This window comes from Galactobacter valiniphilus (assembly GCF_003575975.1).
In the GTDB taxonomy this organism is placed as follows: Bacteria; Actinomycetota; Actinomycetes; order Actinomycetales; family Micrococcaceae; genus Galactobacter; species Galactobacter valiniphilus.
The window spans coordinates 57,381-112,957 of record NZ_QQXK01000004.1 but is presented as its reverse complement, the minus strand read 5'-3'; the positions used below and the strand labels follow the sequence as shown (position 1 = coordinate 112,957).

At 70.9% G+C, this 55,577-nt stretch carries 53 protein-coding genes and 3 tRNA genes (2 of these 56 cut by a window edge); 33 read left to right on the top strand and 23 right to left on the bottom strand.

The features are described 5' to 3' along the window. The 5 genes from DWB68_RS03085 to DWB68_RS03065 all read left to right on the top strand — a co-directional run. A protein-coding gene (locus DWB68_RS03085) for an AzlC family ABC transporter permease (protein WP_119423672.1) crosses the window boundary here: on the top strand, positions 1-315 show its 3' end. Its footprint begins 384 nt before the window's first position; the window shows 315 of its 699 coding nt (coding positions 385-699); its start codon lies off the left edge, out of view; it ends in the stop codon at positions 313-315. Next, entirely contained in the window at positions 312-623 is a 312-nt protein-coding gene (locus tag DWB68_RS03080) for an AzlD domain-containing protein (protein WP_119423671.1), read from the top strand. The genes DWB68_RS03085 and DWB68_RS03080 overlap by 4 nt, the downstream gene beginning before the upstream one ends. Positions 624-1,005: 382 nt before the next feature. Further along, positions 1,006-2,706 carry an ABC transporter substrate-binding protein gene (locus tag DWB68_RS03075; protein WP_119423670.1) on the top strand — a complete coding sequence of 567 codons (1,701 nt, stop codon included), beginning with the start codon at positions 1,006-1,008 and terminating at the stop codon, positions 2,704-2,706. Positions 2,707-2,789: 83 nt separating this feature from the next. Then, positions 2,790-3,794: an ABC transporter permease gene (locus DWB68_RS03070; protein WP_119423669.1), complete on the top strand. Its 1,005-nt coding sequence runs from the start codon at positions 2,790-2,792 to the stop codon at positions 3,792-3,794. A gap of 95 nt (positions 3,795-3,889) precedes the next feature. Continuing rightward, complete coding sequence (locus tag DWB68_RS03065; RefSeq protein WP_407645637.1) at positions 3,890-4,822, top strand: ABC transporter permease; 933 nt, start codon at positions 3,890-3,892, stop codon at positions 4,820-4,822. A gap of 167 nt (positions 4,823-4,989) precedes the next feature. Here DWB68_RS03065 and DWB68_RS03060 read toward each other — a convergent pair whose 3' ends face one another. The 3 genes from DWB68_RS03060 to DWB68_RS03050 form a co-directional block, all read right to left on the bottom strand. Beyond that, a complete protein-coding gene (locus tag DWB68_RS03060) occupies positions 4,990-6,279 on the bottom strand; it encodes a glutathionylspermidine synthase family protein (protein ID WP_119423668.1) in 1,290 nt (429 codons plus the stop codon). Further along, positions 6,276-6,689, bottom strand: a complete 414-nt coding sequence (locus DWB68_RS03055; RefSeq protein ID WP_119423667.1) for a tRNA-dihydrouridine synthase — start codon at positions 6,687-6,689, stop codon at positions 6,276-6,278. Before DWB68_RS03055 ends, DWB68_RS03060 begins: the two co-directional genes overlap by 4 nt. Positions 6,690-6,807: 118 nt before the next feature. Continuing rightward, positions 6,808-7,719, bottom strand: a complete 912-nt coding sequence (locus tag DWB68_RS03050; RefSeq protein WP_119423666.1) for an NAD(P)-dependent oxidoreductase — start codon at positions 7,717-7,719, stop codon at positions 6,808-6,810. Between the two features lie 64 nt (positions 7,720-7,783). Between DWB68_RS03050 and DWB68_RS03045 the strand changes: the two genes are divergently transcribed. Together DWB68_RS03045 and DWB68_RS03040 are read left to right on the top strand one after the other, a co-directional pair. Beyond that, complete coding sequence (locus DWB68_RS03045; RefSeq protein ID WP_119423665.1) at positions 7,784-8,293, top strand: DUF1990 family protein; 510 nt, start codon at positions 7,784-7,786, stop codon at positions 8,291-8,293. 140 nt (positions 8,294-8,433) lie between these two features. Then, entirely contained in the window at positions 8,434-9,315 is an 882-nt protein-coding gene (locus tag DWB68_RS03040) for a hypothetical protein (RefSeq protein WP_119423664.1), read from the top strand. A 25-nt stretch (positions 9,316-9,340) separates the two neighbouring features. Here the strand turns inward: DWB68_RS03040 and DWB68_RS03035 are convergent, their stop codons facing one another. Together DWB68_RS03035 and DWB68_RS03030 are read right to left on the bottom strand one after the other, a co-directional pair. Beyond that, positions 9,341-9,844, bottom strand: coding sequence for an Lrp/AsnC family transcriptional regulator (locus DWB68_RS03035; protein WP_233548578.1), 504 nt, complete (start codon positions 9,842-9,844; stop codon positions 9,341-9,343). A gap of 88 nt (positions 9,845-9,932) precedes the next feature. Further along, entirely contained in the window at positions 9,933-11,384 is a 1,452-nt protein-coding gene (locus DWB68_RS03030; protein WP_119423662.1) for an aldehyde dehydrogenase family protein, read from the bottom strand. A gap of 198 nt (positions 11,385-11,582) precedes the next feature. Between DWB68_RS03030 and DWB68_RS03025 the strand changes: the two genes are divergently transcribed. From DWB68_RS03025 to DWB68_RS03010, 4 genes are read left to right on the top strand one after another with little or no spacing between them, the layout of a single operon-like run. Next, complete coding sequence (locus DWB68_RS03025; protein ID WP_119423661.1) at positions 11,583-13,019, top strand: APC family permease; 1,437 nt, start codon at positions 11,583-11,585, stop codon at positions 13,017-13,019. 44 nt (positions 13,020-13,063) lie between these two features. Continuing rightward, a complete protein-coding gene (locus DWB68_RS03020; RefSeq protein WP_119423660.1) occupies positions 13,064-14,506 on the top strand; it encodes an NAD(P)/FAD-dependent oxidoreductase in 1,443 nt (480 codons plus the stop codon). Continuing rightward, positions 14,503-14,880, top strand: a complete 378-nt coding sequence (locus DWB68_RS03015) for a DMT family transporter (RefSeq protein WP_233548577.1) — start codon at positions 14,503-14,505, stop codon at positions 14,878-14,880. The genes DWB68_RS03020 and DWB68_RS03015 overlap by 4 nt, the downstream gene beginning before the upstream one ends. Continuing rightward, positions 14,877-15,206: a DMT family transporter gene (locus DWB68_RS03010; RefSeq protein ID WP_233548576.1), complete on the top strand. Its 330-nt coding sequence runs from the start codon at positions 14,877-14,879 to the stop codon at positions 15,204-15,206. Before DWB68_RS03015 ends, DWB68_RS03010 begins: the two co-directional genes overlap by 4 nt. Before the next feature lie 77 nt (positions 15,207-15,283). On the opposite strand, the gene DWB68_RS03005 is transcribed toward DWB68_RS03010, so the two are convergent. Beyond that, a complete protein-coding gene (locus DWB68_RS03005; protein ID WP_199700361.1) occupies positions 15,284-16,990 on the bottom strand; it encodes an ABC transporter ATP-binding protein in 1,707 nt (568 codons plus the stop codon). A gap of 169 nt (positions 16,991-17,159) precedes the next feature. Here DWB68_RS03005 and DWB68_RS03000 point away from each other — a divergent pair, with 169 nt between their 5' ends. Next, a complete protein-coding gene (locus tag DWB68_RS03000) occupies positions 17,160-18,059 on the top strand; it encodes an oxidoreductase (RefSeq protein WP_119423658.1) in 900 nt (299 codons plus the stop codon). Here DWB68_RS03000 and DWB68_RS02995 read toward each other — a convergent pair. From DWB68_RS02995 to DWB68_RS02985, 3 genes are all read right to left on the bottom strand, one after another. Beyond that, positions 18,022-19,179 (bottom strand): acetate kinase, encoded by a 1,158-nt coding sequence (locus DWB68_RS02995; RefSeq protein ID WP_119423657.1) that lies wholly within the window; start codon positions 19,177-19,179, stop codon positions 18,022-18,024. The two genes, DWB68_RS03000 and DWB68_RS02995, sit on opposite strands and share 38 nt — an antisense overlap. A 3-nt stretch (positions 19,180-19,182) precedes the next feature. Further along, the gene (gene pta, locus DWB68_RS02990) at positions 19,183-21,315 is read right to left on the bottom strand and encodes a phosphate acetyltransferase (RefSeq protein ID WP_119423656.1); all 2,133 of its coding nucleotides are present in this window, start codon (positions 21,313-21,315) and stop codon (positions 19,183-19,185) included. Positions 21,316-21,519: 204 nt separating this feature from the next. After that, positions 21,520-22,053, bottom strand: coding sequence for a hypothetical protein (locus DWB68_RS02985; protein ID WP_119423655.1), 534 nt, complete (start codon positions 22,051-22,053; stop codon positions 21,520-21,522). A 180-nt stretch (positions 22,054-22,233) separates the two neighbouring features. Here DWB68_RS02985 and DWB68_RS02980 point away from each other — a divergent pair, with 180 nt between their 5' ends. Further along, on the top strand, positions 22,234-22,851 hold the full coding sequence (locus tag DWB68_RS02980) for a hypothetical protein (RefSeq protein ID WP_119423654.1): 618 nt from the start codon (positions 22,234-22,236) through the stop codon (positions 22,849-22,851). 27 nt (positions 22,852-22,878) lie between these two features. On the opposite strand, the gene DWB68_RS02975 is transcribed toward DWB68_RS02980, so the two are convergent. The 9 genes from DWB68_RS02975 to DWB68_RS02930 form a co-directional block, all read right to left on the bottom strand. Continuing rightward, positions 22,879-24,228 carry a hypothetical protein gene (locus tag DWB68_RS02975; protein ID WP_158588186.1) on the bottom strand — a complete coding sequence of 450 codons (1,350 nt, stop codon included), beginning with the start codon at positions 24,226-24,228 and terminating at the stop codon, positions 22,879-22,881. A gap of 102 nt (positions 24,229-24,330) precedes the next feature. Beyond that, on the bottom strand, positions 24,331-24,633 hold the full coding sequence (locus tag DWB68_RS02965) for a hypothetical protein (protein ID WP_119423651.1): 303 nt from the start codon (positions 24,631-24,633) through the stop codon (positions 24,331-24,333). Positions 24,634-24,657: 24 nt separating this feature from the next. Next, complete coding sequence (locus tag DWB68_RS15915; protein ID WP_147391560.1) at positions 24,658-24,864, bottom strand: hypothetical protein; 207 nt, start codon at positions 24,862-24,864, stop codon at positions 24,658-24,660. Then, positions 24,845-25,852, bottom strand: a complete 1,008-nt coding sequence (locus DWB68_RS15910) for a hypothetical protein (protein WP_147391559.1) — start codon at positions 25,850-25,852, stop codon at positions 24,845-24,847. The genes DWB68_RS15915 and DWB68_RS15910 overlap by 20 nt, the downstream gene beginning before the upstream one ends. A gap of 4 nt (positions 25,853-25,856) precedes the next feature. Beyond that, positions 25,857-27,107: a hypothetical protein gene (locus DWB68_RS02950; protein ID WP_119423648.1), complete on the bottom strand. Its 1,251-nt coding sequence runs from the start codon at positions 27,105-27,107 to the stop codon at positions 25,857-25,859. A 191-nt stretch (positions 27,108-27,298) separates the two neighbouring features. Continuing rightward, entirely contained in the window at positions 27,299-27,805 is a 507-nt protein-coding gene (locus tag DWB68_RS02945; protein ID WP_119423715.1) for a methylated-DNA--[protein]-cysteine S-methyltransferase, read from the bottom strand. Positions 27,806-27,832: 27 nt separating this feature from the next. After that, positions 27,833-29,494 carry a DNA-3-methyladenine glycosylase 2 family protein gene (locus DWB68_RS02940; RefSeq protein WP_119423647.1) on the bottom strand — a complete coding sequence of 554 codons (1,662 nt, stop codon included), beginning with the start codon at positions 29,492-29,494 and terminating at the stop codon, positions 27,833-27,835. A gap of 137 nt (positions 29,495-29,631) precedes the next feature. After that, entirely contained in the window at positions 29,632-30,540 is a 909-nt protein-coding gene (locus tag DWB68_RS02935) for a VOC family protein (protein ID WP_119423646.1), read from the bottom strand. Positions 30,541-30,882: 342 nt separating this feature from the next. Continuing rightward, positions 30,883-32,319 carry an amino acid permease gene (locus DWB68_RS02930; protein ID WP_233548575.1) on the bottom strand — a complete coding sequence of 479 codons (1,437 nt, stop codon included), beginning with the start codon at positions 32,317-32,319 and terminating at the stop codon, positions 30,883-30,885. A gap of 101 nt (positions 32,320-32,420) precedes the next feature. Here DWB68_RS02930 and DWB68_RS02925 point away from each other — a divergent pair, with 101 nt between their 5' ends. The 5 genes from DWB68_RS02925 to DWB68_RS02905 all read left to right on the top strand — a co-directional run bounded on the left by DWB68_RS02925 (position 32,421) and on the right by DWB68_RS02905 (position 36,722). After that, a complete protein-coding gene (locus tag DWB68_RS02925) occupies positions 32,421-32,804 on the top strand; it encodes a thiamine-binding protein (RefSeq protein ID WP_119423644.1) in 384 nt (127 codons plus the stop codon). Between the two features lie 358 nt (positions 32,805-33,162). Beyond that, entirely contained in the window at positions 33,163-34,401 is a 1,239-nt protein-coding gene (locus DWB68_RS02920) for a GNAT family N-acetyltransferase (protein WP_119423643.1), read from the top strand. A 116-nt stretch (positions 34,402-34,517) separates the two neighbouring features. Then, positions 34,518-35,060, top strand: coding sequence for a GNAT family N-acetyltransferase (locus DWB68_RS02915; protein ID WP_119423642.1), 543 nt, complete (start codon positions 34,518-34,520; stop codon positions 35,058-35,060). Between the two features lie 44 nt (positions 35,061-35,104). Then, the gene (locus DWB68_RS02910) at positions 35,105-35,791 is read left to right on the top strand and encodes an MgtC/SapB family protein (protein ID WP_233548574.1); all 687 of its coding nucleotides are present in this window, start codon (positions 35,105-35,107) and stop codon (positions 35,789-35,791) included. Positions 35,792-35,963: 172 nt separating this feature from the next. After that, a complete protein-coding gene (locus DWB68_RS02905; RefSeq protein ID WP_119423641.1) occupies positions 35,964-36,722 on the top strand; it encodes an SDR family NAD(P)-dependent oxidoreductase in 759 nt (252 codons plus the stop codon). 82 nt (positions 36,723-36,804) lie between these two features. On the opposite strand, the gene DWB68_RS02900 is transcribed toward DWB68_RS02905, so the two are convergent. Beyond that, a complete protein-coding gene (locus DWB68_RS02900) occupies positions 36,805-37,200 on the bottom strand; it encodes a VOC family protein (protein WP_119423640.1) in 396 nt (131 codons plus the stop codon). 97 nt (positions 37,201-37,297) lie between these two features. On the opposite strand from DWB68_RS02900, the gene DWB68_RS02895 reads away from it, so the two are divergent. Beyond that, a complete protein-coding gene (locus tag DWB68_RS02895) occupies positions 37,298-38,119 on the top strand; it encodes a spermidine synthase (RefSeq protein ID WP_119423639.1) in 822 nt (273 codons plus the stop codon). Positions 38,120-38,266: 147 nt separating this feature from the next. After that, positions 38,267-39,250, top strand: a complete 984-nt coding sequence (locus DWB68_RS02890; RefSeq protein WP_147391558.1) for a hypothetical protein — start codon at positions 38,267-38,269, stop codon at positions 39,248-39,250. 262 nt (positions 39,251-39,512) lie between these two features. Here the strand turns inward: DWB68_RS02890 and DWB68_RS02885 are convergent, their stop codons facing one another. Then, entirely contained in the window at positions 39,513-40,973 is a 1,461-nt protein-coding gene (locus tag DWB68_RS02885; RefSeq protein ID WP_119423637.1) for an NCS2 family permease, read from the bottom strand. Positions 40,974-41,135: 162 nt separating this feature from the next. Between DWB68_RS02885 and DWB68_RS02880 the strand changes: the two genes are divergently transcribed. Continuing rightward, positions 41,136-42,155 carry a universal stress protein gene (locus tag DWB68_RS02880; RefSeq protein WP_119423636.1) on the top strand — a complete coding sequence of 340 codons (1,020 nt, stop codon included), beginning with the start codon at positions 41,136-41,138 and terminating at the stop codon, positions 42,153-42,155. A gap of 215 nt (positions 42,156-42,370) precedes the next feature. Here the strand turns inward: DWB68_RS02880 and DWB68_RS02875 are convergent, their stop codons facing one another. Further along, positions 42,371-44,260, bottom strand: coding sequence for a C40 family peptidase (locus DWB68_RS02875; protein WP_119423635.1), 1,890 nt, complete (start codon positions 44,258-44,260; stop codon positions 42,371-42,373). A 578-nt stretch (positions 44,261-44,838) separates the two neighbouring features. Between DWB68_RS02875 and DWB68_RS02870 the strand changes: the two genes are divergently transcribed. The 6 genes from DWB68_RS02870 to DWB68_RS02845 all read left to right on the top strand — a co-directional run bounded on the left by DWB68_RS02870 (position 44,839) and on the right by DWB68_RS02845 (position 51,120). Then, complete coding sequence (locus DWB68_RS02870; RefSeq protein ID WP_119423713.1) at positions 44,839-45,738, top strand: SIS domain-containing protein; 900 nt, start codon at positions 44,839-44,841, stop codon at positions 45,736-45,738. After that, a complete protein-coding gene (locus tag DWB68_RS02865; RefSeq protein WP_119423634.1) occupies positions 45,731-46,645 on the top strand; it encodes an ROK family protein in 915 nt (304 codons plus the stop codon). Before DWB68_RS02870 ends, DWB68_RS02865 begins: the two co-directional genes overlap by 8 nt. 234 nt (positions 46,646-46,879) lie before the next feature. Then, positions 46,880-48,190, top strand: coding sequence for an extracellular solute-binding protein (locus DWB68_RS02860; protein WP_233548573.1), 1,311 nt, complete (start codon positions 46,880-46,882; stop codon positions 48,188-48,190). 109 nt (positions 48,191-48,299) lie between these two features. Then, complete coding sequence (locus tag DWB68_RS02855) at positions 48,300-49,262, top strand: carbohydrate ABC transporter permease (RefSeq protein WP_119423633.1); 963 nt, start codon at positions 48,300-48,302, stop codon at positions 49,260-49,262. Between the two features lie 3 nt (positions 49,263-49,265). After that, on the top strand, positions 49,266-50,123 hold the full coding sequence (locus tag DWB68_RS02850) for a carbohydrate ABC transporter permease (protein WP_199700360.1): 858 nt from the start codon (positions 49,266-49,268) through the stop codon (positions 50,121-50,123). A 187-nt stretch (positions 50,124-50,310) separates the two neighbouring features. Then, positions 50,311-51,120, top strand: a complete 810-nt coding sequence (locus DWB68_RS02845) for a DeoR/GlpR family DNA-binding transcription regulator (RefSeq protein ID WP_119423632.1) — start codon at positions 50,311-50,313, stop codon at positions 51,118-51,120. A 7-nt stretch (positions 51,121-51,127) separates the two neighbouring features. Here DWB68_RS02845 and DWB68_RS02840 read toward each other — a convergent pair whose 3' ends face one another. Beyond that, the gene (locus DWB68_RS02840) at positions 51,128-52,261 is read right to left on the bottom strand and encodes an N-acetylglucosamine-6-phosphate deacetylase (RefSeq protein WP_119423631.1); all 1,134 of its coding nucleotides are present in this window, start codon (positions 52,259-52,261) and stop codon (positions 51,128-51,130) included. A 93-nt stretch (positions 52,262-52,354) separates the two neighbouring features. On the opposite strand from DWB68_RS02840, the gene nagB reads away from it, so the two are divergent. Continuing rightward, a complete protein-coding gene (gene nagB, locus DWB68_RS02835; RefSeq protein ID WP_119423630.1) occupies positions 52,355-53,140 on the top strand; it encodes a glucosamine-6-phosphate deaminase in 786 nt (261 codons plus the stop codon). Positions 53,141-53,241: 101 nt separating this feature from the next. Here nagB and DWB68_RS02830 read toward each other — a convergent pair whose 3' ends face one another. Further along, positions 53,242-53,610 carry a metallopeptidase family protein gene (locus tag DWB68_RS02830; RefSeq protein ID WP_119423629.1) on the bottom strand — a complete coding sequence of 123 codons (369 nt, stop codon included), beginning with the start codon at positions 53,608-53,610 and terminating at the stop codon, positions 53,242-53,244. A 95-nt stretch (positions 53,611-53,705) separates the two neighbouring features. Between DWB68_RS02830 and DWB68_RS02825 the strand changes: the two genes are divergently transcribed. The 5 genes from DWB68_RS02825 to DWB68_RS02805 all read left to right on the top strand — a co-directional run. Next, positions 53,706-53,778 (top strand) — tRNA-Glu (locus DWB68_RS02825). 95 nt (positions 53,779-53,873) lie between these two features. Continuing rightward, positions 53,874-53,947: transfer RNA gene (locus DWB68_RS02820), tRNA-Asp, on the top strand. A gap of 55 nt (positions 53,948-54,002) precedes the next feature. Then, positions 54,003-54,078: transfer RNA gene (locus tag DWB68_RS02815), tRNA-Phe, on the top strand. A gap of 137 nt (positions 54,079-54,215) precedes the next feature. After that, positions 54,216-55,268 (top strand): Asp23/Gls24 family envelope stress response protein, encoded by a 1,053-nt coding sequence (locus tag DWB68_RS02810; RefSeq protein WP_119423628.1) that lies wholly within the window; start codon positions 54,216-54,218, stop codon positions 55,266-55,268. Continuing rightward, positions 55,265-55,577, top strand: partial view of a DUF6286 domain-containing protein gene (locus tag DWB68_RS02805; protein WP_119423627.1) — the 5' portion only. The gene runs 287 nt beyond the window's last position; 313 of the gene's 600 nt are visible here — the first part of the coding sequence; its start codon is at positions 55,265-55,267; the stop codon falls past the right edge of the window. The genes DWB68_RS02810 and DWB68_RS02805 overlap by 4 nt, the downstream gene beginning before the upstream one ends.

Here is a 55,577-nt window from a genome sequence, read left to right as displayed (position 1 = left end):
GGCATCTGGTTGCTCTGGAACCTCTTCACCACGGTGGGCGCCTTGGCCGGTCAGGCCATGGGGGATCCCAAGGCCTGGGGGCTCGACGGCGCGGCCGTGGCGGCCTTCCTCGGACTCCTCTGGCCCCGGCTCAAGGGCCGCGAGCCCTGGGCGCTCGCCGTCGTGGCCGGCCTCGTGACGGCGCTGGCCGCTCCTGTCCTCCCGGCCGGGCTACCCCTCCTCGTGGCGGCCGTGGTCGCCGCGGCGTGGGGCCTTTGGGTGCTCGAGCCGGGCAATGGCCGGACGCCGCGCGTGTGGAAGCGGGGTCAGGCATGAGCCTCTGGTGGTGGATCCTCATCGCGGCGGCCGTGGCCTACGCGACCAAGGTGGCCGGCTACCTCGTCCCGCGGCGCTGGCTCGAGTCCGGACGTGCCCTGCGCGTGGCCGGGTGCCTGACGATCGGTCTGCTCGCCTCGCTCACGGTCACCAACGCCTTCGTCTCCGGCTCCTCCGTGGTGCTGGACGCCCGGCTCGGTGCCCTCGCCGCGGCGGCCGTGGCGCTGCTGCTGCGCGCGCCGTTCCTCGTGGTGGTGCTCTCCGGGGCCGTCGCCGCGGCGCTCCTGCGCCTGGCCGGCTGGGGCTAGGCCCCGCCCGGCTCGGCCGACCCCGCTCGCCACGCCAACCGCGCTCGTTCCGCCAACCACGCTGGGTGGCGCCGCGGCGCGCCCGGCCGCCAGCGCGCCGTCGTGCCTTGCCGCCCGCGCCCGCGCGAGGTGAGGGGTCAGCGGCCGCCCTCCCCGCGCCGTCGTGCGGGGCTTCCGAACTGCGAAAAAACTCGCCGAATCCAGCCAAAACAAGGGATTTCGAGCGCCGGGCGTTCTCGCATGATGCATCCGACGGGATTTGTCGCCGTTTCGACATCCAGTGGTAACTGACCGTGCGGTAGGCTCTGCCTCACGTCATTCTGTGGCGTCGCTCACAATTTCCTGTGCGCGGGCTCCACACGCACACAACCCTGGAGGAAACATGACCAGCTTCGGCACGCGTCGTGGCCTGAAGGCTGCCGCCGCCACTGTGGCCGTGTCCGCCCTGCTCCTGACCGGTTGCGCCTCGCAGCGCGACGAGGGCGGGGCCAGCAACAGCGCGGGTAGCACCGGTTCGTCGGGAGGCGGCACCGCCGCCGTCGACTCGACCTTCACCTTCGCCTCGTCGTCCGACCCCAAGTCGCTCGACCCGGCCTTCGCCTCCGACGGCGAGTCCTTCCGCGTTTCCCGCCAGATCTTCGAGGGTCTCGTGGGCACCAAGCCCGGCACGGCCGATCCGGCCCCGCTGCTCGCCGAGAAGTGGGAGTTGGGCGGTGAGGGCACGAGCTACAAGTTCACCCTCAAGTCCGGCGTGAAGTTCCAGGACGGCACCGAGTTCAACGCCGAGGCCGTCTGCAAGAACTTCGACCGCTGGTACAACTTCAAGGGCATCCAGCAGTCCGAGGGCGTCGGCTACTACTACAAGTCGCTCTTCCAGGGCTACGCGGACAAGGACACCGACAAGGCCGTCTACAAGTCCTGCTCGGCCGACGACGCCACCACGGCGACCGTCACCCTGACCCGCCCGTGGGTTGGCTTCATCTCCGCCCTGTCCCTCCCCGCCTTCGCGATGCAGTCGCCGACGGCCATGGAGAAGTACAAGGCCGACGAGACCGCCGGCTCCGCCGACGCCCCGAAGCTCTCCGAGTACGCCCTGGGCCACCCCGTGGGCACCGGCCCGTTCTCCTTCGTTGAGTGGAAGAACGGCGACCACATCACCCTCGAGGCCAACAAGGACTACTGGGGGGAGCAGGGCCAGGTGCAGAAGATCATCTTCCGCGTCATCTCCGAGGCCCCGTTCCGCAAGCAGGCCCTCGAGGCCGGCAACGTCGACGGTTACGACCTCGTTGGCCCCGCCGACCTCAAGTCCCTCAAGGACAGCGGCAAGACCCTGATCAGCCGCGATGCGTTCAACGTCCTCTACCTCGGCATCAACTCCGCCGAGAAGGAGCTCTCCGACGTCCGCGTGCGCCAGGCGATCTCCTATGCCATCGACAAGGAGCAGATGATCAAGCAGGTGATGCCCGAGGGCACCAAGTCTGCGATCGAGTTCATCCCGTCCTCCGTCCGCGGCTACACCGAGAACGTCGAGAAGTACGAGTACAACCAGGAGAAGGCCAAGGAGCTGCTGAAGGAGGCCGGCTACCCCGACGGGTTCACGACCACCTTCTACTACCCCACGGACGTCTCCCGCCCGTACATGCCGACCCCGGCCGACACCTTCACCAACATCTCCCAGCAGCTGGCCGAGGTGGGCATCAAGGTGGAGCCCAAGCCCATGAAGTGGACCGAGTACACCTCGTACGTCCAGGGCAACGACAAGCACGGCCTGCACCTGCTCGGCTGGACCGGCGACTACAACGACCCCGACAACTTCGTTGGTGTCTTCTTCAACGGTGAGAAGCCCGAATTCGGCTTCAAGGACGACGCGCTGTTCAAGAACCTCGAGGATGCCCGCCAGATGAGCGACGAGGCCGCCCAGACCAAGAAGTACGAGGAGATCAACAAGCAGATCTCCGAGCTGGTCCCGGCCGTGCCGCTGGCCCACCCGGTCCCGACGCTGGCGTTCAACCCGCGCGTGACCTCCTACCCGGCCTCGCCGGTGCAGGACGAGGTCTACAACATGATCAAGCTGTCCAAGTAACACCAGGACAACGTGTTCGGGGTGCCCGTGCTTTCTGGGCGCGGGCACCCCGCCTCGTTCCTCTGACTCAGTAAAGGGTCATCGTGCTGAGATTCATCGCCAAACGACTGGGGCTGCTCGTCATCACCCTGGTCGGCCTCTCGCTCCTGCTCTTCATGTGGGTGCGCGCCCTCCCCGGTGGCCCCGCCACCGCCATGCTGGGCGAGAAGGCCACGCCAGAGGCCATCGAGGCCATCAACAAGGCCTACGGCTTCGACCGCCCCGTCTGGGAGCAGTACTTCACGTACATCTCCAAGGTGATGGTCGGCGACTTCGGCAACTCGACGCAGAGCCAGCGTCCCGTGCTCCAGCAGTTCGCAGATCAGTTCCCGGCCACCGCGGAGCTCGCGTTCTTCGCCATCCTCTTCGCCGTGCTGATCGGCATCCCGCTGGGCTACTGGGCCGCTCGCCACTACGGCAAGTGGCAGGACAACACCTCGGTGATCCTCTCCCTGCTCGGCGTGGTGATCCCCGTCTTCTTCCTGGCCTTCATCCTCAAGTGGATCTTTGCCGTGGAGCTGGGCTGGCTGCCCACCGACGGGCGCCAGGACATTCGCCTGGACGCCACGCACTACACGAACTTCTACGTGTTCGACGGTCTCATCACGGGCGAATTCGACGCCGCGTGGGACGCCTTCAAGCACCTCATCCTGCCGGGCATCGCCCTCGGTTCCATCCCGCTGGCCATCATCACCCGCATCACGCGCGCCGCGGTGCTCGAGGTGCAGGGAGCCGACTACGTGCGCACCGCCAAGGCCAAGGGCATGACCAACAAGATCCTGCGCAAGCGTTTCATCCTGCGCAACGCGATGCTCCCGGTCGCCACCACGGTGGGCCTGCAGCTCGGCCTGCTCTTTGCCGGCGCCGTGCTGACGGAGACGGTCTTCGCGTTCCAGGGCATCGGCTACGGCATCGCCCAGGCCATCTCCAACGCCGACTACCCGGTGCTGCAGGCCTACATCATCTTCATCGCGCTCATCTACGCGGTGATCAACCTGGTCGTGGATCTCCTCTACGGCGTCATCGACCCGAGGGTGCGTGTGAAGTGAGCGCGAACATTCCGGATCCGAACCAGCTTCCCGAGCAGCTGCCCCCGGCCGCCGACCGCGCCATCGACGCGGTGGTCCTCACGGGCCCGCCCGTCATCGAGCCGGAGCAGGCCGAGCAGCCCGCCCCGGCGGACAAGGGCGACACCCGCCACGCGGACCGCGGCACGTCGCTGTGGGGCGAGGCCTTCCAGCGCATGCGTCGCAGCCCCATGGCTATCGTGGGCGCGATCATCATCGCCCTCTTCATCATCGTGGCGCTGCTGGCCCCGTGGATCGCCCCCTACGGCGGCGAGGCCACGCCCGGCCGCAAGCTGGTGACCCCCACGGACATCCCCGGCATCGGCACCCCCGGCTACCCGCTGGGCCTGGACAACTTCGGCGGCGACGTCCTGTCCAAGCTGATCTGGGGCGCCCGCTCCTCGCTCCTGGTGGGCGTGATTTCCACGTGCATCGGTCTGCTGGGCGGCATGCTCCTCGGCGCCCTGGCCGGCGGCTTTGGCGGCTGGGTCGACACGGTCATCATGCGCGTCGTGGACATCCTGCTCTCCGTGCCGAACCTGCTCATGGCGGTGTCCATCGCGGCCATCGCGGGGCAGACGCCGTTTGCGATCATGATCGCCATCGGTGCGGCGCAGATCCCCGTGTTTGCTCGCCTGCTGCGTTCCTCGATGCTGCAGCAGCGCGGCGCCGACTACGTGCTGGCCGCGCAGACCTTGGGGCTCTCGCGCTCCAAGATCACCATGAGCCACCTGCTGCCCAACGCCACGGGCCCGGTCATCGTCCAGGCCACCCTGGCGCTGGCCACGGCCGTCATCGACGCAGCGGCGCTCTCCTTCCTGGGCCTCGGCGGCGGCGTGCCGCAGACGGCCGAGTGGGGCCGCATGCTCACGGTGGCGCAGAACTTCCTGTCCTCGGCGCCGCAGCTCGCGTTCCTGCCCGGCCTCTGCATCGCCATCACGGCGCTCGGCTTCACCCTCTTGGGTGAGTCGCTGCGCGAGTCCTTGGACCCCAAGGCCCGCAAGCGCTGATCCTTCCGCGCATCAGCGCGGAGCCTCGGTTTCCCCTCGGAACGCCGCCCGGCCCCCGTCCACCCGCGCAGGGTGGGCGGGGGCCGGCTCGTTGGCCCCGGGTGGGCGGGGCCGGTTGCTTGCCGGCGGGTGCCCGACGGCGCGGGGCCGGCCGGGCGGGCCGTGACCTACGGTTCGATGAGGTTGGGCGCGAAGCGGCAGTAGTAGTCCGTGATGGGCCCGTCCGACTCGCGGATGCCCACGCCGAAGGACTCCTGGTTCACGATCCAGGACCCCAGCACCGGGTGGTTGGGGCCGGCCAGGCCGGGGAAGTTCGGCAGCTCGTGGTACTGCTGGAACACCCGCTCGCCGCCGCGCCCCGGGCGCCGGTACTCGGCGCCGTTGGCGGTCTCGACGCCGTCGCGCACGATCTTGATGCCGTCGCCCTCGCGCCCGAACACGGGCTTGATGACGAAGTCCCTCATGCCTTCGGGCGAGCCCACGTAGGCGGGCAGCAGGTTCGGGTGGCCCGGGAAGAGGCGCCACAGTGCCACGAGCAGCAGCTTGTTGGAGAGGAACATCTTCCACGGCGGCTCGAACCAGTTCGGGATGACGCCGGGGTAGTCCAGGAGCAGCTTCCCGAAGTGGTCGCCGTTCTCCCCGGACATGATGTCTTCCCACGGGTAGAGCTTGAAGATGTTGCGGATGGTGGGCTGCACCGAGCCGTCGCGCGCCGGGCCGCCGCCGAGCAGATCGGTGGAGTGCATGGGGTTCTCCGGCATGCCGACGAACTCGTGGCGGTCGAAGTTCCAGCCGATCTGCGCCATCTCGATGCTCGTGGTGCGCCAGCCGGCCTTCTGCGCCATCTCGGCCATGACAGCCACGGTGCTCCAGTCCTCGCCGGAGGGGTCGTCGGCGGAGTAGCCGTAGAAGAGCCGCCCGCCCGTGCCCTGCTGGAAGGAGCGCTGCAGCAGCACACCCCAGCGCTCGATCAGCGCGTCGTAGATGCCGTTCCACTGATCCCACGCGGGGCTCAACTCACCCATGTTGATGCGATCCTGGAACCAATCCCACTGCGTGATCGCGGCCTCGATGAGGCCCGTGGGGGTGTCCCCGTTGTACTCGAGCATCTTGGCCGGGGAGCCGTCGCCGGCGTAGGCGAGGTCGAAGCGCGCGTAGACGTCCGGCGCGTTTTCATCCAGCGAGCGGCGGGCCAGCTCGAAGCCCTCCTCGCTCAGGCCCAGCGTGCCGAGCTCGCCCGTGGCCATGTAGCGGGCCGCCTCGAGGCACATCTGGTGCAGTTCCTCGCTCTGGCGCTCCAGCTCCTCGACCTCAGGCAGCGTGAAGACGTACGCCGCGCCGTCGTTCCAGTACTCCACCGGACCCACGCCCGGCTTGTGCGAGGTGGAGTAGATGAGGCCGGAACGGTTGATGCTCTCGCGCCAGTTCAGGCGCGGTTCCAGCTCGATCCGCCTCATCCGCCGAAGCCGCCCTTGCCGGAGCCTCCGAAGCCGCCGCGGGCCGTGCCGCGCGCAAAGGTCTCGCCCTTGGAGGAGACGCCGCTGCGTGCACTCTTGCCGTCGGGCAGCGTGGAGGTGCCGCCCGTGGCGCTCTCGCCCACGGCCGGGACGCGCGTGCGGGAGTTGTTGCCGAGGAAGAAGAAGTAGGGCATGTAGGAGTGCCCGTGATAGCCGCGCCCGGAACCGGACTCGTTGCACTTCTCGTCTTCGACACGCTGCTGCGTGGTGGTGTCGCGGCAGATGCGCGCGTACTCGTCCGAGGTGTCGGTGGCGCCGTTGCCGCAGCCCGTGAGGGTCGTGGCGAGCGTGGCGGTCACGCCGATGGACACGGCCACAGAGGCCCTGCGGCGGGTGGTGGTGCTGGGCATGGGTGCTGACTCCGAAGCGGACCCGGGTCTGCCTGACAGGCGACGCCGCCGGGTCACCACACGGCGTCGAACACTGTGAGGCTACCAGCCGCCGGCGCGCCGCCCGCGGCCAAGATCTTCAGTCGCCTTCACCCGGGATGTAGCGCCGCGTGACCGACATGTCGTTGTCCCCGAGGCCCGCCGCGCCGATACGGGCGAAGGTGGCCTCGAGGGCCGGGAGCGCCTCGGCGTTCGTTCCCGTGGCCTCGGCGACCTCGAGGCCGCAGCGCAGGTCCTTGAGGAGGTACTTGGCGGCGCCGGAGGGCGAATCGTCGTGTTCCACGAGGCGCTGCTTGCGGGTGGTGAGCAGGCGCGAGCCGGCGTAGCCGCCGTCCAGCAGGTCCCACATCGCCTGGACGTCGAGGCCGGAGCGTTCGGCCAGCACGGTGGCCTCGCCGAGGGCCAGGATCGTCGCGGAGACGACCAGCTGATTGCAGGCCTTGGCCACCTCTCCGGCGCCCACGGGGCCCAGGCGCACGGGGCTGCCGCACGGCGCGAGGGCCCGGGCGGCGGCAGCGCAATCGGCCTCGCTGCCGCCCATCATGATGGAGAGCGTGCCGGCCACCGCGCCGTCCACGCCGCCGGAGACCGGCGCTTCGACGAGCCGCGCACGGCCGCCGGAGGCCGCCTCGACGCGTTCGGCGAGGGCGCGCACGGCCACGGCGGAGCTCGTGGAGCCGATGAGGATCAGGAGGTCCGTTGAACGCTCGGTGACCCGGGCAAGCAAGCCGGGCACGGCGCCGTCGGGCCCTCCGAAGAGCACGGCCTCGGCCTCGGGGACGTCGGGGAGCATGAGCAGGACGGCGTCGCAGGCTGCGGCGAGCGAGGGGTAGTCGGCGTGCCACGTGGCGCCGGCCTCGACGAGCGCGGGGCGCGGCGAGCGGCCGGCCGCGTGGACCTGGCCGTGGCCCTCGAGCAAGCGCAGCGCCATGGGCTCGCCCATGGCGCCCAGGCCGATCACGCCGACGCGGGGGACGGTGGGGTGGTTCATGCGTCCTCCTAGGCTCCCGGGTGTGATGTCATCTCATCACGGGATACCGAAAAGCGCGGGGGGGATGACGGTGGACGGATCACGCGGCCTGACCATGCCGGGCAGTGAGGCCTGGGGCACGACGCCGCGCGGGTACCTCCGCGCCGAGCTCACCTCGGGCGTGGGCTCGGGCGAGGCGGCCTGGACGGCCGCCGGGGCGGCCCTCCTGGAGTGGGGCGTGAAGACCCGCAGCGGTTTCTCCGTGACCCCGCCCGGAGTGGCCGTTGCCGGCGCGCGGCCCATGATCGTGGTGCGGGCGCTCGGGGTGAGCGTGCGCGAGCCGGTGGAGGTCGCGGAGGTCGTCAGCACGCCGCTGCGCGTGGCCCTGGCCTACCGGACCCTGCCCGGGCATCCGGTGCGCGGCGAGGAGGCCTTCATCCTGCATCGGGCCGCTGAAGGCGGGGAGTTTTCGCTGACCCTGCGCTCGCTCACGCGTCCCTCCGACCGGTTCGGGTGGGCGCTCGCCTTCCCCGCGCTGCTCGCGGCGCAGGCCGTGGTGCGGCGGCGCTACTTCAGGGCGCTGCGCGAGCGCTGAGGGCCGGACCGTTGGCGACTCCTTGCCAACGTGGCAGAACACTGATTCAGTAGGCGATGCATTCTGCACACTGTCATCTTTGCTTGAGGTCTGGGTCCGCGTCGCGTTCGGGGGAACGCGGGGCCCGAAGGGGGGTTGTCATGCCTGGTCGTCACGTCGCCGCGCCCGCGTGGCTGGCAGTCGGCCCCGTGCGCCACGGGGCGCGCCAAGGGGCACGCTTCGCCGCATGGGGCGCGATTGCCGCGGCGGTCGTCGCCGGAGCCGCGCTGAGCGCCATTCCCGAGCAGGCCTCGCCGTCGGCCGAGGCGGCCCCGCCGTCCGATCCCTTGGGCCTGCCTTCTGACGCCGAGGCCGTGAACACCCAGCCCGCGCAGCTCCAGGCATCCGTGGTGCGGGTGCTCGGGGCGAGCGGCGGGGCCGGGGAGTCCGCCGGTTCAGCCGAGGGCGGCTCGGCTGACGCGGGTGGCCAGGGCAGCGGGGCGGCCCCGGCTGGCACCGCGACGCACGGGCGCGCGGGTACTGCCGCGCCAGGGAAGGGACGCGCCCCGTCGTCCGCGGCGGTCCGCCCCGCCACTGCCACGGGCTCTTCGGGCCCGGGGAGCGGCGCTGGGCGGCCCAGCGCGGGCAAGCCCGCGCCGATCAAGCCCGCCCCCGTGAAACCCACTCCGAGCAAACCGGCGCCCTCGAAGCCGGCTCCGGGCAAGCCCGCGCCCAGCAAGCCCGCGCCCGTGAAGCCGGGTGACGGATCCTCGAACAACGGCTCGACCACCGGCTCCAAGCCAGGCAAGGGCAACGGCCACGGCAAGGGCCACGGGAAGGGGAACCCCTACGGTTCCGGGAAGGGACAGGGGAAGGGGCACGGCATGGAGAAGGGCCAGCACCGGTCCCAGGGTAAGGGCCAGGGCAAGCACGCCGATCGCGGGGCGCAGGGCCGCGCGGCCGATCGTTCCGAGGGCGGGTCCTCGCGCGGCGGCAAGCACGCCGATCGCGGGCAGGGCGGCAGCGGCAAGCACCGCGGCTGAGCGGTGCTGCCGCGCCTTGGCCGGCCTACTCTGTGGCCGAGGGAACCGCCTCGCCCACGCCCCAGCCGTACGCGAGCTTGTGTGCCTCCAGCACGAAGAACGTTTCGGTGCTCGCCACCCCGGGTACTTTCTGCAGGTGCTCGAACATGAACTCCGCGTAGTGGCTGACATCTTTGCAGACGACCTCGACCATGACATCAAAGCTGCCCGTGGTGAGCACGACGTAGCTCGTCTCGGGGAACTCGCTCAGTGCGGCACACACGGCGCGGCCCGTTCCGGGCTCGCACCGCACACCGATGAGGGCGAGACGATCGAAGCCGATGTTCAGTGGATTGGCGATGCCCACGATCTGTAGCACGCCGGATTCCTCCAGGCGCTGGACTCGGTAGCGAACCGACGAAGCGGGGACGTTGAACTCCTCGGCGAGGGCGCTGAAGGGCTTGCGTCCGTCCTTTTGCAGCGCGGCGATCAGCTTGCGATCGAGCTCGTCCAGCGCGGGCGGTGCCGGCTGGCGGTTCTCTTCCTTCACGGGGACTCCTGACGGATGAAAGGGTGCCATGGGGTGCGTGAGCCCCCGCATCCGAGGATACGGGGGCTCACAGGATCTGCCGGGACGATCAGTCGCCGATGTGCAGCACGCCGGTGCGCAGATCCGTCATGTCGTGCAGGGTGTAGACGCCGCCGATGCGGCCCCAGCCCGTGCCCTTGCCGCCAGCGCCGCCGAACGGCATGTTGATGTCCCACCAGCCATTGGAGTCGTTGACGACGACCTGGCCGGTCTCCAGCTCCTCCATGAAGCGGAACGCACGGTTGATGTCCTTCGTGAACACGGCGGACTGCAGCCCCAGCGCGTCGGCGTTGGCGATGCGCAGGGCGTCGTCGTCGTCCTTGGCGGTGATGATCGGGAGCACCGGGCCGAAGGACTCCTCCTTGGCCAGCAGTGAGTCCTCGGTGACGCCGTCCACCACGGTGAAGTTGTAGTAGAGGTCGGTCGGGAAACCCTCGGCGCGGCCGCCGCCCACGAGGATGTCGAAGCCTCGCTCGCGGGCATCGGCCATGTGGCGGTCCATCTTGGCGGCGACGCCCTCGTTGTTGAGGGGGCCGAGGTTGGTGTCCTCGGAGAAGGGGTCGCCCAGCTGGACGGTCTTGGAGTACTCGAGGACGGCGGCAACAAAGGCGTCGTGCGCGGCCTCGACAACGATGACGCGCTCGGTGGCGCAGCAGACCTGGCCTGCGCAGTAGAAGGCGGAGTCGACGGCAGCCTTGGCGGCGCGCTTCATGTCCGCGTCCTCGAGCACCACCACGGGGCCGTTGCCGGAGCACTCCATGACCGAGCGCTTGAGGCCGGCGGTCGCGGCGATCTTGGCGCCGGTGGCGGAGGAGCCGATGAAGCCGATCGCGTGGATGCCCTCGTGGGCCACGAGCTGGGAGCCGAAGTCACCTTGGCCCGGCAGTACGCTGACGAGCCCGGCGGGGAGCCCGGCCTCGACGAGGCACTCCATGGCGGCGAGCACGGTGAGGGACGTGTGCGTCGGGGGCTTGACGACGAGCGCGTTGCCCGTGGCGAGGCCCGGTGCCACAAACTCCGTGAACATCAGCAGGGGGAAGTTCCAGGGGGTGATGATGCCCCAGGTACCCACGGCCTCGCGGCGCGTGAACATGCGCTTGGTGGTGTCGGTGGACGGGAGTGTCTCGCCGTACAGACGCACGGCGTCTTCGGCGTGCAGGTGGAAGAGCTGCGCAGCCTCGTTGATGTCGGCGAGGGATTCGCTCAGCGGCTTGCCCTGCTCCAAGGTCTGCAGGCGGGCGAGTTCCTCGGCGCGCTCGGAAAGCTTGTCGCCGATGCGGTGGCAAATCTCGGCGCGCTGCCACACACCGACCTTGCGCCAGGCGCGCTGTGCCTCGTTGGCGGCGGCCACCGCGCGGTTGAGGTCCTCGGCCGTGGGCACCGGGAGGGCCGCAACGACCTCGCCCGTCGCGGGGCTGACGATGTCCACCCGCTCGGTGCCGGTGCCGTCGCTGTACTCGCCGGCGATGAACAACTGGGGGCTGGCGTTCAAGGTCTGCATGCTGCTTCTCTCCTGAGGGGACGAAGGGGAATGCCGCCACGCTAACCCCGCGATTGTGATCCAGGCAATAGTTGGTCGTAAGATTTTGCGGATTCGACATTGTTCTGCCAAAACTCTTGATGTATCGACAAGTCTTGGGGCACAGTGTCCTGCATCACCCCCCTTGCACGCTCACGTGCCGAACGAACGGAGATCGTCATGTCCTCAGAGACCACGACGGCACCGCCGCAGGCCCTGCCCAAGAAGATGCGCTGGTTCGACGGCTTCGCCATGTCGATGACCATGCCGGCCGCGCTCATCGCCACCCTCGGAGCCTCAATCAGCGGTCTTGGAGGCTGGGGCGCCGCCATCCTCTGGGCGATCTCGATGATCCTGGCCATGGGCGTCAACTGGCTCTACACCGAACTCGCCACGATGTTCCCGAACTCCTCGGGCGGCATCGCCGACTACGCCGCCAAGGCGTGGAAGTCGCGCGCGCCCTGGGTGGCTCCCTTGGCCGGCGTCGGCTACTGGCTCCCCTGGGGCACTAACCTGGCGACGTATGGTGCCGTGACCGGTGCCCTGGTTCAGGCCCAGTGGTTCCCCGAGGTCGATTGGGCCGTGTCCTTCGGGCCGATCCACCTGAGCTTCCCCATCGTGGTGGGCCTCGGCGTCATCGTGCTGCTCTGGGGCATCAACGCCATCGGCGTGCGCATGGCGATGTCGTTCGTCTACATCACCGCTGCTCTGCTGATGATCCCGCTCTTCGTGTTCATCGTCCTCCCGCTCTTCAGCGGTGACTGGCACCCGGGTGAGCTCACGTGGCGCCTCGCCTCCGGCTGGGAGGGCCTGCGCACGGCTCTCGTGTGGATGTACATCATGGCCTGGACGACCTTCGGCATCGAGGTCTGCGCCACCTTCGCCCCCGAGTACAAGAACTCCGTCAAGGACACCACGCGTGCCATCAAGGCCGCCGTGCTCTTCTGCCTCGGCGTCTTCTTCCTCATCCCCCTCACCCTCGGCGGCTACGCCGGCGAAGCGGCGATCGACGAGGACCCGGCCGCCTTCTTCGTGGGGGCCTTCGGAAACCTGGTCGGCGGCGCGAGCGACTTCATGGTCATCTGCCTCATCGCCTCGCTGATCCTCATCATGACCACGTCCGTCGCAGACGCCTCCCGCGTGCTCTACAACATGGGCCGCGAGCACGTCACGGTGCCGGCTGTCGGCAAGCTGGATCGCCGCGGCATTCCCATGCGCTCCCTGAACGTCATGCTCGTCATGAACATCCTGGTGCTCGTGGTGCTGCAGTCCCCGCTGGCCATCATCGTCACCGGCAACCTCGGCTACATCCTCACGCACATCCTGGCCGTCTCCGGCTACTGGCTGCTGCGCAAGGACCGCCCGGACGCCGTCCGGCCCATCAAGTTGCCGCGCTTCTTCACGCCGCTCTCGATCGTCTTGGCGGTGCTCCTGACCGTAATCCTCGTGGTCGGCGCTACCGGCTTCTCCATCACGGGCTACGGAGGACTCAAGGAGCTCTTCATCGCCCTCGGAGTCCTCGCGGCCGGCGTCATCATCTGGGCCGTCGTGCGCAAGCGCGACCAGGCCTCCGGCTGGGTCGCCCCCAGCGACGAGGACTCGACCAGCGCTCACTGAGCCAGCAACACCCGTCCTTCCCCCTGAAAGTGAACCCGCTCCCCATGCAGCAGCAGACCAGCTACGAACTCGCAGAACGCCGTGCCGACCAGAAGGGAATCGACGAAGCGCTGCGCGGCGCCCGGCGCCTTCCATTCTGGGAGGACGACCAACCCCGCGAGAGTGAGCACCCGGCGCTGGCGGGGGACGCCGCCGCGGACCTGCTGGTCGTGGGGGGCGGGTTCGCCGGGCTCTGGACGGCACTGCTGGCCAAGGAGCGCGAGCCGGGGCGCGACGTCGTCCTGGTGGAGGCCCAGCGGATCGGCTGGGCGGCCTCCGGGCGCAACGGCGGCTTCTGCGAGCCGAGCTTGACCCACGGCCGCGCCAACGCCAAGGTGCACCTTCCCGATGAGATCGAGACGCTCGAACGCCTCGGAGAGGACAACCTACGGGAGCTCCTGGCCACCCTCGAGCGGTACGGGATCGACGCGGACGTGGTCAGCGAGGGCGTCGTGAAGGTGGCGACGGAGCGCTACCAAGAGGCGTACCTGGAGGAGATGGCGGCCGCGGAGCCGAGCATGAAGCTCCTGCGGGGCGAGCAGCTCCGCGAGGAGATCAACACCCCTGCCGCGCAGCTCGGCAACTGGGCAACCGCTGACGGCGTGGTCCTGAACCCCATCAAGCTCGTGTACGGCCTGCGGGCCGTGTGCGAGCGGCTGGGCGTGCGCATCTACGAGAACACGCCCGTTCAGGGCCTGCGCCGCCGCGGCGACGACATGCACGCCGCCACCCCGCTCGGAACGGTGCGCGCACGCCGGGTGGCACTGGCCACCAACGGCTTCCGAGCGCTCCTGCTGCGGGATCGCTGGATGACGGTGCCGGTCTACGACTACGCCATCGTGACCGAGCCGCTCACGCCCGAGCAGCGCGAGAGCCTGCATTGGAGGAAGCGCCAGGGCCTCACCGACCTGAACAACCGCTTCCACTACCTGCGCCTCATCACCGACGCCGAGGGCCGCGACCGCGTCCTGATCGGCGGCTACGACGCGCTGTACCACTTCGGCCGCAAGGTGCGCCCGGAGCAGGACCTGAGCGAGCCGACCTTCCGCCGGCTCGTGGTGCACCTGGGAGTGCTCTTCCCGCAGCTGGCGGGGGTCAAGGTCTCCCACGCCTGGGGCGGCATGATCGACACGTGCACGCGCTTCTTCTCCTTCTTCACGACGGCGCACGGCGGACGGGTGGCGGCCGCCGCCGGCTTCACGGGGCTCGGCGTCGCCGCCACCCGCTTCGCCGGCAACGTCATGCTCGACCTGCTCGAGGGCAAGGACACCGAGCGCACGCGCACCCAGCTCGTCAAGAAGCGCCCGTTCCCGTTCCCCCCGGAGCCCATCGCGTGGCCGGCGATTCGCTTCACCGCCGCGCAGATGGCCCGCTCCGACCGGCGTGAGGGCAAGCGCGGCCCGTGGCTTCGGCTGCTCGACGCCTTCAAGCTAGGGTTCGATTCGTGAACTGGCTGAGGCACTCCGCGCACGGCGCGCTCTTCGCGGCGATCGTGTGTGAGGTCGCCGCGACCCTCTCGCTCAAGGGCGCGCTCACCCACCCGTGGCTCGTCGCCGTCGTGGTGCTCGGCTACGGCGCCTCGTTCTTCCTGCTGGCCCTCACGCTGCGCCGCGGCATGGCCGTGGGCGTCGCCTACGGCATCTGGGGTGCAACCGGGGTGGTCCTCACGGCCCTGCTGTCGGTGGTGATCTTCGGCGAGGCCATCACGCCCGTCATGGCGCTCGGGATGGCGCTGATCATCCTCGGAGTGGGGCTCGTGGAGCTGGGGTCCCACGGAGGGTCCAAGGCCCAGGAGCGGGCCGAGGCGGTGGACGGCCCGTGATCGTCGCGTACCTGGCCCTCGCGGGCGCCATCGTCGTGGAGGTCGCCTCCACGCTGAGCCTGCAGCACTCGGACGGCTTCAGGAAGAAGCGCTGGATCGTCCCCGTCCTGGCGGGCTACGGCATCGCCTACACGCTGCTCTCCGTCTCCCTGGCCCACGGCATGCCGCTCGGCGTCGCCTACGGCCTGTGGACCGCGTGCGGCGTGGCCCTCACGGCAATCCTCGCCCGGATCCTGTTCAAGCAGCCGCTCACGTGGCTCATGAGCCTCGGCATCGCCGCCATCATGTGCGGGGTGGCGCTCGTGGAGCTCGGTGCGGCCCACTAACCCCGCCAGAACGACGACGCTCGGTGACCTTCCAGCGGAAGGTCACCGAGCGTCGTCGTGCGTTGGGTTCTGGAGCCTCAGGCGGCCTCCGGATCCTCCTGGATGCCGAGCTCGTTGCCCGGGATGGAGGCCAGCAACTTGCGCGTGTACGGGTGGCGCGGGTTCGTGAAGATCTCCTCGGAGGAGGCGGCCTCGACGAGCTCGCCGTTCTGCATGACGCAGACGTAGTCGGAGATGAGGCGGACCACGGCGAGGTCGTGCGAGATGAAGAGGTAGGAGAGCCCGCGCTCGGCCTGCAGATCCGCGAGGAGCTTCAGGATCTGTGCCTGCACCAGCACGTCGAGCGCGGAGACGGGCTCGTCGCAGACGATGAGCTCGGGTTCGAGGGCGAGCGCACGCGCGATGGCCACGCGCTGGCGCTGACCGCCGGAGAGCTCGGAGGGGTAGCGGCGCAGCATGGCCTGCGGCAGGGCCACCTGGTCCAGCAGCTCCTTGACGCGGGCGCGGCGCGTGGCGGGCGTGCCCACCTTGTACGCGTCCATGGGCTCCTGGATGATCCGGCCGATCGTGAACATGGGGTTCAGCGAGGAGTACGGGTCCTGGAAGACGGGCTGGACGCGGCGGCGGAAGTCCTTGGCGTCGGCCTTGGAGAGCTTCGTGAGGTCCTTGCCGTCGAACGTCATGGTGCCGGAGGTCGGCTTGATCAGGCCGAGCAGCATGCGCGCCGTGGTGGTCTTACCGGAGCCGGACTCGCCCACGATCGCCACGGTGGAACCGCGCGGGATGTCCAGGGAGACGCCCTTGGCCGCGTAGAAGTCTTCCTTGCCGCGGATCGGGTAGACCTTGGTGAGGTCGCGCAGCTCCACGAGGTTGGCGGGCGCCGCAGCCGGGACCTCCTCGGTGGCGAGCTCCTCGCGCTCGGCGAGCGGGGCCGTGTAGGCGCCCGGCGCCTGGCGGGCCACGCCCACGGACGGGGCGGCCGCGACGAGCTTCTTGGTGTATTCGTGCTGCGGATTCTCGAGAATCTGGCGGGCGTCGCCCTGCTCCACCACGCGGCCGCGGTGCATCACCACGACCTGCTCGGCGCGCTCGGCGGCGAGGCCGAGGTCGTGTGTGATGAGCAGAACCGAGGTGCCAAGCTCCGCGGTCATGGTGTCGATCTGGTCCAGGATGGTGCGCTGCACCGTGACGTCCAGGGCGGAGGTCGGCTCGTCGGCGATGAGCAGGCGCGGGCGGCAGGCCAGGCCGATCGCGATGAGCACGCGCTGGCGCAGGCCGCCGGAGAGCTCGTGCGGGTAGGCGCGCACCTTGGCCTCGGGGTTCGGGATGCCGGCGCGGCCCATGACCTCGAGCACCTTGGCGTTGACGTCCGCCTTGGTGGCCATCTTGTTGACGAGGAGCGTCTCGGCGATCTGATCGCCCACGCGCGTCACGGGGTTCAGATTGGACATAGGGTCCTGCGGGACCAGGCCGATCTGGTTGCCGCGCACGCTCTGGTACTGCTTGTCCGAGTACTTCGCGAGGTCCTTGCCATCGAAGGTGATGGACCCAGAGGTGATGTTGCCGTTGTCCGGCAGCAGGCCGATGATCGCCATGGCGGTCGTGGACTTGCCGGAGCCGGACTCGCCCACGATCGCGAGCGTCTGCCCCTGGCGCAGCGTGAGGCTGGCGCCCTGGACGGCTTCGACGGTGCCGTGCTGCGTGCGGAAGGAGATCGAGAGGTCCTTGACCTCCAGCAGCGGGGCGGCCTCGGGAGCGGTCTGCTCGGGTGTGGCGTGAGTCATACCGGACATCTTGCCGCATGAGTAGCCTCCCGGCGAGGCCGTCGGCCCCGCGCCGCCCAAAGGTTTTCGTGATCGCAATGCACGACGGCGGCTGGTCGGGGCCCGGCGCCCCTTGCCTCGGGCCGGTGGCCGGGCAACGATGCAGGGGACACCGGCAGAGGGGACCGACATGAGCGGCAAGGTTGCAGTGGTGACGGGGGCGTCGTCCGGCATCGGCGAGGCCACGGCGGTGGCGCTGAGGCGGGCGGGTTTCGAGGTGTACGGGGCCGCCCGCAGGCTCGAGCGTTTGCGCCCGCTCGAGGAGCACGGGATCCACGCGGTGGCGCTCGACGTCACCGATCAGGCCTCGCGCGAGACCGCGGTGCGCCGCGTCCTCGAGGAGGCGGGGCGGGTCGACGTGCTCGTCAACAACGCCGGCTACGGATCCTACGGTGCGATCGAGGACGTGCCGCTGGAGGAGGCTCGGCGCCAATTTGAGGTCAACGTCTTCGGGGCCACCGAGCTCACCCGGCTGTTGTTGCCGCAGATGCGTGAGCGCGGCGCGGGCACCATCGTCAACGTCAGCTCCATGGGCGGGAAGATCTACACGCCGCTCGGCGGCTGGTATCACGCCACCAAGTTCGCCCTCGAGGCGCTGTCCGATTGCCTGCGCCTGGAGCTCGAACCCTTCGGCATCGACGTGGTGGTGATCGAACCGGGAGGCATCGCCACGGAGTGGAGCGGCATCGCGGCGGACCACCTCGAGGAGTCCTCGAAGCACTCGCCGTACTTCGCCCAGGCCGCGGCGGTCGCCTCGTCCTTCCGCTCCGAGGCCATGGGCAAGCGCAGCTCGCCGCCCTCGGTCATCGCCGACGCGATCGTCAGCGCCGTGACCGCCGCGCGCCCGAAGACGCGCTACGCCGTGGGCTTCGGGGCCAAGCCTCTGCTGGCCGCCCGCGCCGTCCTGCCGGACCGGGCGTTCGACGCCCTGGTGCGGCGCGCGATCAGCGGGACCGCCGGGCGCTGCGCGCCCGGCGACGAGGCCCCGCGGCTCAGTGCCGCCCGGTGTCGTGCGGGCCGGCGGCCGTGACGAGCTCCGCGGTCTGATCGGCGATCGCGGCCTCCTCGTCGGTCGGCACCACGAGCACGGCGATGGCCGAGTCCTCCGTGGAGACGACGCGCGGCTCGCGGGACTTCTCGACGTTGGCCATGCGGTCCAGCTTCACGCCGATGGCGCCCAGGCCCTCGCACACGCGCTCGCGGAACTGCCAGGAGTTCTCGCCGATGCCGGCCGTGAAGATGAGCGCCTGCGCGCCGCCGACGGCCACGTGATAGGCGCCGATGTACTTCTGCACGCGGTAGGAGGCGATGGCGAGGGCCAACTCGGCCTCCTCGTCGCCCTCCGCGGCGCGCGCGATGACGGCGCGCATGTCGTTGGTCCCGGCGATGCCCTTGAGGCCCGAGTCCTTGTTGAGGAGGGTGTCGAGCTGCTCCGCCGTGTACTCGCCGCGGATCATGAGCTGCGTGAGCACAGAGGGGTCAACGTCGCCGGAGCGCGTGCCCATGACGAGGCCGGCCAGGGGCGTGTACCCCATGGACGTGTCGATGCTGCGCCCGCCCTTGATCGCCGTGATCGAGGCGCCGTTGCCGAGGTGCGCGATGATGCCGTCGAAGCGGTTCACCGGCACGTTCAGCAGCTCGGCCGCGCGCGCGGTGACGTACTGCGCCGAGGTGCCGTGGAAGCCGTAGCGGCGCACGCCGTGCTCCGTGTACAGCTCGTTGGGCACGGCGTAGCGCCACGCGTGCTCGGGGAGCGTGCGGTGGAAGGCGGTGTCGAAGACGGCCACCTGCGGCAGCTTGGGCCACTTGCGCATGATGGCGCGGATGCCCAGGGCGTGCGCCGGATTGTGCAGCGGGGCCAGCGGGGCCAAGCGCTCGATGGCGCGCGTGATCTCGTAATCGATCATGACGGGCGCGGAGAAGCGCTCGCCGCCGTGCACCACGCGGTGCCCCACGGCCTCGAGCTCGGGGTCGCCGCCGAACTCCGCCTGCAGGTGCTCCTCGACCAGATCCAGCGCGGCGCCGTGATCGGGCACCTCGCCCGAGCCGATCTCCTCGACGAGCCCAGAGAGGAGCAGCTCGCCCGTGGAGGTCTCGCGGACCTGGTACTTGAGGGACGAGGAGCCGGAGTTGATGACCAGAACGCGCACGGCTCAGGCCTCCTTGCTGGTGGTCGAGGCGGCGGCCGGCGAGGCGGCCGGCGAACCCGCCGGGGTGAGGGACTGCGCCTGGATCGCGGTGATGGCCACGGTGTTGACGATGTCCTGGACGGTGCAGCCGCGGGAGAGGTCGTTGACGGCGCGGTTCAGGCCCTGGAGCACGGGGCCCACGGCGACGGCGCCGGCGGACTGCTGCACGGCCTTGTAGGTGTTGTTGCCCGTGTTCAGGTCGGGGAAGACAAACACGGTCGCCTGGCCCGCCACGTCGGAGCCGGGCAGCTTGGAGGCGGCGATGGAGGCGTCCACCGCGGCGTCGTACTGAATGGGGCCCTCCACGGGGAAGTCGGGGCCGGACGCCTCCACGAGCTCGGTGGCCTCGCGCACGCGGTCCACGTCCTCGCCGGCCCCGGAGGTGCCGGTGGAGTAGGAGAGCATGGCGACCTTGGGGTCCACCCCGAACTGGCGGGCCGTCGCGGCGGAGGCCAGGGCGATGTCCGCGAGCTGCTCGGCGTTGGGGTTCGGGTTCACGGCGCAGTCGCCGTAGACGAGCACGCGCTCGGGCAGGCACATGAGGAAGACGCTGGAGACGATCTTCACGCCGGGGCGCGTCTTGATGAACTCGAGCGAGGGGCGGATGGTGTCGGCGGTGGTGTGCGCGGCGCCGGAGACCATGCCGTCGGCGAGGCCCAGGTGGACCATCATGGTGCCCCAGTAGGAGCGGGAGACCATGCGCTCGCGGGCCTGCTCCAGGGTGATCCCCTTGTGGGCGCGCAGGCGGGCGTACTCGGCGGCAAACTCCTCGGTGCGCGGATCGCGCGCGGGATCAACGAGCGTGACGCCGGAGAGGTCGATGCCCTGCTCCTTGGCGAGATCGGCGACGTCGGGCCCGCCCAGGACCACCAGATCGCAGATGTCGCGGCGCGCGATGATTTCGGCCGCGCGCAGCACGCGCACGTCCTCGCCCTCCGGGAGCACCACTGTCTTGCGCTCGGCGCGGGCGGTCTCCACGAGCTGGTGGAGGAAGCGCACGGGCGTCATGAGCTCGGGGGCTGGCAGTTGCAGGCGGGCGAGGAGCTCGTCCTCGTCCACGGCCTGGTACCAGGCGCCCAGGGCGGCGGCAGTCTTACGGGGGACGTTGGCGGTGAGCTCGCCGCGCACACCGGCCACGGCGGTCGTGGCCTCGAAGGTGCCCTGCTCCGTGACGTAGACGGGGAAGGGGGCCTCGGCCAGGAGCGGCAGCACGGAGTCCTCCACGGGGCGGCGGCCCGTGACGAGTACGCCTGCCGTGGAGGGGAAGCCCGGGGTGCGGGCGGCGGCGATGGCGGCCGTGAGCACATCGGTGCGGTCGGCCGGGGTGACGAGGAAGGTGTCGTCCTGCTCGTAGCGCTCCAGCAGGTAGCCCACGTTCATGGCCGCCACGATGATGTGCTTGATGTCGCGGTCCTCGGCCGGGGCGCCGGCGATGAGCCGCGCGCCCAGCGCGGAGGCGACCTCGCCCACGGTGGGGGCCACGACGTCGGGCAGTTCGGGGACCACGTAGACCTTGCGCTCGTTCAGGCCCGGGCGCACGGCGGCGCGGAGCTGATCGGCGAGGGCCGGCTCGGCGCGGTTCACGATCATGGAGAGCAGCGAGACGTGCTCGGCGTAGAAGGAATCGCGGGCCACGTCGACGGCCTCCGCGGCCTGGGCCACGTCCTTGCCCGCGCCGTTCACGACGCCCACCACGTGGCAGCCCAGGTGGTTGGCGAGGCGCGCGTTGAGGTCGAACTCGCTCGTGAAGTCGTGACCGGAGAGGTCGGTGCCCTCCACGATGACCACGTCGGCGTGCTCGGCCACGCGGGAGTAGGCGTCCAGCGCGCGGGAGTAGAGCTCCTCGACCTGGCCCGCGGCGATGAGCTTGCGGGCCTCGCCGCGCGTGAGGCCCACGCCGATACGCTCGGCGGGCAGCTCGAAGAGCGAGGTCATGAGGCGCACGCTCGGGTCCGCGGCGGGATCGCTCGCCTCGGTGATGGGGCGGAAGAAGCCCACCGTGTCGGCGCGGCGGTGCAGGAGGTCGCCGAGGCCGAGGACGATGAGGGACTTTCCTGAGCCGGCGCTGGTGGCGCTGACATAGAGGCCGCGGGTCATGCTCTTCAGGGGCTCCTTCGGGAGGGCGTTGCGTGCTTTAGGTAACATCAATGGTGCTTCCATTGTGCACGACGACGCGTCGGTTCCGTGCCGTGGGTCACGTCGCCGCGGGTGCCGGGCGCCTGGGGCGCCCCGACGCGGGCCAAGCCCGGGCACCGCCGCCGCGCGATCCGCGCCCAGCCTAGCCACGCGCCGTCGGGCGTGTCAGTCGACTCCGTCACGCCCTAGGGCCTTGGCATTGCCCTCGAAGGGGTCGTGTCCGGAGGCAAACGGGGAGGCGATCTTGCCGTCGATGACCGTCACGAGGCCCGTCGTTGAAACGAGCTTGGCCATGCCCCCGGTCGTGTAGAGGTCCAGCGGTTGCCCGGTGCTGGTGAACACGGCGTTGGCCCAGAGCCCCCAGTCGTCCTTGCTCTCCCCCAGCATGCTCGTGTCCGGTTCGGGAGCGGTCCGCACGGCGCCCTCAGCAGGCGCGACTGGGGACCCGTCTGCCCAGGTCCACCCATCCAGCGTCGGCTGCGCTGTCTCCGAGGCCGACGCCTCGGGCGATGCGGACTCTGATGCCGACGCGGGGGCCGTGGCCTCGTGCGCGGCGGCCAGGTGGGAGCCGGAGGGCGTGGGCGAGGCGATCTTGTCGGGGGAGACGGGGTTGCAGGCGCTCAGGGCCAGGGCGGCGGGAAGAACGACCGTGAGGGCGAGCGCCGCGCGGGCGCGTCGGGAGACAGATTGGGAGTTCATGATCGCCAGCCTGGCATCCGCGGATGCTCGCCGCGAGCGGTGAGACCGTTCGGAAACCACATTGTGTTCGGGCCGTGATCCGTGGCCCCGGCGGCGCCCAATCACGCCCCCGCTCGACGTCGCCCGCTCGCGGCAAGCGGGCGACGTCGGGCGGGTGGGTGCCCGCTTAAGGTGGTGCCCGTGAGACCCATCCCCTCCCGCGATCGCCGCTGGCTCGGCTGGATGGCGTGCGCGCTCAGCGCGGCGCTGGGCCTGGGGCTCTGGCTGTTCTGGGTGCTCCCGATCCGCGCCTCCGTCGCGGACGCGGCGCCGGTGCCGAGCGGCACGAGCGTGAGCCTGCGGCTCGCGGACGGGCAACGAGTGGGGATCTGGGCCTCCGGCCGCGCCGCGATCCTGGGCACGCTCGACTGCTCGGTGCGCTCCGGAGAGGGTGAAACGCCCTCCGTGCATCGCGTGCGCGAGCTGAACTGGAACGACACCCTCTGGTGGGTCACCCCGCGGCACGGCTTCGAGAGCTATGCCGGCTTCACCGCCGGCCGGGCCGGGGACTACGTCGTCAGTTGCGCGGACAGCATCGGCGCCTACGAGGCGGACGTGCTCCTCGCCAAGGATCCCTCGGCGCCCGGTTGGCTGGGCCTGGGGCGGGGCGGCTCGGCCGACTTCCGGCTCTCCAGCGTCTTCGCCTTCTCCGCCGTGGTGGCGCCGCTCCTGGCGGTCTTGTTGCTGCCGATCATGGCGGCGCAGACCCTCCGCGCACGGAGGGTCGCCCGCGGCGGCGGGCGGCCCTCCTCCTTCTGAACCGGCTCGGTGATGCCGGGCTGGGCGCTACTTCGCGAGCCGGTACACGCCTGACCAGCCGCGGGTGATGTCCAGATTGGTGAAGCCCAGCAGCTCGCCCTCGCGCCAGACGCTCATGGCCACACCGGGCGCGACGTCCTTGCTGACCGCCGCCATGGGCGTGACGCCCTGGGGTGTGGCGACGTAGATGGTGCGCTGCGTGGCCACGATGAGTTCGCCGTTGGCCGCGTCGGCGTACCAGGCATTCTCGTCGCCGCGCTGCAGCCTCACATCAAGCGCCGTTCCCTCGTGCGAATCGAGGTCGAGCACCATGGCGACGCTGCCGGTGTCCGCCGTATCGCCCGGAATCGAGGTGTACAGCAGCACGGCGCTCGTTGCGTCGGTGCTGTCCGGCAGGCCGCCCACGTCGGGGTCGGTGGAGCGCATGATGGTCCGGAAGCCTTGCTCCGTCAGGGCGCCAAACTCCTCGAGGCCGTCGCACGCGTAGCGCTTGGCGAAGAAGCCCTTGGGCGTGCCCCACGCCGCGGAGAGATCCTTGCCCACCAGGGTCAGCTGACCGCCGGCGCTGGGGACGGTGTAGTAGTCGTACTCCGAGGTGCCGGCGCCGACGCTGCCGGTGCGTTGGGGTGAGGCCACCAGCAGCTGCCGGGTGCCGGAGCCGTCGGTGAAGGCGCTCACCACGGACCAGCCGTAGCCGTCCTCGCTCTTCACGCTCGGCAAGGTGGCGAGCACCTGCGCCTTGGCGCCCGGGCCGGCGGCGCGCAGCACCCGGTCGACCTTCTTCCCGCCCTGCGTGGCCTCATCCACCCAGGCGAACCCCGCGCCGTCGGCCACTGGAACGTCCGGCGTGGTGCCCTTCTCGGGATAGTCGCTCACGGCGGCCGTCTCGCGCTTGGTGCCCAGCACCCACAGGCCCTTGCCGTCCGCGCCCAGGGCCACGCCGTCCTTCGTGATGGCCTTCGGCGTGAGCTCCTCGCTCGTGTCTGTCTCGAGCTCGTGCACGGTCGAATGCAGGAGCGAGCCGCTGCCGCTGCCCGCCGGCAGGGCCCGGGTGGTGGCCTGGACGGGGCTGCCGTCGGCCCACGCGAGGCCCTTGGCCGTCTGGACCGCACCGTCCTTCGGCGCCACGGTGGGAGCAGGAGCGGGGGCAGCGGAGGTCGATGCGGAGGAGGAGGCCGGTGCCGGGACCGACGAGGCGGGGGCCGCAGCGGCCGAGGGTTCGGCGGCGTGCGGCTTGGTCAGCTGCGAGCCCTGCGGCGTGGGCGAGACGATGTCGTGGGGAGAAACGGGTCCGCAGGCGCTGAGCGCGAGCGCTGCGGGCAGGAACACTGCGGCGGCGAGCCCCCCGCGCCGCGCGGTCATTCGTGTGAGTTTCATGTCTCCACCCTGACAGTGTTTGACGAGTCACGGGGAGTTTGTCATTGCTTCGTTGCGGGAGCGTGACACGGCGTAGGCGCCGCCTCCGCGCGGGGAGTGCGACTAGGAGCGCGGGTAGCGCGCCACCACGAAGTGAGCCAAGGGGTGGTCGAGGCTGTAGGGCAGCGAGTAGACCACGGTGTCGCCGTCGGGGGAGCAGACCGGGACAGAGTAGAGCGCCGCCGCGCGGACGGGGGAGCGCAGCGCGGTGGAGGTTCCGTCGGCCGAAATGCGCTGCAGCGGGATGCCATCCTCCAGCCCGTCGTCCACGAGCAACGACTCCCCGCAGAGAACCGCGGCCAAGGAGTCGAACTCGCTGGCTGGAAGCCCCGCTGAGACGGCGGTGCGGGCGTCGAGGCGCAGCACGGCGCCTCCCGTGAGCTTCGGTCCTTAGGTGGTGTTCGCGTCCACCACCGGGAGGTAGACGACGTCGCCGCCGGGGCTCGCTTGCAGCTCCGCCATGGTCTCCAGCCCGGCCGTGTCCTTCGCGAACCTGATGCTCGAGCGCAGCAGGACGGTCCGTTTGCCGTTCGTGAAGCGCGCCAGCGCGGGCGTGGCGGTTGCCGCGCTCGGGTCCTCATCGATCCACGCGAGCATGCCGTCCCGCGTCGGGGAGGGCCGGGCGGCGTCGGTGGCCTCGAGGCGCGGAGCGCCCCCGCCGGTCCCCACCTCCACCGAACGGATGCGGGTGCTGGCGCCGCCCGCCGGGGACGGCGTCTCCGAGAAGTACACCCGTTGACCCGCGCCCGCGGGGGAGAGCCCAGTCTCCCATCGCGCCTCGGTCGCGCCGGTAGCGTTGACCCGCGCCCGCGGGGGAGAGCCGGAGCGAGTCGGTGGCCAGCAGGAAGTCGCCGTCTGAGCGCTGTGCGGGGAAGGTGGCCAGGACCCGGGGCGCCTGCCCCACCGAGGGGGCGTACATGATCCGCAAGCGCCCGGACGCGTAGCCGTCGCCGGGCAGCTCGGGGGCCGCCCACGCGAAGGCGGCGCCGTCCGTCGTGAACGAGCCGTCCACCGGGAACCACGCGACGCCCGGCTTGAGAGTTTCCATGTCCAGGTCGGAGAAGGAGCGGTTCGCGGCGTACGGGTCGGCGCCGGCGGGGAAGGGGGAGACGGGTTCGAGGTGCGGACCCGCCACGGCCAGCTCGAGCGGCGAGGAGCCCTTGCTGCCGTCACGGGGCGAGGTCGCGATGATGACCCGGCCGGCCGACGTCACCGTGGCCACGGACCAGGTGTTGGTGCGCGGGTGCGGCAGGTCGAGCTCGGTTCCCTCGAGTGGCTCCGCCCCGTCCGGCGTCGGCTCGGAGGCCATCACGGGCGTGCCGTCTGCCCAGCTCCACCCCGCCACGGCCCTGCTCGCGGGGGCGGCCGCCGCCGACGCGGCGGAGGGCACGGCGGTCGGGACCGCGCCGTCTTCCTTGCCGGTGGACGACGACGCGGCGCCGGCCGTGGCGCTCGCCGCGGCACCGTGCGCGTCGGAGGAGGCAGCGGGACCCGGGCCGGAGCAGGCGCTCAGGGCCAGGCTCGCGGAGAGGGCCGCGGCGAGGAGACAGCGGCGCGCGGCGGACGGATGAAGGGCTGATGTCACGGGGTCACTCCATCTGGACGCGGGCGGTCCACGCCGTGCCTTCGGCGCTCCACAGCAGGGAAATCTCGCCGTCGCTGGCCCAGCCTGCGGTGAGCTTTCCCCACCCTTCGGCGTCCTCGCCGCTGAAGTCGGCGAGCGTGGTGGAACGCGCGCCGAGCCGGCGGATGAGGCCCTCTTCGTCGATGTAAACCGCTCCGTTCCAGGAGATGGCGTTGGCGCGTAGTTCCGGGACCGCGTTGGCGCGTCCGGAGCGCAGATCGATCACGGCGGCTCCGTGGTAACCGCGGTCGGTGTCGAGGTCCACATCGGCCAGCGCCACGCGCTCGCCGTCGCTCGAGATGCTGCGGGGCACGCCGTCGTCCACGGGCCGGGTGAAGCGCAGCACCGGGACCACGGCGCTGTCTTCCACGGTGCCGAAGGCGAGCGAACGCTCGCGGCCCGTGCCCGGCGTGAGGGAGAGGGCGAAGAGCCCCTGGGCGGTGGGCATGGGGGCGGCGGCGTGCTCGGCCTCGAGCTGCGGTCGGCCTCCCGTCAGCGGCACGGACATCACCTGGGTGTCCCAGTTCGCCCCGAGGGTGCTTTGGTCCCAGTAGATCCGGCGGCCGCCGTCGGAGAGGCCCGTGGTGACGCCGCCCATGACCAGCGGCTCGTCCTCCGGAACCGTCCACTCGCTCACGAGCCGGGCCGGGTCGCCCACGCGGTTCACGCGGTACAGGCGCACCGTGCCGGTCACCGCGTCGTCGCCGTACACCGTGCTTGCCGCCATGAAGAGGAACCCCTGCACTGAGGGGGAGAGCGTGCCCGGAACGGGCGTCCAGCTCGGGGCGCTGTCCTTGCCGCGCTCGGAGAAGACGCCGCCGCTGTCCCGGGGGAGTGCCGGGGTGGCGCGGCCTCCGCGCACGAGCGAGAGCTGCGGCCTGGACTGGCCGCCGGCGTCGTGGCGATGGACCAGGCCGATGAGCGTTCCGTCCGAGGTGGCGATGTCCCAGGAGGCGCTCCATTCCTCCGCGCTCGGGAGCTTGGCCGGGCGGCCCTGGGGGGCCGTGGCGTTCGGGAAGCGCGTGGGAACGGCGTGGATGGGTGCGCCGTTTTCCCATGTCCATCCGGGCAGCGGGGTGGAACCGGCGGGCGGGGCGTCGGGCGTGGGGACCAGGCGGGCCGGGCCGGGTGCGTCGGTGGTGGGCCCGTCGCCCGGGCTTCCCTGCACGCAGCCGCTCAGCGCCACCGTGGTGGCGAGCGCCAGCGCGGCAGCCACACCGGACGCGGGCGTGCGACGGTCCCGGGCCGCGGTCGGCCGCGGGCCGGGGACGCGCGTCCCCCCGTCGCGTGATCATGGCGCCTACCCTGGCACGGCGAGGCCGGTTTTGTCCGCGCTTCGGAGGTCCGACCTTCCACGTTGCGTCCCCAGGGTGACCTGCCCGCCGGGTGCCGCCGCCCGCCTCGCGCTCAGAAGAGCGCGTCCTCGAGGACCGGGTCGTAGCCCTCCAGGTCCAGCAGGAAGCGCTTGCGCTCCAGGCCGCCCGCGTAACCCGTCATGGAGCCGTCGGCGCCGACCACGCGGTGGCACGGCACGATCATCGACAGCGGGTTGTGCCCCACCGCCTGCCCCACGGCCTGGGCCGCCTTGGGCTTGCCGAGCTCGCGCGCGATCGCGCCGTAGGTCGTGACGGAGCCGGCCGGGATGGCCCGCAGGATCTCCCAGACCTTCTTCTGCTTGCCGGTGCCCGCGGGATCCAGCGGGAGATCAAAGTCCTCGCGCTCCCCGGCGAGGTACTCGCCCAACTGTTCGGCGGCGGCGTCGAGCACCGAGTCCTGTCCCGGCTCCACGCGCTCTCCGAGCGTCGTATCGGTGGGGAAGTAGCGGTGGTCCTCGAACCACACGCCGGTCACGGCGGCGCCGTTGCCGGCGATGATCAGCGTCCCCAGCGGGGAACTCGTCAAGAGGTGTGCCATGGTCTGCTCCGTGTTCGTCACGGGGGCTCAGCCCCAGAGGTGGAGGGCGGCGTAGGAGCGCCAAGGGCGCGCGCCGTCCAGAAGGGTCGTGAGGCGGCGTTTGTCCTCGGCGAGGCCCAGCGTACGCGCCCGGCTCAGGAGCGCGCCGTCGCCCGAGAGATCGACGTCCGGGTCTCCCACGGTGCGTAGCCGGGCATAGGCGAGCGTCCAGGGGCCGATGCCCTTGAGCGCGCCGACCCGCTCCAGGAGCGCCGAGGCGCCGTCGCGGTCGGTGGGCTCGCCTGCGTCGGCGAGGAGGGTGAGGACGCGCTCGAAGGTCTCGCGCCGCGCGGCAGGGCCGCGGAACCACGCGTCGAGGGTCTCCAGGGCCGTTTCCGCCGTGGGGAACGGGGTGAGCCCAGTGCCCGACGGCGCGGGCTCGCCTTCCGCGCCCGACCCGCCGCTCGCGCGGCTCGCCTGAGGCTCGGCCGGCTGGGTTCCGGCGCTGGCGGCCGGCACGGCCGCGGCCGCGGCCAGCGGTTCGGCGTCGCCGGCGTCCGGGGCCGCCGTATCGGCGGGACCGTTGGCCGCCTCGACGAGGCGGCGCAGCTGCCCGCGGCCCGCCGCCACGGAGACCTGCTGGGTGGCGATGGCGCGGCACAGCGACTCGGTGAGCGTGGGCTCGCCCGGGATGCGGGCGCCCGGGCGGGCGTTGACGGCGTCCCGGAGCCAGGGCAGCTGCCCCAGGGCGGCGTCGATCGTGGGGGTGTCGGCGTCGAGGTCGAAGAGGTGGCGGGCCACGCGCACGGCGGCGGTGAGGTCCGCGGCGTCGTCCAGGACCAGGCTCGCGCGCAGCCGCTCGTCGGCGTCGAGGCCAACGCTCACGGTGCCGGTCCCGCGCGGCAGGCGCACGGCCACCCGGTACCGGGAGCCGGAGACCTCGTCCACGCCGGGCAGCGTGCGCGCGCCGAACCAGGCTAGGAGGCCGGCGACGTCCACGGGGTCGCGGGCCTCGAGCCGGGCGCTGAGCGCGGCGGGGACGCCGGGGGCCGTGATGCGCGGGCTGCGGCGGGCCGCCTCGCGCAGCTGGGACGGCGTGCGGTCGAAGACCTGCTTCACGGTGTCGTTGAACTGGCGCACGCTGCCGAAGCCGGCAGCCCAGGCCACCTCGGTGTTTGACAGGTCCGTGGAGGCCAGAAGCCGGAAGGCGGTGCGGGCGCGGTGCGCGCGGGCGTGGGCCACGGGCGGGGCACCCGTCTCCTCGACCATGACGCGGTGGAGGGTGCGCGGGCTCGTGTGCAGTCGGCGCGCGAGGGTGTCAAGCGAGGCCTCGTCCAGGCCTCCGCCCGCGATGAGCTCGAGGGCCCGGCGGGCGAGCTCGGTGCGGGGCGCCCACTGCGGCGTCCCTGGCAGGGCCTCGGGGAAGCAACGCAGGCACGGGCGCAGCCCCAGGCCCTGCGCCTCGGCCGCCGTGCGGACAAAGCGCACGTTCTGCGGCTTGGGTGTGGGCGCGGGGCAGGACGGGCGGCAGTAGATCTTGGTGGAGAGCACTGCCGTGTAGAACTGGCCGTCGAAGCGCGCATCCCGGGCGTGGATGGCGGCGTAGGCGGCGTCGAACGGCAGCGGCGCGGCGGCTCCCGTGACCTCCGCGCCGGAGGCGAGGGGCGTGCCCGGGCCGGTCACCGCGTCGTCGTGCTCTTGAATGCTCACCCGTTTATGGTGCCGCGCTTTGCCGCCGAACGCTGGCGGTTTTCGGCCACGGGCCTTGAAGCCGCTCCTGTGAGGGAAACGCGCGTGGCCCCGGACGCGTCAACGTCCGGGGCCACGCGGGGCTCACACGAGGGGGCTCAGGCGCCCTGGATGGTGACGCGCAGGGCGTTCTTCCAGGGGTCCTCGAAGGTCAGCGTGCGGCCGTCGCTGTGCTGGGCCACGCCGCGCGCGGTGAGGCGCTCGCGGAGGGCGCCCACGGCGTCGTCGTTCGGCAGGATGAGGTCGATCTCGCCGAGGCCGAGGCTCGGGGCGCGGCCCATGGCGCCGCGGGACTCCCACGTATTGGCGGCGAGGTGGTGGTGGTAGCCGCCGACGGAGAAGAAGATGGCCTGGTCACCCAGGGTGGTGGTGACGTCGAAGCCCACCACGCCCTCGTAGAACGCGCGGGCCGTGGCGGTGTCGCCGACCTTGAGGTGCACGTGGCCCACGGAGGCGGCGTGGTCGGTGCCGACCGGGTTCTCGAGGCCCTCCTGGGTCATGTTGGACTGCAGGTAGGTGTTGGGGTCCAGGTACACGGTGCCCATGTTGACCTGGCCGTTGTTCCACTGCCAGGCCTCGCGCGGGCGGTCGAAGTAGAGCTCCACGCCGTTGCCCTCGGGGTCGTCGAAGTAGAAGGCCTCGGAGACGAAGTGGTCGGCCGAGCCCGTGAACTGCGAGGGGTACTTGCGCGCCACCGAGTAGACGGAGGCGGCGAGGTCGGCGCGCGAGTCGAACAGGATGGCCGTGTGGTAGAGGCCGGCGGCGCCGTTGGCGGCGTGCTTGAGCGCGGGCTCGTGCTCGAGGACGAGCGCGGGGACGCCGTGGCGGCCGAGGATCGCGGAGTCGCCCTCCTGCGCGATCACGGCCAGGCCCACGCCCTCGTGATAGAAGCGGATCATCCCGTCGAGATCGGCGACCTTGAGCGTCACGGTGCCCACGGTGCTGAGGGCGTCGAGGCGGTCCTCGGGGTTCTTGGCTGCGGTCTGTTCTGCGTTGCCCTGGATCATGGCTCTTCTCCCTTGCTGGTGGAGCCCCGGGCGTCCTGATCGCTTGAGGCTTTACTTGAAGCAACAACTATTCTGGCAGAGTTGTTCCGGCTTGTCACTGTGGGGGCGCTCACCGGGCCACGCGCCTCGGCGACGGGCCCGCCCGGGCCGGGCGCGCGCCGTCGTGCACCGGATCTGCACCCAGTCCCTCGAAAAGTCACCCCTTTCTTGCTTTTGCACCGTCCGGCGGACGGTGAGAAAACCCGGAAGGGGTGCAAAAGCACCGAGGGGGTGACAAAGCGCCGGGGTGTACGACGGCGCGGGGACCGGGCCGCTGGCGACGGCGCCTCCCGGCGCCGCGCCTCAGGCTGCCGCGGCCATCGAGGCGGGGTTCACCTCGAGGTCCAGCGGCTCGCGCCCGCGCCCGCGCAGCAGCAGGAAGCCGAGCGAGGCCAGCGCCACCCAGGCCACGCCGATGACCAGCGCCCACACCGTGGAGGGGCTGAACGCCTGCGCCACCAGGACAAACACGCAGAAGGCGAGCGCCACGACGCTCGTCCACGGCGCGCCCGGCATCCGGTAGACCGTGCGCTCGCCGGAGGCGCGCAGCCGGCGGCGCATCGCCAGGTGCGAGCAGAGGATGAAGATCCACGTGGAGACGGTCGCGAAGGACGCGATCGAGGCGACCATGAGGAAGAGCGTGTCGGGGATGAGCAGGAACGCCCCGAGGCCCACGAGCAGCGCGCCGAGCACCACGAGCACCGGAACCAGCGGCACGCCCGAACCCCCGCGCACGGCCCCGAAGGCCCGCGGCGCCTGGCCCTGCTGCGCCAGGCCGTACATGAGCCGCGCCGAGGCGTAGGTGATCGAGTTCATCGCCGAGAGCGCGGCCGTCAGCACCACGAAGTTCACGATGTGCTGCGCCGCGGGCAGGCCGAGCGCCGAGAAGACCGTCACGAACGGCGAGGAGCTGGGGTCCAGCTGCTGCCACGGGACGAGGCACAGGATCACGGCCAGGGAGAGCACGTAGAAGAGCAGGATGCGCACGGGCACCGAGTTGATGGCCCGGGGGATGGACCGCTCGGGGCGGTCCGCCTCGCCGGCCGTGGAGCCGAGCGTCTCGATGCCGCCGAAGCTGAACGCCACCACGCCGAGGCTCATGACGATGCCCCACACGCCGAACGGCGCGAAGCCGCCCGCGCCGCTCCAGAGGTTCTCCACCGTGGGTGTGTGCCCGCCCACGGACACGCCGAAGACCAGCAGTGCCAGGCCGCCCGCGATGAGCGCCACGATCGTGACGACCTTGATGAGCGAGAACCAGAACTCCACCTCGCCGAAGACCCGCACCCGCAGGAGGTTCAGCCCGATGATGAGCGCGATCGCCGCGAGCATCCACACCCAGCCCGGCGTCCCGGGGAACCACAGCCCCATGTACGCCGTCACGGCCGTCATATCGGCGATCGCCACGAGCAGCATCTCGAAGACAAACGTCCACCCGGCCAGGAAGCCGAAGTAGGGGCCCAGGTAGTGGTGCGCGTAGTTCGCGAAGGAGCCGGCCACGGGGTGGCGCACGGCCATCTCGCCGAGCGCCCGCATGACCAAGAACACGCACGCGCCGGCCACGATGTAGGACACGAGCACGGCGGGGCCGGCGGCCTTGATGGTCTCGGCCGAGCCGAGGAAGAGCCCCGTCCCGATCGCCGATCCGAGGGCAATGAAGCGGATGTGCCGCATGGACAGGCCGCGGCGCAGGGTGTCTGACGCGCCGGAATCGGAGGCCTGAGGGGAGGGAGAATGCACGGGGAACCAGGGTAGTCCCGTGCGCGCCCCCGCGGTACTCGGGTGGTCATAGTGGCTTCGCATCCTTCGCACGGGCCCGGGCGGGTGAGAGTGTGGGAGACATGATCGTTGCGTTCTCCGTTTCCCCGTCCGGCAACGACCACCCGGACGGATCCGTGCACGACGCCGTCGCCGAGGCCGTCCGCGTGGTCCGCGATTCAGGCCTCCCGTTCCGCACCTCCTCGATGTTCACCGAGATCGAGGGTGAGTGGGACGAGGTCATGGACGTCGTCAAGCGCGCCACCGCGGCCGTTGGCCGCTACGGCACGCGCATCTCGCTCGTGCTCAAGGCGGACATCCGCCCGGGCCGCACGGGCGAACTCACCGGTAAGATCGATCGCCTGCAGAAGGCCATCGCGCAGCAGGACGCCCAGGGGCACGACGACGCCCCGGTCGCCCTGGAGCGCGACACGCGCCCCGCGCTGGGTGAGGGCGAAGGGGCCTAAGGGCCCCGTTCGGCTCGCTCGGTTCGTTCGGCGGAGCGTGGCTGGAACGCCTCGACTCGCTCGCCTCGCGTCGGTGGTGCGGGCGCACGCCGGGGCGGTCCTGGGATCGCCCTGGGCGTCGTCCGGGTCCGCTCTGGGGGCCACTGCGGGGCTCGCCCACCGGGACGGCCTGATCCGAGCATCGCTCGGGCCGCACGGGCGGGCCGCCGAGGGATCTGCCCTCGGGATCGCACCGCGCCGGCGGACCCCGCCCGCCGCTCAGGCGGGCCGAGGCACCCGGCCCAGGCGAACGCCGTCGGGCATCGCCTGGATGCACAACACGACTCTCCCGCGCCGCGGGGGAGCAGGAAAGGAACGCATGTCAGCCACGCCACTGGGAGGCACCCCCGCTCCTTCCTCGCCGTCTGAGGTGGAGTCCTTCCTGGAGCTGAGCCTCGTCGACGAGCCGGCCGGCGTCGCCGCCGTGCGCCGCGCGAGCGTCGAGGCCGGGCTGCCGGACGAGGCCTCCGCCCCGGCCCGCGGCAAGTTCCTCTCGCTGCTCACGCGCCTCTCCGGCGCGCGCAGGATCCTCGAGATCGGCACGCTCGGCGGCTACGCGGCGGCCTGGATCCTCGACGCTCTGCCCGAGGACGGGCACCTGCACTCCCTCGAGATCGACCGAGACATCGCCGATGTGGCGCGGGCCAATCTGCGCCTCGCCGACCCGGAGGGCGAGGGGCACCGCTGGACCGTGGAGACCGGGCCCGCCGTCAAGGCGCTGCACCAGCTCACGTGGACCAGGCAGGCGCCGTTCGATCTCGTCTTCATCGACGCCGACAAGGCCAGCACCAAGGTCTACCTCGAGTGGGCGCTGCGGCTCACCGCTCCGGGCTCCGTGGTGATCGTGGACCACGTGATCCGCGCTGGCGTGGTGGGCGCCGAGGCGGGCGGCTCGGAGGCCGCCGGCATGGCCGCCGCCCTCAAGCTCCTGCACGAGGACCCGCGCTTCGATGCGACGGCCCTGCAGACCGTGACCGGCCGCGGCTGGGACGGCTTCGCGATCGCGCTCGTCACGGGGGCCGCGGCGCCGGGTTCCGCGGCCCAGCGGGTCACCGTCACGCCCATGGGTCCCGAGACAGTGCGCGGCGCGCTCGAAGTGAAGAACCTGGGCTGGCGCGAAACCTTCTCCAAGCACATCGCCGAGGACTGGCTGGACGACATGGACCGCCGCCTCGACGCCGACGTGGTCTCCTGGACCCGCGCGCTGCAACGCCCGGGCAACCTCACCCGCACCGCCGTTGCAACGACGGAGGACGGCGAGGTCGTGGGCATGGCGTCCGCGGCGCCCGTCCTCGAGGAGTCGGACCGTCTCGCGACCGGCGCCAAGTGGGAGCTCTTCACGGTGTACGTGGCGCGGGCCTGGCAGGGATCGGGGATTGCCCGGCGCCTGGCCGACTCGGTGCTCGGCGACGAGCCGGCGCTGCTCTGGGTGCTCGAGGACAATCCGCGCGCTCAGGCCTTCTTCGAGAAGCTCGGCTTCACGCCCGACGGAGCGCGCGAGGAGCTGCCGCCCGAGTGGAGCGGCGCGCACGACATCCGCATGGTGCGCCGGGCCTGAGCGCTCGGATACAGCCGCCGGGCCGCTTGGGCCGGCCACGCGTCGTCGTGCCCTGTCCCCGTCCCCGCGCCGCGCGATAGCGTGGCGCCACCGAGGCCGGTGAGGACGGAGGAGCCATGGCGTTGCCGGAGGGCGTGCGGATCGAGCCGCTGCGACAGGAGTGGGTGCGCGGCGCGCTGCTCGTGAAGAATGCCGGCTGGCGGGACACCTACCTCCCGTGGCTCGGCGAGGAGTACCTGGACCGGATGGACGCGGGGCTGGAACGCGGAGTGCAGGGCTGGGGCGCCGCTCTGGCCGCGGGCCGGCTCATGCCCACGTGGGTCGCGTTGACGGACGACGACGTCGTGGTGGGAGTGGGTGCCGGGGGTCCCCTTGAGGTGATGGCCGCGATCGAAGGGCGCCTGGCCGGCGACGCGGCGCCGGGGGTGAGCCACGAGCTCGGCGTGCTGTACGTCGACGCCGCGTGGCGCGGGCGGGGCATCGCCGAGGAGCTGACCGAGACGGTGGTGGGCGTGCATGCGGCTCAGCTCTGGGTGCTCGAAGACAACCCGCGGGCGCGGGCGTTCTACGGCAAGATGGGCTTTGTTGCCGATGGGGGCATGGAAGAGCTGCCGGCCGAGTGGCACGGCGCCCGAGAGATCCGGATGGTGCGGGCGTGAACGACTTTTGGCATCAGATCCTGGGCTCCCATGTAGGCCTACAGGTGTTGTTACTCCTGGTGGCATATGTGCTGTGCTCGGCCATTGGCCTGGAGCGGCAGGCGCGGCGGAAGTCCGCCGGGTATCGGACGCACGTGCTGGTGGGGCTGGGCTCCTGCGTGTTCACGCTCGTCTCCGCCTACGGCTTTGGCGCGATTCTGGACCCTGACGCGCCGCGCGACCCCACGCGCATCGCCGCGCAGATCGTCTCCGGCATCGGCTTCCTCGGCGCTGGGGTGATCTTCAAGGGCTCCACCACGGTGCGCGGCCTGACGACGGCGGCCTCCATCTGGATCGCGGCCGCGGTGGGCATGGCCTGCGGCGCAGGCATGGTGGCCGTGGCGCTCATCGTCACGGCGATCTACCTCGTGACCCTGCTGCTCGTGGCGCCGCTCATGCGCAAACTGCCGGGTGAGCGGCGGGTGACCGACCTGCGCGTGGTCTACGCCGACGGGACCGGGGCCATGCGCAAGATCCTGGAGCTGGCCTCGGAGAACGGCTTCACGACCACCTTCGAGGGTGCCACCAAGTCGGTGGCGGAGGACGGGACGACCCTGATCGACGCCGAGCTGCGCTTCCTCGGAAGTGCGCGCGTGGAGGATCTGGTGCCCGCGCTGTCAGAGGTGCAGGGCATGCGGTCGGTGGGGCTGCGGCGCGGCCTGGCACCCTACGAGGAAGAGGACGACGAGTAGCGGTCCCGGGCCCGGTCTGGCCGGCGGGTTTTTGCGACGGAGTGCGCAGGATACGCCTCCGGCGGGGTGTTGTCACCGTTGTTTTGCGACGCCGCGACGTGAAGACTTGGTGCTGTCCGCGCGCCACCATTTCGCGCGGTGAACCCTGCTTGATCCCCCAAGGAGACCCCGCATGTCCAGCGTTGTTCCCGGTCGCTTCGACGGCCGCACCATCATCGTCACCGGCGCCGGTTCCGGCATCGGCCGTGCCACGACCGAGCGCATCCTCGCCGAGGGTGGCCGCGTCATCGCCTCCGACGTCGTGGCCGAGCGGCTCGATGCCCTCGCCGCCGAGCTCGCGGTGGGCGAGCGCCTCGTGACCGTGGTCGGCGACGTGGCCGAGGAGTCCTCCGTGGAGGCCATCGTGGCCGCCGCCGGCACCAAGATCGACGGCCTGGCCAACGTTGCCGGCATCATGGACGGCTTCCTGCCCGTGGGCGAGGTCGACGACGCGACCTGGGACCGCGTGCTGCGCGTCAACGTCACTGGCCCCATGAAGCTCTCCCGCGCCGTGGTGCCGCTCATGGTCGCGGCGGGCGCCGGCGCGATCGTCAACGTGGCCTCCGAGGCCGGCCTGCGCGGTTCCGCCGCCGGTGCCGCCTACACCACGTCCAAGCACGCCATCATCGGCCTGACCAAGAACACCGCCGTGATCTACGGCCCCTCCGGCATCCGAACCAACGCGGTGGCCCCGGGCGGCGTGAAGACCGGGATCGAGGCGCCGTTCAAGTCCGAGTTCGCCGCCGGCCGCCTGGGCCCGCTGTTCGTGGCCGCCGGTGCCCCGGCCGAGGCCACCCAGCTCGCAGCCGCCATCACCTGGCTGCTCTCGGACGACTCGGCCAACATCAACGGCGCCATCCTGGCCTCCGACGGCGGCTGGTCCGCCGCCTGATCCTCGGGTGATCGCCGTGGGGCCCGGTGCGCGATCCGCGTGCCGAGCCCTCGTGCGTTCCTGGGGGCGCCTTCCCCGTGCGCTACGCCCGGTCGAGGGCGACGACCTCCACCTTGAAGCCGTCCGCGTTCTCGAGCCAGCCGGCGTAGTGATCCGACCCACCGGCGTGCGGGTAGCGATCGGCGTAGAGCTCCGCCCAGCCGTGGGTGGTGCCCTCGCGGATGATGGCGTCGGCCTCGGCCGGGGAATCGACCGAGAAGGCCAGGTGGTTGACGCCCGGGGAGCGGCGATCGTGGACGAGGGCGCTGAGGTTCGGGGACGTCGTGATGGTGAGGTAAGCGCCACCAGAGGACCAGGAGTCTCCCTCGTCCCACGTTGCGGTGCGTTCGAAGCCGAGGCGCGGCAACAGCCAGCCCCACTCGGCACGCGCAGCGTCGAGTCGTGCCACCCAGATCTCCACGTGATGCAATCCAGCCATGCCCCGAGCCTGGTCTCTCGGCACCGTAACTCCCGGGCGCCACGCCTAAGCTTGATCGGACCGCCCGGATTCGGGGCGGTGAGCGAGGAGAGCATACGTGGGACGCAAGCGCGCCGGGCGCGAGATCGAGGCGCAGCCGGAGGGCGACGCCCTGCGCGAGGGCACCTGGGAGACCGACACCGGGACGGTGCGGCTCGAGCGCGACCCGTATTCGCCGAGCGCCTGGACCGTCTACGTGAACGGCGTTCCCTCCTCCCACGTGGACCTGGAGCATCCCGAGCGGCTCGACTTCGAGTACATGCGCTGGATGGCGGCGCTCATCTCGCAACGCTGGCCGGACGGCGGCCGGCTGCGGGCCCTGCACCTCGGCGGCGGCGCCTGTTCCATGGCCCGCTGGATTCACGCCGGGTACCCGGGCGCCCGCCAGGTGGTCGTGGAGCTGGATGCTCGCCTGACCGTGCTGGTGCGCGAGTGGTTCTCGTTGCCGAGCGCGCCGTTGCTGCGTCTGCGCCCCGGCGACGCCGGCGAGGTGCTGCCGAGCCTGACCGAGGACACCCGAGACCTCATCATCCGCGACGTCTTCGCTGGGGATCAGACGCCGCAGCAGCTGACCACGCCGGCCTTCCACGCCGAGGCCAAGCGCGTGCTCGCGGAGGACGGGCTGTACCTGCTCAACGTGGGCGACGCCCCGGACCGCGCCCACCTGCGCGCTGAGGCGAGCGCCCTGCGCGAGCTGTTCCCCCACGTCGCCGCGGTCGCCGACCCGGCCATGCTCAAGGGGCGACGCCGCGGGAACGTGGTCGTTGCGGCGTCGTGCGCGGAACTGCCGCTGGGCCCGGCACTGACCCGCTCCCTCCTGGGTGACGCCCTCCCGGCGCACGTCTGGGGCGAGCAGGAGCTGGCGGCCTTCCTCCGCTGATCGGAGGTGGACGCGGGTCCACCTCGCGACTTTTTGGCGTCTCCGCGACAAAAATTCGCGGAGGCACCAAAAAGTCGCGAGACGGGCTTATCCACAGGACGGCGAGAGGGTGATGCACCGTTCCGCGGTGGCTGTCAGGCTGTGTCGATGGAGAAGCCGATGCCCCTGGCCTGGCCAGAGCACCTGATCAGTTCCGCCGCCGATCCCTCGGTGCGCCGGCGCTTCGATCGCGGAGAATGCGTCCGCCTCGTGAGCGGCTGGTACGTGGAGACCGCCCGCTGGCTCGCAGCGAAGGACTTTGAACGATTCGTTTGGGTGCTTGCGGCGCGCTCCACCCGCTCTGGGCGATTCGTGTTGTGCGGTGAGGCGGCGCTCATTGCGATGAGGCTGCCCACCTTCGGCCCACCACGGGTTATCTCCGTTGCAGAGAGCTTGGCCGGGCGGAGCGGACAGCGCGCTGACACCCTGAGCGTTCGCGGACCGGCGGCCGCCCAGGCGCTCGACGTGTGGAGGCCAGTGATTCGGCGTCACACCCACGACGGCGCTTGGGTGGGGGAGAGGAACACTGGCACCTTTCGTACGGCGGGCCTGCTGCCCGCGGTACTTGAGGTGCTCGGGGGCGCACCTCTGGTGAGGGCGCTGCCGATCGTGGATGCGCTCACGCAGTGGGACCTCGTGGCGCAGGCGGACGTCGTGGACGCGATCCTCGGCCTTCCCTCGGCGGCTGCGCGCAAAAGGGCCCGGCTGGCCTGGGAATCCGGTTCGTCGCTGTCGGGTTCGGTGGGCGAATCCGTCAGTAGGGCCTTGTTTGTCGGGGCCGGTTTGGAGGAGCCGAAGCTTCAGCTGGGGCTCGTGGATGGGCGCGGGTTGATCGGGTACGTCGACTTCTGCTGGCCCGGCGTGCGGGTCATCGGTGAGTTCGACGGCAAGCTGAAGTACGACGGCACCTTTGGAGCCTCGAGGAGCGCCGACCAGGTGTTCGGCCAGGAGAAGGCGCGGGAGAACCGGCTGACGGCGCTGGGGTATCGCGTGGTGCGCTGGGGCTGGGCGGATCTCTATCGCCCAGAGCAGCTGATCAGGACGCTCAGGGCGGCCGGCGTGGCTCAGCGGACGGATCGTGAGGCAGCCTAGCTGCCTTCGCTCGACGGCCTCTCGACTTTTTGGCTTCTCCGCGACAAAAAGTCGCGGAGAAGCCAAAAAGTCGCGAGATGGCCGGACACGGGCAGGGGTGCGGGCGCGGTGAGGGGTGCGGGCGGGGCCGGCGTAGTGGCGGGTGCCGGGGCCGGAAACGCCGGCGGCCCGGCACCCCGCAGGGGGGTACCGGGCCGTCGAACAGCACGACGACGCGTGGCCGGGTCGGTGCCCGGCGCCGCGCACGCGCGGCTCAGGAGGCTCAGGCGTTGACGCCCAGCCAGCCGTCCACGACGCCCATGCCGAAGAACAGCACGAACAGCGCGGAGATGACCCACATGAGCGGGTGCACGTCGCGGGACTTGCCCTGGACCACGCGGATGAACACGTAGGAGACGAAGCCGGCGCCGATGCCGTCGGCGATGGAGTACGTGAAGGGCATGAGGGCCACCGTCAGGAAGGCCGGGATCGCGATGCCCATGTCCTTCCAGTCGATGTTCACGACCTGGCGCATCATCATGAAGCCGACGCACACGAGGGCGGGGGCCACGGCCTCGAAGGGCACGAAGTTCACGAGCGGCGAGAGGAACATGGCCACGATGAGCAGCAGGCCCGTGACGATCGCGGCGATGCCCGTGCGGGCGCCCTCGCCGATGCCGGCGGAGGACTCCACGAAGATCTGGTTCGAGGAGACGGAGGAACCGCCACCGGCGATGGCGCCGGCCGCGTCCACGAGGAGGACCTTGTTGACGTCCTCGATCTGGCCGTCCTTGTCGATGGAGCCGGCCTCGGTGGCCAGGCCAACCATGGTGCCCATGGCGTCGAAGAAGATCGACAGCAGGATCACGAAGACCAGCAGGATCGCGGCGATGGCGCCGAGGGAGGACGGCGAGAACGCGCCGAAGTCGACCTTGCCGATGAGGGAGAGGTCGGGGGCGGTCAGCGTGAAGTCGGAGCCCGGAACCACGAGGGACCAGCCGGTGGGGGTGACGGTGCCGTCGGCGCCGATCTTGCCGGGGATGTTGAAGATGAGCTGCAGGACGTTGGCGAAGACGGCGGCCACGACGATGCCGATGAGGATGGCGCCCTTCACGTTGCGCACCAGCAGCGCAATGGTCAGGAGCAGGCCAACCACAAACACGAGCGTGGGCCAGCCGATGAGGCGGCCGCTGATGCCGAGGGTCAGCGGGGTGCCGGTGCCGGCGCGGGCGAAGCCGGCGTTCACCAGGCCGATGAGCGTGATGAAGAAGCCGATGCCGACCACGATCGCGGTCTTGAGCCCGGCGGGCACGGCGTTAAAGACGGCCGTACGGAAGCCGGTGAGCACCAGGATGAACATGATGACGCCCGCGATGAGCACGAGGCCCATCATGGACGGCCACGTCAGGCCGGGGTGCGTGGCGATCGTGGCGGCCACGAGGGCGTTGACGCCCAGGCCGGTCGCGATCGCGAAGGGGTGCTTGGCCCACAGGCCCATGATGATGGAGAGCACGCCGCCGACGAAGGCGGTGGCGGCGGCCACCTGGGGCACGCCCAGGGTGTTGCCTGCGGAGTCGGGCGAGATGCCCAGGATCAGGGGGTTGAGAACCACGATGTACGACATGGCGAAGAACGTGGCGAAGCCGCCGCGAACCTCGCGCGCCATGGTGGAACCGCGCTCGGTGAGCTTGAAGTAGCGGTCCAGGGCACCACGGGGTGCGGGGGTGCTGGTGCGAGTTGACATGACAGCCAGTTTATCGGCGCGCCGGGTCCTTGCCGCCGGGATTTCACGGTATAGACACGCCCCCACCCCCAATGTGACCAGAATCTCTTTCTACACCGTGTAGAAATGATGTGAGGGGTGTTCAATGGGAGCACTTCCTCGAAGCGAACAGGAGTGGTGACCATGGCCGCGCAGAATGCCCCCCGCGAAGACCGCGCCAGCGATGACCTCCGCCGCGAGACCCCGGGTGCCGGGGCCATCGTGGTGGGAGTGGATGGTTCAGAGCAGTCCCTCGATGCCCTCGCCTGGGCCGCCGCCGAGGCGGCACGCCGCGACCTCGAGGTGGAGGCCGTGATGTCCTACGCGATCCCCACGTTCGTCGCCACCGCCATGGACGCCGGCTACGCCGCCCTGGATGACGAGTCGCTGCGCCGCGGCGCCGAGCAGGTGCTGCGCGACGCCCTCGCCGACCTGGAGCGCCGCCGCTCCGAGGTGAAGGACGTGGTGTTTGTTGGCCCGGACAAGGTCCGCGCCTACGTCGAGACGGGCGACGCCGCCGGCACCCTCCTGGAATACAGCCGCAACGCCAAGTTCATCGTCATGGGCTCGCGCGGCCGCGGCGGTTTCATGGGCCGCATCCTCGGCTCGGTCTCCTCGGCCGTGCCGCCGCACGCGCATTGCGCCACCGTGGTCGTCCCCAAGGGCTCGCTCGAGCGCAGCGACGTGGACGACGTCGTGGTGGTGGGCGTGGACGGCTCGGAGCGCGCCCGCCTGGCCATGCTCGACGCCGCCCGCGAGGCCGAGGCGCGCGATTGCCGCCTCCGCATCATCTGGGCCCTCCCGCCGCTGACCGGCACGCAGGCCTGGGTCTCCGCGGCGATCGACTACGAGGCAGTCATGGCCGAGATGCGCGAGCAGATCGACGCTGGCGCGCTCTGGCTGCGCCACCACTTCAAGGGCCTCGACGTCGAGACCGCCGTGGTCGAGGGCATCCCCGGCCAGGTGCTCGTGAAGGAATCCGAGCGCGCGCGCCTCGTCATCACGGGCACGCGCGGCCGCGGTGGTTTCGCGGGCGTGCTGCTCGGTTCCACCTCGCAGGCCGTGCTCCACCACTCCAAGGCGCCCGTGCTCGTGGTCCCGAACCGCAAGGACCGCCGCGTCGAGAACCGCGCCGACTTCGGCCCCATGCCCAGCGACGACTGAGGGTGCCGGGCGCGGCCCGGGAACAGTGCACGACGGCGGGTGGTCACCTTCAAGGTGACCACCCGCCGTCGCGCTGGGGGAGGGTCCCGCCACGGTGGGGGAGTCCCGCCGTCCGGCGCGGGGGTCCAGCGCCGCCGCCCCGCCGACCTGCACACGCACGAATGGCCGGCTCCCTGTGCATCGGGAACCGGCCGTTCGGCGTTCTGGGGGCTGCCTCAGTAGCGGGCGGCCATGGGGTAGAGGTTGTTGACCCAGCTCAGCGGCGTGGTGGAGATGCCGGAGTTGGGGTTGCGGGCGTGGACCACCTGGCCGTTGCCCAGGTAGATCGCCACGTGGTACATCGAGGCGCCGCCGTTGCTGGAGGAGAAGACCAGGTCACCGCGCTTGAGCTGGCTCAGCGGGATGTGCTTGGGGGCGTTCTTGTACTGGCTCGTGGACGTGCGGGTCATGCTCACGCCGGACTTGTTGAAGGCGGTCAGTGCGAAGCTGGAGCAATCAAACATCGTGGGGCCGTTGGCGCCGAAGACGTAGCCGTACTTGTCGTTGCCGGCGATCTGCAGGGCCCAGGCGATGGCGGCCTCCTTGGAGGAGGAGCCGGTGGACGGGGTGTCGTCCTCGTCGGCCTTCGCCGCGGCTTCCTGCTCCGCCTTCTTCTTGGCGGCGGCGGCAGCCTCGGCCTTCTTCTTGGCGGCGGCCTTCTTCTTGGCAGCAGCCTTCTCGGCGGCCTCCTGGGCCGCCTTCTTCTCCGCGGCGGCCTTCGCCTTCGCGGCCTCGGCCTTGTCCTTGGCCTCCTGCGCCGCCTGCTTGGCGGCCTCCGCCTTCTCGGCTGCCTCGCGCTTGGCCTTTGCCTCGGCCTCGGCCTTGGCCTTATTAGCGGCGTCGGCCTCGGCGGCAGCCTTCTCGGCGGCCTCCTTGTCCTTCTTCGCCTGCTCGGCCTTGGCGGCGGCCTCGTCGGCAGCCTTCTTGTCGGCGGCGGCCTGGGCGGCGGCAGCGGCCTCGGCCTTGTCCTTGGCTTCCTGCTCGGCCTTCGCCTTGGCGTCCGCCTCATCGGCGGCCTTCTGCTCGGCGTCGCTGTTGTCCTCGGCGGGGGTGGTGGCGTCCGACGACGACCCTTCCTCCTGGCCGCCGTCGGACGAATCCTGGGTGCCCTGATCCTCGGTGGCGTTCTCGGCGGGGCGGGCCACGCCGTCCACCACGGAGCCGTCGTTCTCGGCGGCGGCGGCCGCTGCGGCCTGACGCTCCTCCTCGGCGCGGCGGGCCTCGGCCTCCTGCGCTGCCTTGGCGGCGGCGGCCTCCTTCGCGGCGGCCAGGGCGGCCTCGCGGGCCTTCTCCTCGCGCTCGGTCTGAGCCTTCTCCTCGTCCTTGACGCTCGTGCCGTTCAGCTCGGCCAGGCGGCTCAGGAGCGTGGAGCGCTCGGTCGTGTTCTTCTCGACGGCCTCGCGGAAGCCGGAGGCCTGCTGCTGCGCCTGCTGCTCGGCCTCGGTCTGCGCGGAGACGGCCTGCTCGGCGGAGCGCTGCGTGGCGTCGGCGTAGGCCTTCCACTGCGAGGCCAGGGCCGCGGAGGCCTCGGAGGACCGCAGCTCGCGGGTGCTGGAATCGGAGAGCGTGCGTAGGGTGCGGGCGCGATCAAGCGCGGCCTGCGGGTCGCCGGAGAGCAGCTCGGCGGTCGTGGCGTCGTAGCCGCCGTTGCGGTAGGCGGAGGCGGCGAGCTGTCCCACGCGCTCCTGCGCGGCCTCGAGCTGCTTCTGTGCGGCGGTGGCCTGCGTGGCGGCTTCCTTGGCGCGGTCCTGGCGCGTGAGCACGAGCTGCTGGGCCTCGGAGAGCTTGTCCCAGGAGGTCTGCGCGGACTCGGCGACCTTCTCGAGCTGCTTGGAGGTGTCATCGAGCGACTTCTGCAGGCGCTGCACCATGGCGGACTTCGCGGCGGGGTCGACCTTGGCGGCGTTGACCTCGGCCTGGCTCGGCGCGGCGGAGGCCGGCTGGGCCTGCACGGGAGCGGCGGGGGCCTGAGCGCCGGGCTCGGCCACGGCGGCCGCGCCGGTGAAGGTGGCGGCGACGAGTGCGACGGTGCAAGCCGAGGCGCCCAGGGTGAGTCGCGAAGCCATGATGTTTCCTCACTGCAGATGACAGTTTGCGTGTGGTGCGAAGCGGATCACGGTCCGTGATGTTTGGCGGGGCCAAGGTCACGATCGGATCAACGTCACTCGAACACCATACGGAACTCGATCACCTCTGGCAACACTAGTCACATAAGCAACACAAACCACACTCCGAACCGTGCGCGGCGCGTGAGGCGGTGGTCACGGGGCGGTGACGCTGCGCTGGGTGTTGGCGGGGCGTCGCCGTCGACCACTTGAGGCGCGCGTTCGCGCGCGGGCCCGCGTGCCCGGGTGCGCGCACGGGCGCCTGCGCGCCCACCCGCCCGCCTGCGCCCGCCCGCCCGCCCGCGTGTGCGCGAGCGCGACGCGCGCGAGGCGGCGAGGCGCAAGGCGGCCGCGAAAAGGCCCCCAGTGCCCTTCCCCTCGCGCCCGATTTGAGAGATTCTGCTCAAGAAGCACTTGAAACGATCAATACTAATCACCACCTCGGCGCCAGCGCCGCGCGCGTGGCAACCGCCCCGGAACCCTCGCGGGCGCGTCCTCACGCCAGGAGAAGCAGAAAGGGCACGCACGTGAGCACCTACATGGAAGGGGAGCTGCGCTCGCAGCCCGAGGTGTGGACCCGCGCCATCGTCGAGGCCACCGAGCGCCGCGCCACCGAGCCCGTGGCCGCCGCCGGCCAGCGCGTCGCCGTCATCGGCTGCGGCACCTCGTGGTTCATGGCGCAGGCTTGGGCCAAGGCCCGCGAGCTCTCCGGCCAGGGCCTCACCGACGCCTTCTCCGCGTCCGAATCCGACCTCGCCGTGCGCGCGCAGAACTACGATCTGCTCGTGGCCATCACTCGCTCCGGCACCACCACCGAGGTCCTTGAGGTGCTCACCGAGCTCAAGGGCGTGGTCCCGAGCGTCGCGATCATCGGCGACCCCGACACCCCGATCGTCACGCTCGCCGATCGCATCGTCGCGCCGCCGTACGCCGACGAGCGCTCCGTGGTGCAGACCCGCTTCGCCACGACGGCCCTCGCGTACCTCCTCACCGATTCCGGCATCGACCTCGGTAGCGCCGTGGAGGACGCCCGCGTCGCCGTGGACACCCCCACGGAGCAGGAGCTGGTCGACGCCGAGCAGTTCACCTTCCTCGGCCGCGGCTGGACCTACGGCCTGGCCAACGAGGCCGCGCTCAAGATGCGCGAGGCCGTCCAGGGCTGGACGGAGTCCTACCCGGCCAAGGAGTACCGCCATGGCTCCATCTCCATCGCGGGCCCGAACCGCGTCACCTGGCTCATCGGCGACGGCCCCTCCGCGCTGCGCAGCGAGGTCGAGGTCACGGGCGGCGCCTATGTTCACCACGCCGACGTGCACCCGCTCGCCGAGCTGGCCCGCGTGCACCGCGTGACCCTCGACCGCGCCCTGGCCCGCGGCCTCAACCCGGACGAGCCGCGCCACCTGACGCGCTCGATCACCCTCGACGGCGACGATGCCTGAGCGCGCCCCCCTGCTCCTGCTGGACGTGGGGGGAACCGACATCAAGGCGGCCGTGGCGCGCGGCGCCGGGCATGAGCTCGGCCCCGTGCCCCGCCGCGGCGTGCTGGCGCACGCCGACACGAGCGGCGAGGCCCTCGTGGGCCAGCTCGCGGGTATCGCGGAGGACGTGCTCGACGGCGAGCGGCCGGGTGTCGCCGCCCTCCTCCTTCCCGGGATCGTCGACACCGCGCGCCGCCGCGCGGTCTTCTCGGCGAATCTGGGCCTGCGCGACGCCGCGGTGCCGGACGCGCTGTCCGCCCGCCTGGGGGTCCCTCTGGCGTTCGGGCACGACGTCGGCGCGGCGGCCGAGGCCGAGCTGGCCGAGGGGGCGGGGCTCGACGGCGCCGCCTGCACCCTGGCCGTCGTCATCGGCACGGGCATCGCCGCCACGGCCTTCGTGGGGGACACTCGCGTCGACGTGCCGGGTGCCGGCGAGCTGGGCGAGGTGGGTGGCAAGGACGGTGCGCACGCGCCCGGAGTGCGCACCGATCCGGACGACGCCGCGCGTTTTGTCGCCGACACCGGCGTCGACGCCCTCGCGGTGGCCGTTGGCTCCTCGCATGCCATGACCCAGCGGACCGCGGCGCTGGACCTGGAGCTGATCGAGCGCTTGCACGCCACCGTGCCCGTCCCGCTCGTGCTGCACGGTTCCTCGGGGGTCTCGGACGAGCTGCTGCAGCGCGGCGTGGCGGCGGGCATGCGCAAGATCAATGTCTCCACTCACCTGAACAAGGTCTTCACCCGGGCCGTGCGCGAGGTGCTCGCGGCGAACCCGGACCTCGTGGATTCGCGCAAGTACCTGGGTCCCGCACGCGAGGCCATGCGCGCCGAGGTGGCGCGGCTCGCGGCGGTCATCACGGGGGCCTGAGCGCCGCCGCGGTGGCCTTCCCGATCCGGCCCGGGCGTCTCGCGCGTCCCTCGCAGATCACGGCCGTGAAACAAGTGTGTGATGACTGCGAACAGTTGCCTCAGACCTCTTGATGTGACGCAGGACACCCACAATGAGTGATCATACTTGCAATTGTGTGAGCGATCGCGCCGCTAAAACATCACTTCCGCGCACACCGTCGGATCGAATGATCTTTCGGGGAGAGAGTTGACCATGATGAAGAAGACCTGGCGCACCAGCGCCCTGGCCATCGGCGCCATCGACGCCATGGCCCTGTCCTCCTGCAGTTTCTCCGGCAGTGGCGGGAGCGGGAGCTCCTCGGCCGCCCCGGGTGGCTCCTCGTCCTCCGGCGCCGCCGGCGGCGAGGCCGTCAGCCTGACCATGCTGGTCCCCACCTACTCCGACACCAAGACCAGCGTGGACGGCGTGGGCACCAAGGCTCGTTGGGAGAAGGTCGTCGCCGACTTCCAGGCCAAGAACCCCAACGTCAAGATCACGCTGCAGGTCGAGTCCTGGGACAACCTGGAGACCGTCCTGAAGACGAAGATCCAGGGCAACCAGGCCCCCGACATCTACAACGGCGGCGCCATCTCCGGCTTCGTGGCCGACGATCTGCTGGCCAAGGCCGAGGAGATCACCTCCCCGGAGACCCTGTCCAACTTCCAGGACTCCTTCAACACCAACGAGAAGGTGGGCGGCACGCAGTACGGCCTCCCGCTGCTCGCCTCGGCCCGCGCGCTCTTCTACAACAAGGCCCTCCTCAAGGAGGCCGGCGTTGAGGTCCCCAAGACCTGGGACGAGCTGCTGACCGCCGCCAAGGCCGTCAAGGAGAAGACCGGCAACCCGGGCTACGGCATGCCGCTCGGCTCCGAGGAGGCCCAGGCCGAGGCCATGATCTGGTCGCTCGGCGCCGGTGGCGGCTTCGGCAACGAGTCCGAGATCACCGTCGACACCCCGCAGAACCTCGAGGCGTTCGACGAGATGAAGAAGTTCATCGACGCCGGCGTGACGCAGTCCAACCCGGGCTCCACGCAGCGCACCCCCATGATGTCCGGCTTCGTGCAGGGCAAGATGGGCTTCGTCTACGCCCTCCCGCCGACGGTCGCGCAGATCAAGAAGGAGAACCCGAGCCTCGAGTACGGGATCGCCCAGCCCGCCACCAAGGACGGCTCGGCCGTGACCCTGGGTGTTGCCGACCGCCTGGCCTCCTTCTCCAAGGATCAGGCCAAGAAGGACGGCGTGAAGAAGTTCATGGATTACTTCTTCTCCGATGAGGTCTACGTCCCCTTCATCAAGGGCGAGTCCTTCCTGCCGACCACCAAGACCGGCGCCACCGCGATGTCCTCGGACGAGACGCTGAAGCCGTTCCTCGAGCTGCTCCCGAGCGCCAAGTTCTACCCGACCACCAACCCGGCCTGGGCCGCCACGGACGGCGCGCTGAAGTCGCTCACGGGTCAGATCGAGAAGTCGCCCTCGGCCGACGTGCTCAAGCAGATCCAGGCCAAGGCCGACGCAGCCTCCTGATCTCGCTCGGGTGCCCCAGCCCCCGCTGGGGCACCCACACCGGCGCCGCGCGTTCCCTCTCAGGACGCGCGGCGCCTCCCCTTAGCATCCACGCGCCCCTGGAGAACCCATGACCATCACTCCCGCGCCCAGCCAGGGCAAGGTGCCCAAGCAACGGCGGGCCCTCAACGGCGAGAGCTTCCTGCAGGCTTTCCCGTGGCTCGCCCCGGCGATCATCCTCATCCTCGTGGTGGTGGTCTTCCCCGCCGGCTACATGATCTTCAACTCGCTGCGGAAGATCTCGCAGTCCGGCCTCGACAAGGGCTGGGCCGTCCCCGGCAAGAAGGACCCTGATTGGGGGATCTTCTCCAACTTCGGCCACATCTTCACCGACCCGAACCTGCCGCGCATCCTCTGGAACTCGCTCGTGTGGGTTGTCGTGGTGGTGGCGCTGACGGTGGTCATCTCCCTCGTCCTGGCGCAGTTCCTTTCCAAGCCCTTCCCCGGCCGTCGCCTCGTGCGCATGGCCGTGGTGATCCCGTGGGCGGCCTCCGTGGTCATGACCACCACGGTCTTCTACTACTCGCTCGACCCGAACTACGGCCCGTTCAACCTGCTGTTGGAGCGCTTCGGCCTGGTCGGCGCTGAGGGCATTGGCTTCACGAAGGACCCGGCACTCGCGCTCGGCGCGGCCATGATCGTTGCCGTCTTCGTCTCGCTGCCCTTCACGATCTACACCCTTCTGGCCGGCGTGCAGTCGGTCCCGGCCGACACGATCGAGGCAGCCAAGATGGACGGCGCGGGTCGCCTGCGCACCTACTTCTCGGTGATCCTGCCGCAGCTGCGCGGATCGCTCGCGGTGGCGGTGCTGATCAACATCATCAACGTCTTCAACAACCTGCCGATCCTGCGCGTCATGACGGGCGACCTTCCCGGCTACGAGTCGGACACCCTCATGACCTACATCTTCAAGGTCATGCAGGACGACCAGCGCATCGACTGGGCCTCGGCGCTCTCGGTGCTCAACTTCGCCGTCGTCGCCGTGATCGTCGTCATCTACGTCCGCGTCGTCAAGCCCCTGAAGGAGGTCTGAGCCATGGCGTTCCTTGCCGTCGAAGACCAGGCCACCAAGGGCCGCGTCATCGGGCGCATGGTGATCGGCCTGATCATCGCGCTCGTCTTCCTCGTCCCGTACCTCGTGATGTTCCTCGGGTCCGTGAAGACCAAGGAGGAGATCCTCTCCTACGACTCGCAGTTCCTGCCGAGGGACGGCTGGCAGTGGCAGAACTACACCGAGATGTGGTCCACGCCGGAGACCCCGCTGCCGTTCAACATGGCCTCCACGATCATCATCTCGGTGGCAGCGACCCTCCTGGTGCTGCTCGTGGCGATGCCGGCGGCCTACTACACGGCCCGCTTCCGCTTCCCGGGGCGCATGGCCTTCATGGCGCTCGTGATCCTCACGCAGATGCTGCAGCCGGCCATCCTCACCACTGGCCTGTTCAAGGAGATGTTGCTCTTCAACATCGCCGACACGTGGCTCGCGATGATCCTCATCAACGCCGCGTTCAACCTGGCCTTCGCCACGTGGATGATGCACTCCTTCTTCGCGGCCGTGCCCAAGGAGGTGGACGAGGCGGCGCAGCTGGACGGTGCCGGCAAGTTCCGCACGCTGTTCAAGGTCAACCTGCCGCTCGTGTGGCCGGGCATCGTCACCGCCGTGATCTTCACCTTCGTCTCGGCGTGGAACGAGTTCGCCGCCTCCCTGGTCATCATGTCCACGGCGGAGAACCAGCCGCTCTCCGTCGCCTTGACCAAGTTCATCGGCCAGTACGCCACGAGCTGGCAGTTTGTCTTCGCGGTCTCGATCGTCTCGATCATCCCGGTCGTGATCCTCTTCTTCTTCATCGAGAAGCGACTCATCGGCGGCCTGACCGCCGGTTCGGTCAAGTAGGCACGGAAGACACCACGGCAGACGGCGATGCACAGCATCCCGCCTCCCGCCCCGGGACGGTCCCGGGGTCGGGGAAAGCTACAGTGGGTGGTTCGTGTGTGGGCTCGTGCTTGCGCGGGCCCACGCGCGTACCCGGCCACCGTCGCCGGCAGCCCGAGGACCACGGATCAAGCGAAGGAGGGGCGGTGTGAATCGCTCGGAACGCAGCAACATCATCCTGGCCACGCTCGCCCGCGAGGGCTCCGTGGACGTGGAGCGCCTTGTCGAGGAGCTCTCCGTCTCGCCCGCCACGGTCCGCCGCGATCTGGACGGGCTGGCCGAGCGCCAGCTCCTGGTCCGCACGCACGGCGGCGCCACGCGCGGCTCCCTCGCCTACGACCTCCCGGAGCGCTATCGCCTGGACGACGACGGCGCCAAGCGGGCCATTGCCTCCCTGGCCAGTTCGTTGGTCAGCCGCGGCATGGTGGTGGGCCTCTCCGGCGGCAGCACCACCGACATGCTGGCGCAGATGCTCGGCATGCGTGCCGATCTGCGCGATGACACGGGCCGCGCCGCCCTCACGGTGGTCACCAACTCGGTCAACATCGCCTCCACGCTGGCCGTGCGCCCGCACATCAAGGTGGTCGTCTCGGGCGGCGTCATGCACCCGCACTCCTACGAGCTCGTGGGACCCTTCGCCGAGGCGACGCTGGGCCAGCTCACGTGCGACCTCTCCTTCATCGGCGTCAACGGCATCTCCGAGGAGGGCGTCTTCTCGGTGGACGAGGAGTCTGAGGCCGTAGTGAACGCGCTCATCGCGCGCCGAGCGCGCCGTGCCTACGTGGTGGCCGACGGTGGGAAGCTGGGGGCGAGCGCGTTTGCCACCCTCCCAGCCGTCCCCGGCCTGGGCCTCATCACCGACGACGCGGCCCCGGCCGGCATGGTCTCGGCGCTGCGCGAGGCGGGCACCGAGGTGACCGTGGCGGTGGCCGCAGGCGCCCTGCACGCCACCGCCTGAGCGGGCCTCAGGCCGCCGTCGCGGCGCCCGTCTGATCCACGAGGAACGGATCGATCCGCCCGCCGACGGCTGGGAAGAGCGGCAGCGACATGGCGCGCGCCGGCGTGAGTGTCGCCGCCGCGACGGCGTCCTGCACCGGCACGCCGCAGCCCACGGTGCGCAGCACTGCCTCGTCCATGGTCAGCGTGGAGCCGGCGATCGATCCGCCCTCGCGCAGGCGGGCCACGCCGTCCAGCACGTCCACGGCCAGTTCGCCCAGCATGTACTCGCCGTCGGAGCACCCCGTGGCGCTCATGGCGTCGGTGATGAGCGCGACCCGGCCGGGGGCCGCAGCAAAGAGCGTGCGGATGAGCGTGGGGGCCACGTGCACGAGGTCGGCGATGAGCTCGAGCGTCACGTGCGGGGAATCCAGGGCGGCGCCGAGCGGGCCCGGCTCGCGGTGGTGCAGGCCCGGCATGCCGTTGAAGGCGTGCGTGAGGACGGAGGCGCCGGCGTCGAAGGCCGCCATGGCAACATCCCGCGTGCAGGAGGTGTGGCCCACCGCCACGGCCACGCCGCGCTCGGAGAGCCAGCGCGTCGCGGCGAGGCCCTCGTCGTGCTCGGGGGCCAGGGTGATCTGCTTGAGCTCGCCGTCGCACGCGTCGTAGAGGCGCTGCACATCGGCGAGGGCGGCGGGGCGCAGGTGCTGCGGCGCGTGCGCCCCCTTGTGGCCGTGGTCAAGGAACGGGCCCTCGAGGTGGATGCCCACGAGCGTGTCCGAGGCCTTGACCGCGGCGGCCAGTCGCGAGGCGGCGGCGGCCTCGACGTCCAGCGGATTGGTCACGAGCGAGGCGACGAGCGAGCGCGTCCCGTGGGCTCGCTGCGCCTGCACGGCGGGGGAGTAGTCGGCCTCGCCGTCAAAGTCCACGGCGGCCGCGCCGTGGCAGTGCTGATCGACCCAGCCGGCCGTGAGGAGCCGCCCCGCGGCGTCGAGAACGGCGGCGTCCGCCCATCCCAGCGAGCGCCAGGTGGCGCCGCGCCCCTCGGCCTCCAGCACGCCGTCGTTCAGCGCGATCCACTCGTTGCCGACCGGGGCCGGCAAGGAGGCGGGCACCCCCTGCAGGCGATCGAGGCGGCGGGCTGAATGGATGATCTGACGCACGATGACTTCCTTGGCTGGGGGAGGGTCGTCACAGGCCGAGACAACGCTGTCTTCTCGCCTTGCGAACCCGGCTCCCAGCATAGGCTGGGGGGTATGGATGTCGTCATCTCCCCCACCCCTGTTTCAGCGGCGTCGCAGGCCGGCGCCAAGGTCGCCGAGGCCATCGCCAACAACCCCCGCCTGGTCCTCGGTGTCGCCACCGGATCCAGCCCGCTCGGCATCTACGAGTACGTGCGCCGCGAGATCGAGGAGAACGGCCTGGACGTCTCCGGCATCACGTGCTTCGCGCTCGACGAGTACGTCGGCCTGCCCGAGGATCACCCCGAGTCTTACCACCGCGTGGTGGCCGCGACCGTGACCGAGCCCTGGGGCCTCAAGCCCGAGCAGGTCCACGTCCCCGCCGGCAACACGGGCAACCCGCGCCAGGCCGCCCTGGACTACGACCAGGCCATCAAGGACGCCGGCGGCGTCGACCTGCAGATCGTCGGTATCGGCGGCAACGGCCACATCGGCTTCAACGAGCCCGGCTCCTCGCTCGGCTCCCGCACGCGCGTCAAGACGCTGCACCCGCGCACCCGCGAGGACAACGCCCGCTTCTTCGACGGCGACATGAACGCCGTGCCGATCCACTGCGTCACCCAGGGCATCGGCACCATCCTCGATGCGGGTTCCGTGGTCATGATCGCCTCGGGCGAGGCCAAGGCCGACGCCATCGCCAAGATGGTCGAGGGCGCCGTGAGCTCCAACTGCCCGGCCTCCGCCCTGCAGCTGCACCCGCACGTCTTCGTCTACATCGACGACGCCGCGGCCGCCGACCTGCAGCACCGCGACTACTACGACTTCGCCGTGGCCAACGCCGACAAGCTGCCCGGCGCCTGAGCCGAGAAACACCGACGGCGGGTGGTCCCTGAAGGGGACCACCCGCCGTCGTGCTGTGTTCAGGCGTGAACGCCCGACGCCGCGTGGCCGGGCGGGGCGGCTCAGCCCCAGCCGAGCTCGTGGATGCGCTCCTCGGAGAGGCCGAGGTGGTGGGCGATCTCGTGGACGAGGGTGATGCGCAGTTCGCGCACGATCCCGGCCCAGTCCTCGCACTCCTCCTCGAAGGTTTCCTGGAAGAGGACGATGCGGTCGGGGAGCCGGCCGATCTCGTCGATGCCGCGCTCGCTGAGGGCCACGCCGTCGTAGTAGCCGAAGAGCTGCGTGTCGGGGTGCTCGTGGGGGAGCAGCTCATAGCGCGGCTCAACGAAGATCTGCACGTTGTCCAGCGGCTCGAGCAGCTCGCGGGGGAGGAGCTTGAAGGCCTCGGTGGCGGCGAGGTGGAAGGCGTCTGCGCTGACCCTGAACGGCATGAACCCAGGGTAGGCGGTGCCCGGAGGGGTCGCGTTCGCGTGCGCGTGCGGATTCCCTTAGGATGGTGCGTGCACGTGGAGCGATCCACGGGCAGGCCCCCATCGTCTAGTGGCCTAGGACACCGCCCTTTCACGGCGGCGACACGGGTTCGAATCCCGTTGGGGGTACGGCTGAAGCCGATCGAGGAAGCCTCGATTTGGAAGCGGTCAGAAGCTCTGATAAAGTTTCATCTTGTGAACGGCGCCGAAAGCGCCAGGAACAAGGCCCTGTAGCGCAGTTGGTTAGCGCGCCGCCCTGTCACGGCGGAGGTCGCGGGTTCAAGTCCCGTCAGGGTCGCAACGGTTCTCCGTTACGACGTAGAACCTGAATGGCCATCGAAAGATGGCCATTCGGCTCTGTAGCTCAGTTGGTAGAGCGAACGACTGAAAATCGTTAGGTCACCGGATCGACGCCGGTCGGAGCCACCACGGCAAAGGCCCCCAGGAATCCTGGGGGCCCTTTTGCTTTGCCCTCCGCTTTTCCTCTTTTCCTGCCGCCTCCGGCAGCGCGGGTAGGCTGGCGTCTATCCCGTGGCAGCTTTGAAGCACAGCAGGCAGGAGGGCGCATGAACGGCGCTCAGGAGCCGGTTCGGCCGGAACACGCACCGCACGCCCCCGCGCCCCGGCCCGCCCACCCGCCGACGTCGGCCCTGCCCGTCGTGGCGCCCAAGCCCGAGCGGGCGCCCGCGGTGCCCGTGGTCGCCGATCCCGTTCAGGCTCCCGCCGAGCCCGCCGCCGAGTCCCTGGCCGCGGAGCCCGCCGCCGAGTCCCTGGCCGCGGAGCCCGCCGCCGATCCCAGCGACGCGCACGACGACGCGCTGACCGTCCCGGATGTGCGCCCGGCGGCCACCACCCCGCCAGCAGCCTCGCCCGCCACCCCCGAGCCCGAACTGATCAGCGTCGACGAGTCCCCCGAGGCCGCCCTGCGCGCGGCCATCGCCGTGGTGCCCGGCGTCGCCGCGGTGGGCGAACCCGCCTCGCGCGCCATGGGCCGCCTGCGCAGCGCCATCGGCCAGCCGGACGGCGCCGGCGTCTCCGTGACCGAGGGTCAGGAGCAATGGGCCGTCGACGTGTCCATCGTTGTCTCCCTCGACCGCCCACTGCGCGACACCGCCGCGGCGGCGCAGCGCGCGGCGGCCACCGCCCTGAGCGGCTCGGGGCGCTCCGTCTCCGAGGTCAACGTCGAGGTCCTCGACGCGGAGGAGCTCGCCCAGCCCGTGGGCATCGCGGCGCCGGCCGGGGGCACCCAGGCCGACCACCCGGCGTCGAGCGGTGACGTTGCGGAGGTGCCCGCGGGGCACATCCGCGTCTCCAGCCGCGCCCTGCGTTCGGTCGTGAGCCACCTCGCCGCGCGCGCCTTCGGCGTGCCGGCCGCGCGGATCGGCGTGAACCTCTCCGACGAGGCGGGCGAGCTGGCCCTGCGCCTGAACCTGCACCTGCCCGTCGCCGGGCTCCTGGAGCCCACCCCGGGGCCCTCGCTCGGCTCGCTGCGCGAGCGGGCCCTCAACGAACGCGCCCCCCTGCGCCGCGCCGTCGCCCAGTTGACGGGCGCCACGCTCTCCCGCGTGGACGTGCGCGTGACCGGCGTCAACGAAGCAACGAGCGGAAGTGCCGCATGAGCAAGCCCCGTCCCGACCTCGAGAGCATCAACGCCAGGGTGCGTCGGCGCGAGCTGCGCACGGGCCGCTCCGGGCTCGTCGTCACCGTGGTGACGCTGCTCGTGCTCCTGCTCGGCTACCTCGGGCTCGAGGCCGGCACCCGCGCGGTGGACCACAAACCCTGGCTCATCAAGCCCGACGCCGCGTGGGCCTGGTTCGTAGGCCTGCCCGACACCGCGCAGGTCCGCATCGGCGTGATCGTGGGCGGCGTGCTGCTGCTCTTGCTCGGCCTCGGGCTGCTCTACGCGGCTCTTGCGCCGGGCCGCCGCC

What these genes read in the sequence shown, in the direction of transcription:
- DWB68_RS03080 (WP_119423671.1), top strand. Translation starts at nt 312, where the DNA reads ATGAGCCTCTGGTGGTGGATCCTCATCGCGGCGGCCGTGGCCTACGCG.
- DWB68_RS03075 (WP_119423670.1), top strand. Translation starts at nt 1,006, where the DNA reads ATGACCAGCTTCGGCACGCGTCGTGGCCTGAAGGCTGCCGCCGCCACT.
- DWB68_RS03060 (WP_119423668.1), bottom strand. Translation starts at nt 6,279, where the DNA reads ATGAGGCGGATCGAGCTGGAACCGCGCCTGAACTGGCGCGAGAGCATC.
- DWB68_RS03055 (WP_119423667.1), bottom strand. Translation starts at nt 6,689, where the DNA reads ATGCCCAGCACCACCACCCGCCGCAGGGCCTCTGTGGCCGTGTCCATC.
- DWB68_RS03050 (WP_119423666.1), bottom strand. Translation starts at nt 7,719, where the DNA reads ATGAACCACCCCACCGTCCCCCGCGTCGGCGTGATCGGCCTGGGCGCC.
- DWB68_RS03045 (WP_119423665.1), top strand. Translation starts at nt 7,784, where the DNA reads ATGACGGTGGACGGATCACGCGGCCTGACCATGCCGGGCAGTGAGGCC.
- DWB68_RS03040 (WP_119423664.1), top strand. Translation starts at nt 8,434, where the DNA reads ATGCCTGGTCGTCACGTCGCCGCGCCCGCGTGGCTGGCAGTCGGCCCC.
- DWB68_RS03030 (WP_119423662.1), bottom strand. Translation starts at nt 11,384, where the DNA reads ATGCAGACCTTGAACGCCAGCCCCCAGTTGTTCATCGCCGGCGAGTAC.
- DWB68_RS03025 (WP_119423661.1), top strand. Translation starts at nt 11,583, where the DNA reads ATGTCCTCAGAGACCACGACGGCACCGCCGCAGGCCCTGCCCAAGAAG.
- DWB68_RS03020 (WP_119423660.1), top strand. Translation starts at nt 13,064, where the DNA reads ATGCAGCAGCAGACCAGCTACGAACTCGCAGAACGCCGTGCCGACCAG.
- DWB68_RS03005 (WP_199700361.1), bottom strand. Translation starts at nt 16,990, where the DNA reads ATGACTCACGCCACACCCGAGCAGACCGCTCCCGAGGCCGCCCCGCTG.
- DWB68_RS03000 (WP_119423658.1), top strand. Translation starts at nt 17,160, where the DNA reads ATGAGCGGCAAGGTTGCAGTGGTGACGGGGGCGTCGTCCGGCATCGGC.
- pta (WP_119423656.1), bottom strand. Translation starts at nt 21,315, where the DNA reads ATGACCCGCGGCCTCTATGTCAGCGCCACCAGCGCCGGCTCAGGAAAG.
- DWB68_RS02985 (WP_119423655.1), bottom strand. Translation starts at nt 22,053, where the DNA reads ATGAACTCCCAATCTGTCTCCCGACGCGCCCGCGCGGCGCTCGCCCTC.
- DWB68_RS02975 (WP_158588186.1), bottom strand. Translation starts at nt 24,228, where the DNA reads ATGAAACTCACACGAATGACCGCGCGGCGCGGGGGGCTCGCCGCCGCA.
- DWB68_RS15915 (WP_147391560.1), bottom strand. Translation starts at nt 24,864, where the DNA reads ATGCTCGCGTGGATCGATGAGGACCCGAGCGCGGCAACCGCCACGCCC.
- DWB68_RS02945 (WP_119423715.1), bottom strand. Translation starts at nt 27,805, where the DNA reads ATGGCACACCTCTTGACGAGTTCCCCGCTGGGGACGCTGATCATCGCC.
- DWB68_RS02935 (WP_119423646.1), bottom strand. Translation starts at nt 30,540, where the DNA reads ATGATCCAGGGCAACGCAGAACAGACCGCAGCCAAGAACCCCGAGGAC.
- DWB68_RS02925 (WP_119423644.1), top strand. Translation starts at nt 32,421, where the DNA reads ATGATCGTTGCGTTCTCCGTTTCCCCGTCCGGCAACGACCACCCGGAC.
- DWB68_RS02920 (WP_119423643.1), top strand. Translation starts at nt 33,163, where the DNA reads ATGTCAGCCACGCCACTGGGAGGCACCCCCGCTCCTTCCTCGCCGTCT.
- DWB68_RS02915 (WP_119423642.1), top strand. Translation starts at nt 34,518, where the DNA reads ATGGCGTTGCCGGAGGGCGTGCGGATCGAGCCGCTGCGACAGGAGTGG.
- DWB68_RS02905 (WP_119423641.1), top strand. Translation starts at nt 35,964, where the DNA reads ATGTCCAGCGTTGTTCCCGGTCGCTTCGACGGCCGCACCATCATCGTC.
- DWB68_RS02900 (WP_119423640.1), bottom strand. Translation starts at nt 37,200, where the DNA reads ATGGCTGGATTGCATCACGTGGAGATCTGGGTGGCACGACTCGACGCT.
- DWB68_RS02890 (WP_147391558.1), top strand. Translation starts at nt 38,267, where the DNA reads ATGGAGAAGCCGATGCCCCTGGCCTGGCCAGAGCACCTGATCAGTTCC.
- DWB68_RS02885 (WP_119423637.1), bottom strand. Translation starts at nt 40,973, where the DNA reads ATGTCAACTCGCACCAGCACCCCCGCACCCCGTGGTGCCCTGGACCGC.
- DWB68_RS02880 (WP_119423636.1), top strand. Translation starts at nt 41,136, where the DNA reads ATGGCCGCGCAGAATGCCCCCCGCGAAGACCGCGCCAGCGATGACCTC.
- DWB68_RS02875 (WP_119423635.1), bottom strand. Translation starts at nt 44,260, where the DNA reads ATGGCTTCGCGACTCACCCTGGGCGCCTCGGCTTGCACCGTCGCACTC.
- DWB68_RS02870 (WP_119423713.1), top strand. Translation starts at nt 44,839, where the DNA reads ATGGAAGGGGAGCTGCGCTCGCAGCCCGAGGTGTGGACCCGCGCCATC.
- DWB68_RS02865 (WP_119423634.1), top strand. Translation starts at nt 45,731, where the DNA reads ATGCCTGAGCGCGCCCCCCTGCTCCTGCTGGACGTGGGGGGAACCGAC.
- DWB68_RS02860 (WP_233548573.1), top strand. Translation starts at nt 46,880, where the DNA reads ATGATGAAGAAGACCTGGCGCACCAGCGCCCTGGCCATCGGCGCCATC.
- DWB68_RS02855 (WP_119423633.1), top strand. Translation starts at nt 48,300, where the DNA reads ATGACCATCACTCCCGCGCCCAGCCAGGGCAAGGTGCCCAAGCAACGG.
- DWB68_RS02850 (WP_199700360.1), top strand. Translation starts at nt 49,266, where the DNA reads ATGGCGTTCCTTGCCGTCGAAGACCAGGCCACCAAGGGCCGCGTCATC.
- nagB (WP_119423630.1), top strand. Translation starts at nt 52,355, where the DNA reads ATGGATGTCGTCATCTCCCCCACCCCTGTTTCAGCGGCGTCGCAGGCC.
- DWB68_RS02830 (WP_119423629.1), bottom strand. Translation starts at nt 53,610, where the DNA reads ATGCCGTTCAGGGTCAGCGCAGACGCCTTCCACCTCGCCGCCACCGAG.
- DWB68_RS02810 (WP_119423628.1), top strand. Translation starts at nt 54,216, where the DNA reads ATGAACGGCGCTCAGGAGCCGGTTCGGCCGGAACACGCACCGCACGCC.